Source organism: Neorhodopirellula pilleata, assembly GCF_007859915.1.
GTDB lineage: Bacteria > Planctomycetota > Planctomycetia > Pirellulales > Pirellulaceae > Rhodopirellula > Rhodopirellula pilleata.
In genome coordinates, this window is the sequence record NZ_SJPM01000007.1 from 1 (window position 1) to 57,671 (window position 57,671).

The window sequence follows — 57,671 nt, forward strand, 5'->3', positions numbered from 1 at the left end:
GGAAGTGGGAACAACTCAAGCCAGGAGTTCACACCGCCAGAAAAGAAGATCTCGGTATTAGCTCCGAGGAACTAAACTTGCGCAATCGCATTGCCGCCGCAACCCCAAACTTTTAGCAGGCCAGCGTAGTCCCCTAGTCCACTCTTGCCACGCCACGCTTTGGTTGGCAGTATCGGCGTGTGCGGGGAACCGAATGGAACGTAAAGAAAAAACGGCTGCCCCGGTTCGTCGGGCTTTTGACGTGCCAACTTTGCACGTTCATCAATGAACTCGACCGCTTTGCGAGTTAAGCGCGGCAGCATGTTGATTTCTTCGTCGTGCAAAATGACTTCGTCGTTTTCGATCACTCCCTTCATGTCTCGTGCATGATGAAAACCGTGGAAATAGTCGAAGCCTCGGTGGATGGGTCCGTCCGGGATTCGACTGCCGACCGGAGCGATTCCTTTGGAATTGGGTTTTCCTTTGCCTTGAACGTCGGCCTTTGACAACAACTCTCCGGTAGCCGGATCTTGATATTGAAAATCGAGGTGCCATTTGCCGATGATCGCGGTGTAGTAGCCTTGCGACCGCAAGAAGCTCGCGATGGTAGGGCGGTCGGGGGCGATCAGGCAGGGTGCGAAGCCTTCGACGACGCCTCGCTGCAATCGAGTCCGCCAACTGTATCGGCCGGTCAGCAAACCATAACGCGTTGGAGTACAAACCGATGAACCGGAGTGGGCGTCGGTAAAGATCATTCCATCGCGAGCAAGCCGATCAATCGCCTCGGTTGCAATCTTTCCACGCTCGAGATTCAGACAAGAGACATCGCCGTAACCCAGATCATCACAAAGTACCACGACGATATTCGGTGTCGCCGCGTGAACTGGGGCGTGCGGGTTTGTCATAGCGCCCACCGCCACGACGAACAAACACGTTGGGATGAAGGGCGGAATGGACATCGGGGGAACCAACGATCGAGGTTAGCCTAGCGAGATTGATAAGTGGCCCATTCTACACGGGGCGGCAGCTTTCCGTCTCGCTTTTAAGACTTGGCAACTGAAAGTCGCCACCACTGGTTCTTCCCGCGATGCTACGCAGAACTAGTTACCAATCTGAATCGACGTATGAGCAGTACGTGGTGATTCAATCAGCGGCGCACGCGAATCGGTCGCCCGGGTCGAGGCGATGGCCACGGACGAACTCGGACGCGTCCATGTCTTTCTTACCGGCCGGTTGCAATCGCTCGATCACGACGCGGCCGCGACCGCAACCGACGGCGACTTCGTGTTTGGATTCGGTCGCGAGTAGTCGTCCGACTTGATCGGCGGGCACGTTCGCGGTTTCGTCCGGCTTGACCCGTTTGATCGCGACGCGGATGGGCGGTTTGGACGGTTGTACGCCGACCATCGTAAAGGCGACCGGCCACGGTTGCATCCCGCGCACGAGCCGATCGATTTCGCCCGCCGACTTCGACCAATCGATTTCCGCTTCGGCTTTGGACAATCGCGGTGCCTTGGAAACGAGAGCCGGATCCTGCGGCTGGCCGATCAACGGTATTGGCTCGCCCCAAGCGTGATCGGCCAGATTCGATCCGATCGTATCGATCGCTTGCAAAGTGGCGTCGACTCCGATCGCCGAAAGGCGCTCTTCCAATTCACCGGATGTTTCGGTCGGCGTGATGGTTGTCTGAGCCATGGCGACTATCGGCCCGCCGTCGAGCCGCGGGGTCATGTGGATGACGCTGACGCCGGTGACTTCGTCACCACTCAATAGTGCCCGTTGCACCGGTGCGGCACCACGATAGGCGGGCAGCAACGAACCATGCAAATTGATGCCGCCCCACCGAGTCGTGGCCAAGGCGGCCGGCCGGAGGATCTGTCCGTAGTCGCAAACGACCATCAAGTCCGCTTTCCATTGGGCGAGCTTTTCGATTGAATCGTCGTCGTTGATGCTCGGTGGTGACCACACGGGCAGGCCGTTGTCGGTTGCCCAATCCCGAACCGGAGCCGGTGGCGGACCGCCACGACTTTTTACCGGCGGCATCGGTCGGGTGATCACGACGAGGATCGAATGCCCGGCCGTGCGGATGGCTTCGAACGACGGGACCGCGAACGGGCCGGTGCCCATCAAGATGATATTCATGTGTAGATTCGTTCCCACTGGGCGATTTGTTTGGCGATCGTGTCATCGTTGGGGATATTGCCGGTTCGCCGCATCGAATCAAACGTTGTTTGAAACTCGTACAATTGATCTTCAAGGTCCCGCCTGGCTTCTTCACTCATTCGATCAAAGAACATCACGCCGTCGAGGTGATCGACTTCGTGCTGCATCACACGAGAGAGGAACCCGGACAACTCCATGTTGATTTCGTTGCCTTGCAGATCATAGCCTTGCAAACGAATCGTCTTGGGGCGTTTGACCTGAGCGTAAATGCCGGGGACGCTGAGGCAACCTTCCTGGGATGCTTCGCTTCCTTTCGGGCGATCGATGACCGGGTTGATGACGACCCATTCCTGGCCTTCGCCGCGTCGGCCGGTTTCATTGGCGACAAACATACGAATCGGCAAGTCGACTTGGTTGGCCGCCAGACCCACCCCCTCGTTTTCGTACATTAAGTCCAGCATTTCTTGAGCAAGGTCTTTGAGCCGCTGGTCCACCCGGACGATCGGCTTGCTGCGGTGGCGTAGCGTCGGGTGCGGGTAATGAATAATCGACAGGGCCATGGCGTCGGTCAGAATGAGGTGATCGGTCAAGAATTCGTCAATATGATGAATCCATCGCCCGATGACGACCGGGGGCCCGAGCGTAACCTGACTGGCCCGGATCAAGATTCGTATTGCGGTTTCACGTCGGAAGTCTTTATAGGAAAGTTTGCAGCCTCACGTTGGCTTGCATGCTTTTCACCCATTCGACGATTTACTCTTGCTCACGATCGATCCATGAGACGCCGACCGAACCACCGGGCCTTGACTGCGTTAGTGCTCGTCGCCGCCGTTTGGGCATCGAATAACCCCGCCTGGGGGCAGGGGATGGCTTTGCCGCCCAGTTCGGTGTCACGCCCAGCCGCACCGTCGACCGAACCTCAAAATCCTAGTCCGTCCTCTGGTTTTACGCCGCGGGCCGACACGCCTCCGAGCCTGCAAAATGCACCGCCTCCGCGAAGTCAACCGTCCGCCCCTGGCGCGGCGACCGGGGGCGCGACCGGGCGGGTCACCTCCGGCGGACAACTGCCTCGCGGTGCCGGGCAGGAACACCGTGTTTACGACTTGCGGCCCTACACCGGATACCTGACCAAGCACGATCGCCCCCACCAGGCGGTCGTCGACTGGATCGTGCGGGAGACCGGAACCGATGTTTGGCACACCGAACCGTTCGGATTCATGACAGCCGATCGCGATGAGTTGTCGGTCTATCACACCAACGAAATGCACCAAGTCATCGCGGGCATCGTCGATCGATTCGTCGCAGGCGACAAAGATCCCCAGGTAATGAACTTGAAGGTCATGACGGTCGGCAATCCGAACTGGCGGAGCCGTGCCCATCCGTTGATGCAACACGTCCATGTGCAAACCCCAGGCATCCAGGCGTGGTTGTTGACCAAAGAGAACGCGGCGTTGGTCATGAGCCTGTTGCGGGCTCGCACCGACGTTCGGCAAGTCCAGGCGGTGGATTTGATCATGCACAACGGACAAACGGAAAAACTCGCCAGTTTGCGGGGACGCAATTACGTTCTCAATGTCAAGCCTTCCCCGGCCGGTTGGCCTCCTTACGAACCGGAGACCGGCGAAATCCAAGAAGGTTACCAGTTGGAACTCAGTCCGCTGCTGAGCGTCGATGGTCGGACGCTGGACTGCGTGATCAATGCGAACATCGACCAAGTCGATAAGTTCGTCGACGTGGATTTGGAGCTGCCGCTTCCCAACCAGCAAATTCATCGGACGAAGGTCGAAGTCCCTCAACTGGTTAGCTGGCGGTTGCACGAACGTTTTCGCTGGCCGTCGGACATGGTGCTGTTGCTTTCGTGCGGCGTCGTGGCCAGTCCAGATCGATCGCAATCCGCGATGCCGCTGCTGAATTTTAGCGCGATCACGGGCACGACCGCCGGCCGCGCCGACGCATTGATGTTCGTCGAGTTCCGCGGCAAAGCGTCTCAAAACCTCACACAAGCTCCGCTCGTGCCCCAGGTCAGCAGCCGCGTCTCGGCACCCAATCGCGGGCGTTACTAGAGTTTTTTTCCAATTGGTTGTCACGCGATCGAGGCTGGGTTCGACTTATGTTCAGAACCCAGTTTTGTTTCCCTGACGAACCGATTGAATCATGTCAACGTTTTCGAGCAAGCCAACTTCCACGACGGTGCGATCGGCTCTTGACGGCGACGCGGCCGCGTTTGGCGAACTCGTCCAAACGTACTCGGGGATGGTCACGGGGGTCGCTTATAGCGTTCTAGGAGACTTTGCCCGTAGCGAGGACGCGGGCCAGGAAGCGTTCTTGGAGGCGTGGAGAAAACGCGAAACGCTGCAAGATCCCTCCAAGTTTGCGAGTTGGGTTTGCTCGATCGCACGGTATCGCGCCCTCGATCTTGCCCGGCGACTCGGCCGGGCCGCCGACCGGTCCACCGCGACTGAATTGGACGATGTCATGGCACACGCTCCGACGGTCGAGGAACAAATGGCGACCGCCGAAGAAAAATCACTGGTTTGGGATTCGCTCGAGAGGCTGCCGCCGAAGTATCGCGAAGTGATGGTGTTGTACTATCGCGGTGCGGAATCAGTCTCGCAGGTCGCCGAATCGATCGGCGAAAACGAAGCAACCGTGCGTCAACGGTTGGTTCGTGGTCGCGAGATGCTCCGCAACGAAGTCCAGCGGATGATCCAGCGAACCTTGCACGACACCGCACCCAAAGCCGTTTTCACGATGGCGGTTTTGGGGAGTCTGCCCGGCAACGCTAATGCCGCCATTGCGGCTTCGTCGGCCGCCATGACGGCATCGGGTTCGCAAGCGGTCGCATCGACTTCGATCGGCAAAGTGGTCGCGACCGGAGCAACCGCCGGACTTTCCGGTGCAATCATTGGCACATTAGGCGGGCTCGCGGGAGCCGGACTGGGCGTTTGGATGACTTACCGCGACGCACCTTACATGCGACAACGACGGGCGGTCATCCGTTTTGCGATCTTGACGCTGGTCTCGGTCGTTCTGTTCACCGCCCTGATCGAAGGCTTGGTGTGGAAACAGCAATCGTCATCGCCTTTGGAACCATCCACTTACGTGATCGTATTGCTGACTTCGATCTTTGGTTTTCAAGGGATTCTGGGGATCTCATCGTTTTGGTTCATTCGGCGGTATCGAACCTTGGCCGTCGAAGCGAAGGCGGAGAATGATTCGATCATCCCGGAGGTGGCTGCCCGTCAGGCCGCCGCCGCCGCCGAGCGATCCAATGCCATCAAGAACTGGACCAGCCCACGATCGCTGTGGGGGCTTCCCTTGATGGACGTGCAGCACGGCCGTCGGGATACCGACGGGACCATCGCCGAACCCTTGACCGCTCGTGGTTGGATCGCGATCGGAGATCGGGCACATGGTGGCTTTCTCGCGATCGGTTCGCGAGCTTACGGCTTCATCGCGATCGGCGGATTCAGTATCGGGGTACTGGCGCTTGGCGGCTTTTCGGTCGGCGTTTTCGCGATCAGTGGTGTGTCCGCCGGTTTGATCGCGATCGGAGGGCTTTCGGTCGGAGGCGTTGCGTTGGGCGGCGCAGCAATCGGTGGGAAGTGTCTCGGAGGTTTTGCGGTCGGATGGGATGCGATCGGAGGTGCAGCGTTCGGCATCGATCGCGCCGTCGGCGGATTGGCGTGGTCCCCCGGAACGGCGTCAGGCGGTTTCGTTTTGGGAAAGGGCGGCGATCCATACGCCGGCACGGAGCGGGGTTCCAATCTGCTGTTGGATCTATCACCATGGAGTTTGTCGGGATACTGGTTCGACGTGATCGCGATCGTCGCTGCGCTCGCGTTGATCGTGGTCGTTGTAGCGGCCGTCTTCGCTCAACGTGTTTCCGCGCCACCGCAAAGCAGCGATCCCGCTCAAGCTGCTGCCTTAGAACGAAACGATCTCGGTGCGATCCTGGGTTCGATGACGGGATGCACTATGTGGATGGCCTCGATCGGGTACCAGAATCAACGTAGTGATCTGTCGATCGTCACTGGATTCGGTTTTCTGATCGCGATCGTGGCAACCTACCTCGCCTATCGTCGATGGCGAAATCGCGATCGAACCCAAACGATCCTTTGGTTCGGAATCGGCAGTCTCTACGTTGCCGCGATGTTCAGCGTGATGATGGCTTGGCTCAACGGGATCACGCAATTGGATCGACTGAACATCGTCACGGTCGCCGTCTTGCTGCAGATGTTTCTTGCCGGGCATTTGACCTTGGCAAGAATCCTTTGCGTTAGAACGGACGAATCAGCGGCCCGGTGACAATTCGATCCGGTTTTGAACTTCGGAGACGCCGGGTTCCAATCGCATCATCAAATGACTCATCCGGCGATCCGCTTCGGTGCGAACCTGACCAGTTAAGACCGCCGTTCGACCTTGCATCTGGATGGCCACACCGTTGTAACGTCCGCCGCTCACGCCACCATACACGCCCCCCGGTTGGAGCGTCGAGGATTGTCGCAGGCGACTCGTCGCCGTGACTCCGGAGATCGTTGGGTTGGTTCCGATCGATGGGGATAAATCCACCGCGGCGCGAAGGCGAGTCCGAATCGGAGGGGTGGAGTTGTTGCTCGATTGTGAGTTCGAATTGCCGAATAGGTTTCCAAAAGCGGCCCCGAGACCGCCACCACCACCCCCAAATCCCCCCAAGCCGCCACTGCGACCTGCGGTGGTGCCGCCTGTGGATTGAGCCGCAGCGGATGCGGCATTGGCTCCCACGGGTGTGGAAGTGGATTCGCCGACCGTTCCGGTCCGTTCGACCTGAAAGCCTTCGCTAATGCTTAGGTTTCCCATGCCGGTTCCAGTTCCGCCGGTCGCCGTGGAATCCGTTTGACGCGTATTGCCCGATTGGTTGTTGGCTTCGGCCGATCCTGCCAAAAGTGCGGCGGCAACGAAAACACTCAAGAATGGATACCAAGATCGTGAGAGTCGAAACGAATCAATCCGGTGCATCGGTCGGCCTATTGTGTCAGAATGCGAATGAGACGAAACACTTCGTCGATCTTCTTTCAACCAGCTTATCTTAATCAAACCCCATGATGATTGCTTCTCGCCGGTCCTGGTATTATTCGCTCCCATTGCTCGCATGGGTCACTGTTTTTCCGTTTTGCGCGAATGCGCGGGCAGACGAGGCGACGCAGACCGAATCGAAAACGCCGCCCGCGTCGCGTTTATTGCCCGCCGAAACGTTGGCTTATCTACGCATCCGAGATGTCGAGGACCTGCGTTATGGATTCGCCAACTCGACTCTCGGCAAGATGCTCGACGATCCGGCGATGCAGCCGTTCGTTTCGGACACTTACCAAACCATCAGCCAATGGTTCGATCAAGCCGCAAGCGAATTTGGCCTGCCGTTGGATCAACTCCTCGACATCCCGCAAGGGCAATTCGCGGCCGCTCTCGTTCAAGCCGTTCCGGTGGAAGAAGATTCGTCGGAGAGTTCATCCGAAGGTGACGCGGAGATGACCGACGAAGAAATCAAGCAGCGAATGCAGCGTCGCCAACGTCAGCAGAACGGTTTCGCGGGTGTGTTCATGATCGAAACAGGCGAAGACAACGAGTCCATGCGGACGATGCGGGAACTCCTCAAACAGGTCTCCGCGTTGGCTGAAAAGAACAAGTCGGTCAAGACAACTGAGACCATTGGTGACCACGAGTTAACGCGATGGGTGCGTTCGCGTGGTCAAAGTCCGGTGGTGGAATGGTTCGACCGCGATGGCATGTTCGTCGTCGGAATTGGCAATCAAACCGCCGCCGAAGTCCTGCGTCGTTGGAACGCGTTGGATGCGCCGAAAAATCGTAAGGCGGCCCAGGAACGAGCGAGCGGTGTTACCGAATCCACCGATTCCACCATCACGGTGGGTAACCTATCGGGCAATGCCGATTTCGCCGCGGTGATGACGCGAAGTATCGGTGCGGAGGCGGAGACACCACAAATCACATTCTTCGTCAACCCTTACGCGATCGCCCAGCGAATCATCCGGCGGAGTAGTTCGTCGTTCTTCATCTTGCCGGTCGTCGAAGATTTAGGATTGGCCAAATTGCGTGGCATCGGAGGCAGCATCTTTCGCGGCGGTGACATTGTCGAAAACGTGATTCATATCCACGTCGTCATCGATCCACCGCGAGACGGATTCTTGGGCGTGATTCGGCCTGAACCCGTCGCTCCGCAACCGCCCCAATGGGTTCCCGCCGACGTGGCTTCGTACCTGACATCGAATTGGGATGTTTCCACCGCGTTCGACAATCTGTCCAAAATCGTCGATCGGTTCGCCGGCGAAGGATCGTTCAATCGGTTCACCGAGGACCGGATTGAGGAGCGAGTCAGCGTGAGCGTTCGCGATGATTTGATCGCCAATCTGACCGGCCGCTATGTCGGGATTCAACGCTATCAACCGCCCGCCAATTGGAACTCCAACGCGCGTGCGGATGCACTGGAGGTGATCGATGTTGCCAAGGCCAAAGAGATGCTCGCGACCGTTCGCAGTAAACTTCCGCCCGGTGACTTGAACGCGGAAACGATCTCGGGGGTCGAGGTCCTATTCATTCGCGGACGCAATCGTGAAGATCGGCCGATGCCGCAAATGATTCGCGTGCCACAGCGAAGCGTGATGTTGCTGGACAACTACCTCGTCATTTCCGATAGCCGAGAAATTGTCGAGACGATCCTGAAAGCTCACAACGGATCGATCGATCGATTGTCCGACGATAGCGATTACGCGTTAATGGCATCGGAGATCGGCGTCAAACTCGGAAACGAGGACGCGTTCTTCCTTTCATTCAATCGAGATGCCGAAAGCTATCGCGTAATCTATGAGATGGCCGCTTCGCCAGATTCCCGCAACGCACTCCAGCGTGCCGGCGAAAACAACCCGACCGTCAAACAGTTCGGAGACCTGCTCGAGCGGCAACAGCTTCCAGCGTTTGACGAGCTGAGAAAATACTTCAACGTCAGCGGCGGGTTCGGTTATGACGAACCCGGCGGGCTGCACTTCGGGATCATCAATCTTCGACCGCTCGAATGATTTGTTGTCGTTTATCAGCCGTCGACGTTGGCCGAACCGGTGACTTTGTCGCTGTACATGGCGAGTTTGCCGAGGACTTGATCGATCGCGTGAGGCGTCACTTGGTGCGCTTCGAGGGCATCGGTCAAGTGCGAGACGAACTGGGTGAAGTGTTGGCGTGTGATCCCGCGACCGGCGTGGACTTTGGTTAGGTCCGCGCCGGTGTACGCGATATCGCCCGAGGTGATCGAGGCGATGAATTCCGTTTGCATACGGACCAATTTGTCCATCTCGACGCCCTCGAAGAAGGGCGCCAGTTCGTTGTCGGCGAGTACGCGGACGTACATTTCGTCGACGATTCTTCGCAGGCCATCGGTACCGCCGACTTGGTCGAGCAAATCGGGTTCGGCGTTGTCGGCATTCATGGTCGGTCGACCTACATCATCGGGGTGGGTTCGTACGGAATGTCTTCGATCAGGTCGGCTGGCAGAGGAGCTACGATCAGGCCGGCATCTTTGCAAATCCCGTCGATCGCTTCTTGAGCCTTTTGGACCAAGTACTCGCGAGTTTCGCCTTTGTACTGCATCGTCGATGCGGTGGGGCTGATCGGGCCGGAGAAGCTGGTCGAGTCAAGGTGCTTGACGACTTTGACGTGATTGAGCAAGCCGGTTTTAGTGGGAAGCACTCGATCGTGTGTTTTGGCCATGCTGGGATCGACACCCTCAGGTAGCGAACCAAGGCGTACGGCAACGATTTGGTCACCGGGGATTTCGCTGAGTTGGTCCATCGCGCCGTCACCGACGACCCAATCCCAGGTATCGATCATGTAGCCGACACTCGGCACGGCGTCGACGAGAGCGCGGAAGGTTTCGACGGTCGAGACGAACGGGAACTGTTTGCCTTCGGTGTGTTCTTTGCCGGCACGGAATCCGACGCCCAGTTTAATGTCCTTTTGGCCGAGTACCTCGGCGATTTGGGAAAGGCGGGTACGTTGAACGTCAAAGAATTCGTTGAAGGGCAAACGATTGGTGGCACCAGGAAGACGGATCAAGGCGCGGTCGACTTCCAACTGGCCGGCGATATCGCTGAGCGGATGCAGGGTCGCGACGGCCGCGGTGAAGGCATCGTCGTCGGCGTCCAGGTCGATCGAAAGTGTGAACGAACCGATGCGGATATCCGACGCTTTGAGATACTTCGATGCGTCTTCAAACGAGGAACGTTGCGATCGACGCAGCATGTCGTGCATGTCGATGTCCATTCCGCGAAACGCGTAGGTCAATGCGAGTTCGATCAGCTCACTTTGGCGACCATTGATACCGAGAGCTTGGGGGCAAAAATTCTTGAACACTGAGTGGGTTTCCTTCCGGATGGTAGTGGGTTGTTTGAGTTATTCGATTATCGACGACGTCCGCGTGAACCGTTGCCGGAGCCACCTTTGGCTCCGCCTCTTCCGCCGCCCTGTCCGCCGCCTTGACCGCCGCCTTGTGAACCGCCGTTACGAGGAGCACCGCCCCCGCCGCTACGACGATTGTTCAGGTTGTTGTCGACCATGATGTTGACGATCTCGTGCCAAGTCGGGAAATCCTGCTCGGCACGATCGCGGTTACGACCGTCCGAGTTTCCACGACCGCTACGGCGTGGGGCGTCCCGACCCGCATCGCCACGGTTTGAATCGTTCCGGACCGGTTCGTTCCGTTCGATTTCTTTTCGGGGTCGTTCGTCGCGTTCGTCATCGCGTGAACGGCCACGGCGTGGGACACGTGCTTCTTCGTCGGTGTCGTCGACTTCGTCTTCGAACGGATCGCCAAACGCCGAGCGGGGCAGATCGTCCGATTCGTCGCGTTTGGTTTCGATCTCCGTGCTTGGCGATCGTCGACCACGACCACGACCACGTCGACGTGAGCGACGTCCGGCACGCGGCCCGTCTTCTTCGTCAGCCGCGTCGCTCTTTGCCGAATCATTTTTCTTAGGCGAGCGGGACGGGGGAGCGATTTGTGCGGCAAGTTCGCCACCGAAAGTGTCGTCTTCGTCATGGACATCGTCGTCGAACAAATCGGCGGCGAATCCGACATCATCGTCATCGTCGTCGAATTCGTTTTCATCGCGACGGCCGTGGCTCGGGCCGGCCTTGGCGGATGCACGAACGTCGTCGCGTGCCGACCGGCGACTGACGTCGCGATCACCCGAGTCGGACCGACCAGCCGAGTCGGAGCGTCCACCGCGACGGCGACGCGAACGACCCGACGAGGAATCCGAGTCGTCCTTGGCAATGACTTTCGGTTCGTCAACGGTTTCGGTTTCGATTTCAGAACGGTCGCGTCCGGATGATCGTCGCGATCGGCGGCTCGACTCTCGGCTCGACTCGCGGTTGCGTGGCACGACCGGTTCGTCGTTTTCGACATCGTCATCGTCCGCATCCGAAACTCGGTCGTCGTTTCGCGAGACGACTTTTTCGACTTCGGATTCACTGATTCGTTGACGCTGGCCCCGACGTCCCCGTCGGCGTGGCGGGGCAGCATCGGTGTCGGCGGTGCGGGAGGTGACGCTGGACGTGACTTCGTCGTCTGACTCGTCGTCATCGACGAGTTCAGAATCCAACGACACGTCGGATGAGGTTTTTTCGGCGAATGCCGAACCTCCTCGGCGGGTTCGACCACCCCGTTCGTCTCGCCGACCACGGCCGGAGCTCAATTGAGATTCACGTTGGTTGATTTCAGTTTCGACCGAACCAAATCCGCTCTTGGCCGAACCAAAAGCGGGAGCAGGAGTTTCCGGTTCATCAAGAATTCCGAAACCGGGCAACTTGGGCGGGGGGGTCGCAGCGGTGAGTGCTTTGAGGACGTCGTCGTCGGAATCGTCACCGTGATCATCGAGCAAGTCGATCTCGTCGACCGGCTCGTCGTCTTCAACCGGGCTTCCTTTCGGAGCGGCGTCGGCGACCGGGGCTGGCTCGGGCTTAGGCTCCGGAGCGGCTTTTTCGACCGGTTCAGGCGGACGCGGCGTGCCTAAAAGGCTTGCCAGGATGTTCCAATTGTCGGGCATGAGGGTGGGAAATCCAAAAGGGATCGAGCCGTCAGCGACGCGATCTGGATGAAAGGGGACTGTTCTAGGCTAGGTATAACCTTTCCGCAGACATCTCCCAAGGGTGAATGAAGCCGAGAGGCCCAGAATCTGTCGTGATTCTGTCGTGACATTGTCCAGTCGCCCCCCGCCCGCCGTCGTGATTTTTTCTTCGAGGGATAGTGGCGGAGATTTCCGCATTGGAGACGTCGGCTCCCGCAAAACATCCGCAAATGAATTCATCCGCGTTTTCCGCAATCCCGGTTGCTAGCAAAATCGCCCCAAGGAAGCGATTGACAACGGCCCGCTCTGTGCCCACTCTGTTCCCGATCGAAATGAATCGAATGGTCGCCGTGTGGTGGCCGAAACGGTTCTCTCACCGCCGCCTCTTGAGTCGGCTGGGTCGGTCCAATCCGTCGGCAAACGTCGGATCGCCGGTACCGAGGTGATTTGTTTACTCGAGTGATAGGGAATGTATGAACCGAGCCGTGCTCGATTCGATTCGCAACGCCGCGCCTGGGATTTTGCCCAGCCTGTTGCAATGCGACTTTGGAAATCTTCAAACGGAAGTGGAGCGATTGGTCGCCGCCGGCACCGAGGTGCTGCACCTGGACGTGATGGATGGTCATTTCGTGCCCAACCTGACCTATGGGATGCCGATCGTGGAAGGTTTGCGACGTCATACGGACTTGCCGTTGGACGTGCATTTGATGATCAGCGATCCGCTCGCCTACGCCCAACCGATGGTCGATGCCGGTGCGGATTTATTGACGTTTCATATCGAAGCGGTCGACAGCGCCGAACATGCCGCCCGAGTCGCCCATTCGATCCGCGAAATGGGCGTGGGCGCTGGCGTTGCCATCAATCCAGAGACTTCCATGGACACCCTCGGCGATTGTTTGGACGAGGTGGATATGGTGTTGGTGATGTCGGTCCAAGCAGGTTTTGGTGGGCAATCGTTCAACCCCATCGCACTGGATCGGATCAGACAATTGCGTCAGCGATACCCAGAATTGTTGATCGAGATCGACGGCGGCATCAATCTTGAAACGATCGGCCGGGCGCGTCAGGCCGGTTGCGACCTTTTCGTGGTCGGTTCGGCCATTTTCGGACAAGACGACTACTCGGCGGCGATCGCGTCGCTCGGACGAGCGATGGTCGATGAGATGATTTCCGACTCCGTAGCGACGGATGAGTCAGGAGATTCGAGATGATTTTATTCAAAACGGCGGCCCGATCCACGGTCGTCTTGGTTCGTCCCGGCGCGACGGAGTTTGACCTGCAGGGTCGGATGAAGGGTTCCCTTGATATGCCATTGTGTGAGCAGGGGCGTCAGCAGGCTGAGAATCTATCGGAGGAACTCGCCGGTATACGGCTCGACGCGGTCTATCACGCACCCTGCGAATCGGCCGAACAAACGGCGGCCTGCCTAGTCGAGGGACGTTCGATTCGTCCTCGCATCGTCGAAGATTTCCGAAATATCGACCATGGTTTGTGGCACGGAAAATTAATCGAAGAGATCCGTCGCAACCAACCGAAACTTTACCGCAATGGATGCGATCGTCCTGAGACGGTCTGTCCGCCGGGCGGAGAGTCCGTTCATGCCGCTGCGGGTCGAGTGATGAAAGCGATTCACCGCGTGCTTAAGAAGAGTCGTCATCAAGTGATCGCGTTGGTGATCCCTGATCCACTGGCCAGCCTTGTTGCAGCTCAACTCAACGACGAAGCCATGCCGGACTTTTGGAAAGTGGAAACCGATGCCGGTAGTTGGCAATTGATCGAAGCGAGTTCATGAACATGCTTAGCGCCTATCCGAAAAGGGGTCTGACCCTCTCCGGCGATACCAAAGAGACAACGAAAATTGACGTGCCTCCAAAGGGTCAGACCCCTTTTCGGATAGGTTCGTAGAAAGGTCTGTTAATGGATTGGTTATTTGAACCTGCGAGAATGCAGTTTTGTGAAGCCACGTTGGACGGGCCGATCGCCCATCCGGCGGATACATGGACGAACATCGGGCCGATCATCGCTGGGTTGGTGATCCTGTTTTACGCCCGTGGCCCGTTGTCTCGGTTGCTCGGATCTGCATCGTTGTGGACGGGTTTGGCGTCGGGATATTTCCACGCGTCCAATACAATTCTCGGTGAGACCTTGGACCTCAGCGGGATGTTTTTGTTCATCCTCGCGATCGCGGCGATGCAGCAGCAACGTGCGCGGCCGAATTATCCGGGTAGCACCGTCTTGATCTGGATCGTGCTCGCGGTGTCGGTCGCCCTGACGGTTCTTTCGTCGATCTCGACTGCGTTCGCCAGTCCCTTGTTTGCGGCCATCGTCGTCGTCGTCGTGATCCGTGGGATCTACGATCAAAAGCTGACCAAGTGGGCCTACGCGATGGTGATTTCCTTTTTGGTCGCTTGGGGATTTTGGTGGCTGGATTTCCTGTTGATTGTGTGCAATCCCGACAACCATATTTTGACGTTGCACGGTTTGTGGCATTTGCTCAACGGGCTTGTGTTTTGGTTCGCGTTCAAGCATTACGACTTGACGATGCGCGGCCCCGTCGAGGACCCGGTGACTGCTTCACCGGCCCGCTGACACGACTTTCGTTAGCATCGCGGGATCAATCAGAGACGCATTGAGCAAGTGGCGGCGACTTTTCGTCGCCGTTTCAGGGCTTGGCGACTGAAAGTCGCCACCACTTATTGTTCACCAGACGCTTAGACGGCCGATTGCCCGATTGCCGATTGCAGGGTTGAGAACTTTCACCCTGTCGGCCGACCGGCGGATTTTGCTAACGTTCCGGGGCTTTAGCCTGTCCCACTCATTCCCATCACGGATCGATGGTCATGAACGCGTCGCCGCCACGAATTTTGCAAATACAGTCCGATTTGCGTTTAGAATCAAACGATCGATCTCCATTGGTCGGACTGGATGCCTTGCGGGCGTGGTCGGCGGTGGCCGTGGTTGTTTTGCATGCCAGTGTTCCCTACGCGCGTCCCGCGATGCCGGGTCTGGACTGGAGCGTCACGGACACGCCCAGTGACACGATCTCGATTTTGTTCTGGGCGATCGAAGTCGTCATCATGCCGATCTTCTTAGTCATCGCCGGCTTCCTCGCCGCCCGCAGCATGGCCCGCTCGGGAGCGATGGCAACGATGAAAAGCCGACTGCGGCGGTGGGGCATCCCATTGCTGTTGGCCACGGTCGTGTTGATTCCAGCCGAGCTTTACATTTGGTTGCTCGGATGGCTCGCCGAAGGGCACATCACCCCGAGGAAAATGCAGAGTCTTAAATTCGACGAACAACAAAGTGCGAACTTATGGGGCCTCAGTCATCTGTGGTTTTTGCAGTACATCATGACCTACGTCGTGTTGTTGTCGCTGGTATGGAACCGTTTAGCATCAATCTCGGTCGCTCGTTTGCAGTTCCGTGTGCTTCCGTTGGCGGTCGTCGCCGGGGTGGCGATGTTGACGGTTCACCCCGAAGTCGTCTGGGGATTCCAGCATTCGTTCTTGCCGGTGTTTTCGAAGTGGTTTTACAGCGCGCTCTTCTTTTTTGGCGGTGCGATTTGGTGGCGGTGTGATCCCCGGCTTGAGGCGTTGGCTCGTCAAGGAGATCGGATGCTTGCCGTCAGCGGTTTATTTTGGGTCGCCTCGGTCGGGTTCGGAATCTGGTTTCTTAGTCAACCATCGACCGACCTGATTGTGCGAGCATCGTTGGCGTTGGTCACGGTTGCTGCCGCGAGCGGGCTGACTTACGCCTTAATCGGAACAAGCTTGCACCACGTCGTCCGTCTCAGCCCGATCACGCAACGCCTCGCCTCGGCATCGCTGATGATTTACCTCGTCCACCACCCTGTGGTGGGCCTCGCACACATCACGGCCAAGTACGCCGCCGCCGATGTCCCCGTGTGGCTCAAAGTGGGCGTCGTTTCGGTGCTCGGCGTTGGGGTGGGCGTGGGCGTCGATCACTTAATCGTTAGCCATCGCGAGCGGCGTCGGGTCAAGAGCCAAACGGATGATCGCTCGGTGCTTCCCATCGGGCTGCCGACCCCTGTGCCCGCCGACACCCGGGGCATACGCGCCGCCTAGGCGCTGCGGTGGTTGTGACTCGCTAGAGTTCAACAATATTCCCTCAACGCAAGATTGTGCGGGCGTTTTCGTTTAACGGCAAGCCGCAGGCGACAGAGTTTGAAAACGCAGGCGCCTGCGGCTTGCCGTTAAACGAAAACGCCCAAACGTGCACTCAATCAACCCGCAATTACGCATCGGCTTTCGATGAGAACTAAATCAACAGCCCGCTAACCGCGGGCGACATGGTCAGGTATTGATCCACAATTTGCCGCCCGTTGCGAATACGATTGTCGGGCGAGTATCCTGGTAGGCATGTTAGGACCTGTCTTTAATCGCGAAGCGTCGGTCGTCCCCAAGCGGGCGGCGACTTATCTGACCCGTGGCATCTATTTGATGACCCTGTTTTTGCTGCTTTGTACTGGGTATCTGGTGCTCGACGGCTCTCGGTCGCTTGTCGCGAACTCGGATACGGCGAAATTCGGCGGTTGGATGTTTCGGTTGCTCGCACCGCTGCAACTGGTGATTTTGTCGGCGCTGGCGGCGGTGGGTTCGGCCAGCAACGTGGCCCAAGAAAAGGATCGTCGGACGCTGTTGCTTATGCTGATGACGCGGCTCTCCGGATTTGAGATTGTCGCGGGAAAGGCGACCGCGACGTTGTTATCGCCATTGACTTTGCTGGTCATTTCGCTGCCATTGTTCCTGACGCTGCCGTTGATGGGCGGCGTTTCACCGAATCAGGTTTTTGCTGTTTATTTGGTGACTTTGGTCAGCGTTCTGGTTTCCGCTGCGATGGGAACCGTTGTCGCGTTGTGGCGAGAAAAGACGTTTCAGTCGATCGCGTTGACTGTGTTGGCGTTGTTGCTGTTGGTCGCCGGAGGTGAGATCGTCGCCGCAATGGGCTCGCCTTACAGCCGATGGGCCACCGCGATTAGCGCACCGCGAGCCATGGTGGCGGCGACCAACTCGCACGCCGGCATCGCTTCGCTCATGCAAACCGGAGCGGGTTGGTTCGTGATCTTCGGCAGCGGCTTGGCGGCGACCGTGATTGCAATCGGCGTCAAGCAGGTTCGCGTCTGGAATCCGTCTCGTGAAGTGCGACTGAAAGCCCCCGAACCGGAGACGAGCGAAGAGTTTCAGCGTGACGCGGCAGTTGAGGCAGCCGTCCGCGTGGGCGAGAACAAACCGTTCGAAGGCCCGGCATCTTGGAAAGTTCGTCAGCCACGACACGTATGGGACAATCCGATCTTGTGGCGGGAAGTTCGCACGTGGGCATACGGACGGAAGATCCTATTGATCCGAGCAGTCTTTGTTTTGATCTTCGCGTTGATCGCATCGGCGGTGTGGTATCAGGTGCAAAGCGGCGTGGCGATGGAACCGTCCGGACGGATCGGACGAGCGTTTCCGGCGGTGACGATTCCGGTGGCGGCACTCGGCGTGATCAGTTTGGTGTTGGTCAACGCGCTCGCCGTGACGTCGATCACGGGCGAACGTGATGGATTGGCATTGGACTTACTGCTTGTGACTGATTTGCGTCCTCGCGAGTTTATCTTTGGGAAACTATTGGGTGTGATGTATGCCGCCAAAGAATTGATTTTGTTGCCGCTTGCGTTAATCGTTTATCTCGGTTTCGCCGGCGTGATGACCATGGAAAACATGCGTTACGCGATCTTGGCCGGAGTCGGGCTTTACGTTTTCGTCACCATGCTCGGCGTGCATTCGGGACTGAATTACGTGTCGGGTCGGACGGCGACGTTGGCAAGCTTGGGAACGGTATTCTTCCTGTGCGTCGGGATCGCCATCTGCATGACGATCATGGTCAGCTTTCGAGGCGCTTTCCAATTGCAGTTGGCTCCTTTCCTAGTCATGATCCTGGGTGGCGGAGCGGCTTTGTTCGCGGCCTTGGGTTGGCGAAACCCGTCGTCGGCGATCTTCACCGCGTCGTTCGCGTTACCGTTGATTACGTTTTACGCGATCACTCAGTTCCTGTTACAGACCGATCACCTGTATGTCGCGGCGGCTTTGTTGGTCGGTTATGGATTCACGACGGCGGCGATGATGATCCCGGCTCTGAGTGAGTTTGACGTGTCGTTGGAATCGGATCGAGGCGACGGGGTCAGTGGCGCGACCAAAGGCGGCCCGGCCGTGGTCGGTGCTGCCACGCCGGAGCCGACCGTTTGAGCGTCGTGGTGGTTTTCGGCGAAGTGACTCTGAGCGTTTCGGACGAGCTGACGCCGAGCTTCGCGAGCGGCTTGACGCAGCAATGGCCTTTCCTGCTGGCGATGTTTTTTCTGATCCTTGTCAGTGCATTGTTTAGCGGAAGCGAAGCGGCATTATTCTCGATGCGCGACCGCGACCGGAAACAGCTCAAGCGTTCCGGAGCAGCCGGCCGAATCATCATTCGCTTGCTCGGCCAACCCGATCGCCTCCTGGCTGCGATACTTTTTTGGAACTTGCTAATCAACATGACCTACTTCGCGATCGTTGCGATCGTCGCGAAACAGGTGTCTCAACCGGGAATCTTCACGTTCGCTTCGTTGGTTACGATTATCTTCTTCAGCGAGATGTTGCCCAAGAGCGTCGCGGTGATGACCCCCTTGAAAACCGGGCTGGCCGTTGGCGTTCCGATCTCGATCGCGTTGGCCATCGTTAGCCCGGTATTGCCGATCGTTCGTTGGGCCAACGAAGCGGCCGCCCGTCTGCTTTGGCCTTCGTTCGAGCCCGAACCGGAAATCAATTTGGCGGACATCGAACGGGCCATCGACCTCGGCACCGACGATGCGATGTTAATTCGCCGCGAGCGTGCGGCTCTGCAAGCGTTGGTCGCGATGGCCGAGACGCGTGCCGACGAGATGATGCGTCCACGGAGTCGTTTGTCCGTCGTCACGCCACCGCTCAGCGCCGCTTCGTTGACCTCCGGCTCACCACCGGGAGGTTATCTCTTGGTAGCCGACGGGAATGACGAAACCGGCGAGACACTCGTCGCATCGATCGCCGTGCGTTTGTTGCGTCCCCAGCAATTCGACGACCTCACCTCGGCGATGGAACCGGTGTTATACGTCCCCTGGTCAGCACGGGTCTCGAAAATTTACGACGATCTTGATCGCCAAGACCTGAACGTTGCCGTTGTCGTCAACGAGTTCGGTGAAGTCGTTGGTGCGCTCTCGATTGATGAAATTTTGCGAGGAGTGTTGGCTAACAAAGGACACCGCGATACGGCTGAAGAACAGATCAAACAGGTGGGCAGGGATCACTACCGGATGCCCGGCATGACGAGTCTGCGATCGCTCGCCAAGATGCTTACCATCGAATTGCCCGAAGAACGCGCCGCGACCGTGGCGGGATATTTGCAGCGACACAATGAACGTGTCCCGCGTGTTGGTGATGTCGCCCCGTTGGCGCCTTACGAATTGGTGGTTACGGACGAGAACGACGACGACATTTGGATCGAAGCGTGGCTCGGACCGGATTCGACGGGAGAGGCGTCATGATTTTTGCGATCGTGTTATTCTCGATCGGATTGACGCTCAGTGCTTTCTTCAGCGGCAGCGAAACCGGTTTGTACCGGGTTTCCCGTACGCGGTTGGTGCTCGACGGATTGAGCGGATCGCTCGCCGGTCGTGGGTTGGTGTGGTTGCTCAACCATCCTGCTATCTTCGTCGCGACAACTTTGGTGGGCAACAACTTAGCGAATTACCTGATCAGTTTCGCGACCGTAATGTTTGTCGTGAATGCTTTCGGCGGGGGCCCGAGTCTCGAGTTGGGTTTGACCGTGATGATGACACCGGTCGTGTTCGTGTTTGGAGAATTGCTACCCAAACATCTGTTTTACCAAGCGCCCTATCGACTGCTCCGAGCGACACGTTGGTTGCTACTCGCCGCGACGGCGCTGTTTTCGCCTGTGTCGAGTCTATTGGCGTTGCTCGGCAATGCACTTCAAGCACTCACCGGGGAGACGCCGTTCAGGTTGCGGTTGACGATGGCCCGAGGGGATTTGGATCAAGTCTTGCGTGAAGGACACGCGGCGGGGATCCTTGCCGCCGGACAGCGCCGCTTGGCGCAAAATATCTTTGAGATCGGCAACCAGCCGGCCGTCCAATTCGGTGTTCGCCCGGACCGTTTGGCGGTGGTCAATTCGCCGGTCGATTTGGCGACGGCAAGGTACCAAGCCCGACGCTGTAATCATCCGATCATCTTGGTGCGACGTCGCGGCCGGATCGTCGGCTTTTACCGGTTTGCGGATTTGATCGGCAAAGAAAAAGTTCCTGAACCCTTGCCGGTCGTTCGCGGGACATTGCAAGATCGGCATCTCGGCGTGCTCTTGCGACTCTACGACGCCAACAGTGACGTGGCGGTGTTGTACGACACGACGGGAAACCTCGTCAGCGTTGTGACACGGCGGCAGTTGTTACAACCGTTGATGTAGTTCCCGAGATCGAACCGAATCAAGCCTAACCTTCTGCCGACAAGGCGATACACGGCGGATTGATCGACGTCGCAGTCCCTGCGGATTTTCGTATCCGGATTTGTTCTGTCGGCACGCAGGCGGTATAACCTCCACATGCTACCCCCCGAACTCTCTTCCGTTGATTCTATTGTCTTGCCCGGGACGCCGATTCTTTCGGTCGGTAGCCAATGGGTGATCGACGCGGGCGGTTGCGATCCAGAACGCTTGCGATCGATCTCGCGAATTAAATCGATTTGTGACGACGTGATTGAAAGCTTGGGTTTGCAAGTCATCGGGCAACCCGCCACGCATCAATTTGATGCGCCCTATGGCGTCACCGTGCTGTACCTACTCAGCGAATCCCATTTGGCTTGTCACACTTATCCTGAGCATTCGCTGGCGACGTTCAATTTCGTGTGTTGTCGCGACGAGGCGGATTGGCCTTGGCGCGAACAGCTTTCGCAACGACTCGGCGCGACATTCGTTTCGATTCGTGTCTTGCGTCGTGGCGTTTGGACCGACGCGGCCACAGGAGGTGCTTTGTGAAAGGGGCTCGCTCGCTGAAAAAGCACGGCGGCCCGTGTCCCAATTGTGCTGCGCCGGTGGAGTTTCGTTTCGGCGGAACGTTGGTGACCATTTGTGAGTTTTGCAACTCGGCCGTCGCCCGCGACGACCAAGACCTCAAGCTGATCGGCAAGGTCGCTCAACTGGTTCAAACGCAATCCCTCGTTCAAATCGGTTCGACGGGATCGTTCCGTGGCAAGCCGTTCGAGGTGATCGGCCGCGTTCAATATCAACACGCCGCCGGTGGCGTTTGGGACGAATGGTACTTGCGTTTTCCCGGCGACAAGATGGCTTGGTTGGCCGAGGCCCAAGGTCAGATCCACTTGACCTTCCCACGGCAGATTCGCAAACGCACGCCCGTTCCAGATTTCGAAGATCTGAGCGTCGGCCAACGGATTCAATACGGCGAGAACGACTTAACGGTCGTGGAAAAAGGCGTTGCCAAGGCGGGGTCGGCCCAAGGCGAGATTCCATGGGCGTTCCAACCCAACGCCGATCACATTTACGCCGACCTGATCGGTCATGGCGGATGGTTCGCCACGTTCGAGTACGAGCCCTCAGGCAATGAGATCGTCGCTCATCAGGCGTCGGTGGGTCGGATCGTCCAACCGGATGAACTGGGCATTGAATCGACCGGATGGGCCACGGCAGAACAATCCGATGTGGTGCAAGTTGCGATCTTGGCGTTGAATTGTCCCCACTGCGGCGGGCCGATCGACTTGCGTTTGCCCGACGAATCGCAGCGTGTCGGATGTCCGAACTGCGGCTCGTTGCTCGACGTCAACGACGGCAAGCTCAAAGTTCTGCTATCGAACGATCAACGTGACGTTCATCCGGTCATTCCGTTGGGTGCGGTCGGCAAACTGCGAGGCAAGGACTTCACCGTCATCGGATTCATGGAACGATACGCCCTCTACCAACGTGACGTTTTTCCGTGGACGGAATATCTGCTTTACAACCCGGACGACGGGTTCCGGTGGTTGGTTTGCAACGACAAGCATTGGTCGTTCGTGGAAAAGATTTCGCCACACGGATTGGAACCGAGCCTCGACCAAATCCGCTATGACGGAAAATCATTTCGCGTCTATGACCGCGGAACCGCTTACGTTCGATCAGTCCGCGGTGAGTTCTATTGGAAAGTCGTTCAGGGCGAGAAGGCCACGACGGCGGATTTCATTTGTCCGCCGCAGATGATCTCGTTCGAACGCAGCGGCGTGGGAAAGACGAGTGAGATCAACGTGTCGTTGGGTACGTACATGACGGTCGACGAGATTGAAAAGGCGTTCAATTTGTCCGATCTTCGTCGTCCGTGGGGCGTTGGCGTGATTCAACCGGCCATGAAGTTTCCCGTCGGCATCTTCTTGACTTGGGTTGTTTTCTTTGTGTTCATCGTATTCGTTCATGGCGTTGCCGGTTCGATGGTGGGGCCCGGGAAATGGCTGACCAAGGCTCCCGACGAAGGCATCTTGGTGTTGGCGGTTATCGGCATTTCGGTGGTGCCCGCATTGATGTTGCTATTGAAATACAACCACGAAGTCACTCGTTGGAAAGACAGTGACTACAGCCCGTACGCATCGGAGAGTTAACGATGGCGTTGAAGTTTCATTTGATCGTTTGTGTGTTCGTTTGCGTGCTGTTTTTAATCGCCACCGCCGCCGGCTGGCATCTGCCTGAAAGCAGCGGTGGCGGTTACGGTGGCGGCATCGGCCGGGGCTATGGCGGTTCGTGGGGTGGCGGCAAGTGAGAAGGTCTTGTCGCGGATAAAACTATTTTCCAATTTCAATCAAAAAGGATCGGCATGAAACTGCTGTCACAAATCCAAGATGCTGCGACCGAGACGGCGCAGCATGTCCTCGTGTCACCGGCTCGGGGCACGACGATCGATGTCTTGATCGAGCATTTGATCGCGGCGACGGTGTTTTCGGTCGTTGGAATCATCGTGTTCGTTTTCTGTCTGATCTTGGCCGAAAAGCTCACGCCGTTTTCGATCATTCATGAGATCGGCGAAGAACACAACATGGCCGTCTCGATCGTCGTCGCGGCGATCGTGCTGGGTGTGTCGATCATCATCGCCGCTGCGATCTTGGGTTAACCACGTTGATGAACCGAGCACCGTTGTGGTTGCTGTACCTGAACGTCCTCGTCATCGCGACGTGCGGCTTGGTCTACGAATTGGTCGCGGGTACCTTGGCGAGCTATCTGCTCGGCGACAGCGTCACGCAATTCTCACTCGTGATCGGAGTGTATCTATCGGCACTCGGTGCCGGAGCTTGGATCTCGCAGTACGTTCACACGCAATTGGCGAGGGTGTTCATCGAAGTCGAATTGGCATTGGCGTTGATCGGCGGGTTCTCGACGCCGCTGTTGTTCCTTGCCTTTCCGATGTTGGATTGGTTTCACGTGCTGCTCTTTGGCAGTGTGATCTTGATCGGCATCCTGGTCGGCTTGGAGCTTCCGTTGTTGATGCGGATCTTGAGGGAACATCTTGAATTTAGCGAATTGATTTCGCGGGTCTTGGCGTTCGACTATTTAGGCGCGTTGTTCGCCTCATTGTTATTCCCGATTTTACTCGTGCCCCGTCTTGGTTTGACACGCACCGCCTTATTGTTCGGACTACTCAATGCGGGGGTTGGTCTATGGGGGACGTATCTGTTGCGACCGTTGTTGTCGTCCAAGGGCATCGACGGACTTCGGGGGCGGGCGTTTTTGGTGATCGGGATGTTGGTCATCGGAATGATCAAGGCCGATGCATTGACGACGCTTTCGGAAGAAAACACGCTCGGCGGTGAGATTGTTTACGCGGACAGTTCGCCTTACCAGCGGATCGTGGTGACGCAAAGCGATCGTGGCTTTCAGCTATACCTCAACGGCCATTTGCAATTCAACAGCGTCGATGAATACCGTTATCACGAAGCGCTCGTTCATCCGTTGATGAGTGTTTGCCAAAACGCGAGTCGAGTCTTGGTGCTCGGCGGCGGTGACGGATTGGCAGTGCGAGAGATCTTGCGATACCCGAGCGTCGAATCGATCACGTTAGTGGACCTGGATCCCGCCATGACTCGCTTGGCCACACGGTTCGAACCGTTGGCACGGTTAAACCAAAACGCGTTGTCGAGCGCGAAGGTGGAAGTTGTCAACCAAGACGCGTTCGTATGGGTCAATGAAGCCGATGAACGACCGGCATACGACGCCGTCGTGATTGACTTTCCGGATCCGGGAAACTACTCCGTCGGCAAACTCTACACGACCTACTTTTACCAGCGATTAAGAAAACGTCTGACACCCGAAGCGGGGGTGGCGGTTCAGTGCACGTCGCCTTTGGTCGCGCCTCAATCCTATTGGTGCATCTTGCATACGTTGCGAGCGTCCGGTTATCAAGTCACCCCTTATCACGCGGCGGTGCCTACGTTTGGCGTATGGGGTTTTGCGTTGGCAAGGATCATTGATGAGGAAAGGATCGTCGATGAAACGCATTCGTCATCGGAGCGATGGAGTTTACCGCCGACGCTATCGGCCGACGTGGAAGGATTACGATTCTTAAACGAATCGACGATGCCGAGTTTGTTTGACCTACCGGCCGACCAACAACCGTTGGATGTGCCGCCCAACCGTTTGAATGACCAGAACCTGATTCGGCTTTACGATACCGAATGGGGCGGGCGGACTACTTAACCGGCAAGGTTTATCATGGGTCAAAAACGATTCGACAATTCTGAGGCAGTTCGATTCTCTGAGATGGTTCGGTTATGCCGACCAATAGCGAATAGCCGGCGCGGTCAACCGAGTGGAGGACCCGACGCCATGGCCGAAGAGGTCGAATCGTTGAATGCCGTGGTGTGGGATTGCGGCAATATTCATCGAAACGAAAGCTTCTCGCAGTTGATAGAAAAACGGCGGGGCGACGTTTGGGCACGTCGTACCCGCCGTTTTTTTTGGCATGCGAAATTTGCACGATGGATGAGGGTTGGAACCGTGTTGCTCGCCATCGTTTTCGGTTCGGACGTTTGGGCGGACAGTCCCGCGACGGTGGCTGCATCTAAAACCTTATCGCTGGCGGATTTGCCACCGATCCCGGACGATTTGAGCGACCTCATCGATCCGGATCGCTTCGAGTTTCTCATCGGTGGAACTCGTCCCTCCTTGAGCCATCCTGGCCGATCGACAGGCACGCCGGGACGACGATATGACGGTGAAACTCAATTTCGGTTGAACTACACGTTCAACAGCCGCTGCCAATGGAGCCTTGTTCGTGAGCCGGACAAGCCCGATACCGTTCAACGATTGGCGATCGAGGTGCGTTTTCACCAGATTCGACTCACGGTCCGTCACCAGATTTGGTTGCGAGAGGCTCCCGAACGATCGACGTTCTGGAACAACCCACTGGTCCGCCATGAATTCGATCATGTGCGAATTTCCAGCGATCCTCGAATCGCGACGTCATTCAACGAAGCGGTTCGTCGGCAGGAACGGATCGAACTGAACCAACGTGATAGCGAACCATTCATCGCGGTCGGATACCGAAAATTCAATGCGAATTTGCGTCGGGGAACCCTGCTTACGTATCTCTCGAGCGAGGACGCCAAACCATTCGTCAAGAACGCCGTGCAATCCGAATTCGACCGAATCGTCCAAATGCTTGAAATTCGCTATGCGGAATTGGACCGGCTTACCGACCACGGGCGGTTGCCGGTCCCCGAAACCGGCCCGGTCGTCGATTGGCTCACGCGTCCCTGAATGGATCAGCCTCAGTTGCATCCGATCGAAGCCTTGGGAACCAAGGCATCTCGTGGTAAGTTGTCCCCTGAACGATTCAATTTCTTCTTCAAAGTGACTCCATGTCGATCGATACCTACGCGATTTGCCCTTGCGGTAGCGGAAAGAAAATCAAGTTTTGCAAGTGCAAGGATTCCGTCCACGAACTCGATCGAGTGCTGAAGATGGTCGAAGGCGGCCAACTCGTGCCGGCACTGGACCGATTGTCAACGATTCTCAAAGATCATCCCGATGCGGCGTGGGCGTTGGCGATCCGCGGTCGTCTGCTCATGGATTTGCGTGAGTACCAATCGCTAACCGAGAACGCCGAACGTTTCACGCGTTTGCAGCCCTCCAACCCGTTGGCCCTGACGCAGAGTGCGGCGGCCGCGATGTTCAACCGGGATCTCGGGAAGGCGACTGAGTTGCTGCTCGAAGCATTGACCGAAAGCGGCCAAATGGTCGATTCGTTCGTGCTCGATGTCGCCTCAATGCTCTCGTATGGTTTGGCAGGCAATGGAATTCTGTTGACGGCGCGAATCTACGCCACACTAGCGTTTGTTTCCGACGGCTATGAAAACCAAAGCATGGCCGCGAATGTGTTGCAACAGATCAACCGTGATCCGAATGTCAACATGCTTGCCAAGATGATGCCGGACTTGATTCCACGGCCTGACGGCGTGGATTGGGCCGAACGTTACGACGAGGCGGCATTGCTGCTGGCGAATAACAAGATCGTCTTGGCGGAAAATAAGTTCGATTCTCTGCAACGATCCGCCCCGATGCAACCATCCGTGCTATCGGGCTTATTCACCTGTGCGATTTGGCGGGGCGATTTTGAACAACAGATTGAATTGCTCAAGAAGTTGTCGCAGTGCGAATCGCTTTCGCTGGACGATCGGGCTCGGTTCTTGGCGATGTCGTTTGTCGTCGGGCCCGAGTCAGGTCCCGTCGCGATCAAAAAGCTGTTGTTAACCGGCGAGATCGGATCGATCGACGAAACGATGATTTCGCTCTCGGCGAACTCGCGTTTCACGGATCTGCCGTCGGATGTTCTGCACCAACTCAAAGGGGACCAAGAGGTCGGACCGCGGGCGGCCTACCAAATGCTTGACCGCGATCCGCCCGAAAGCGAAGGCGTTCCGGCAAGTGACCTGATCCCCGAAACGATCGGCTTGGTGACCGTGTACGGTCGTGAAACGGATCGATCGGCGCGAGTGGAAGTTATCGGCGTCGATGCGTCGATGGAAACGAAGGTCCGGGAGCTACTTGCCGCCGCCGTACCGAACGTGGAATTCCAATCCGAAGTCGAGGGAACCGTGCCTCTGGCGACGATCGCCGCCCCACAGCCGGGTGGATTGAAGCTCAAGGACGCTCAGGAATTCGAAACCGTCCAAAAGTTGTTGTTCGACGATCGAGCGGTCGATAATCTCGCCAACGCCACCGTCGAGTTGCTCGACGGTGGTTCGCTCGCGAGCACCTCGGGTGATGAAACCAAGCAATTGCAACGCGCTGCGATCGTTCGATATCTCGAAGGCGAGGACAATCTAATCGCACGCGATGAATCGATCATTCATCGACTCAGCGATATCGCCAACGTCCCCGCTCCTGAGGTCATCACACCGACGGGAGACGATGTCGAAGAAATTCCAGCCTACAACCTGAACCGGGTCGATGCCACCGCGTTGGACATTGACAATCTCGTTTACCTGATCCAACGGGCGCAACAAATCTCGGCGACCAAGGTCGGCCGCGCCGCCGCTCAACGATTGACATCCATGGATGTTTCATCGGACGGTGAAATGGCCGGCGTCAAGTTGCTCGGCTACACATTCATGATGCAACACGCCAGCAGCGTGGATGAAGTTCTTGAAAACCTTGATTCCGCCAAGGCGTACGCCGCCGCGAACAACATGTCGACGGCCTCGCTGTTGTTGACCGAATTGCCGCTGCGATTGCGTCTGGGTCAACCGGAGAAGTTCCAAGAGTGCGTGCAGTCGATCATGAGCCAATACGGCAATAATCCCGAGGTCATGGGGCAATTGCAACAAATCCTGGTTCGATTCGGTTTGATCCGCCCGGACGGTTCGCCCGTTCAACGGCCTCAAGCGGCCCCTGCGGCAGTGGGTTCTGACGCCGGCGGCGGACTATGGACGCCCGATGGTGGATCGAAACCGGCCGCTCAAGGAGCCGAAGGCGGTAGTAAACTCTGGGTTCCAGGAATGGACTGAGGTCCCATGAGGCGAGCGGCAGATGAGAATCTGGTGTTTTGTTCCACCGTTTAGGTTGGCATATCGTGGCACGGCGGTCCCCGCCGTGTATCACGGTGGGGACCACCGTGCCACGATGATAGGCACCCGAAAATCTTGTTGGAACAAAGCACTAGCTTTTGCGATTTGCCCGCTTGAAGCTTTACGGGGATGTAACGAACTCTTTGGGGAGTTCGTACTTGCCTTTGGACGCTTCCCGGGTCGTGACCAAAATCTTCGTTTCGTCGCCTTGACCAACGACCACCCATACAAGCGCCTGTTTAGGATCGGCCGGGCCGGTGGCGGTTTTGTCTGGGTTCGCGCCGAGCACCAAGTCGGTCAAAACCGTTCGCAGCGGAACGTCGGTTTTGGAGAAGTTACGGACCTGCTGGTTTTGAGTGATTCCCATCAGTTGCAGATCGCCACCGATGATCTCCACCGGTGGCATCTTATTACCCTCGGGTAGTTCTTGGGAAAACTCGCTGATGATGGTATCGACCGCGAATTGCAACGACTCTTGGCCGAACGAAATCGACATCGGACGGTTGAGCATCTGTTCGATCGTCAACTTTTCGGTCGGTGCCGGCCCCGTTGCTGCTGCGCTCGTTGCAGTCGTGTTGGACGCGAGCAGCGTGGCCAAAGTGATCTGTGGCAATGCCATCGGCGGCAAATAAGTATTGAAAATCACGTCGCGTTCAAAGATCATCGAACGCGTTTGATCATCAGCGAACGCCCACATCGTCGGCAAGCGAGAGGCGAGCAAACGCCAAGACGGATCGATCTCGCGCGTTACCAAGAAATCGTCGGCGGACGTCGGCGCCCCATCGAGTCGTTCGGCGATCTTGGTCCGCAGAGCGACCGGATTGAGGCCCGGCGCGGTACTCAATCTCGCTTCCACATACGTGGCTTGGTCCTTCGAAAGGGCGACCCGCAATAAAATGCCGCCGCATTCGGGGATCAACGCACCGCGAATCCAGTCTAATAGCGGCGGGGCTAATCCCGACACCCAACCACGCGCGTCGGCAACTAAGAAGTTAGGTTGGGTCATCAACGCGATCGCGTCGCTCGGTTCGGCATGGTTCCACAATTCCTCCAGTTGACGAGGTAGTAGCACCCGAGAACCTTCGACTTCGGCGACTTCCGTGATTTGGTCGATCGTTCCGACCGCGAACGCCGTGACTTGACGTTCGCCACCGGCCTCCTCATCGACGGCGTTGGGGTAGTAGGCGAATCCATCGGGTTCTTCGCTGGCAAACAAGGTTACGCCGTCTTTGCCGCGAGCTTGGGATACTTTCCAGGCCTCGGTCAGTTCCTCGAGCGGTCGAGGTTCCTTCAAATGCACCGCCAACGCCACCTCCGGAATGCCATCGGTTCCCGGAAACCAAGCCATCGCGATCAGCCGAACCGAATCCAACGGGACAACGATCCGCTTTTGAAGAGCGTCGAGCAAAGGGGCAATTTCCGGATCAAACGTGTCTCGCAATCCTGTTGCGACCAAATTGGGGTAATCGATCGTCACGATCGCCGCAGGACCGGGAGGCAACAAGATCGTCGGCGGCAGTCGATTCGGATCGGTTGTTGCCGCATCAGCGAGGGCCGACGGAGGAGCCCACAGCATCGAGTCGTCTTGAAACACTTCGATCGAATCGGAAGCGGCATCCGTTGTCGTCGCAGCCTTCGGAGGCGTCGGTGGTACGCTCGATCGTGGCGTGGCGGGTCTTGGCGTGGCGTGGCGGGGCGTCGGCGATCCGGTGACTGATGGAATGACGGCGGGGATCGGCGGCCGAATCCGTTTGGCGACCGGACGCGGTGCATTGGGATCGTGCAGCGCATTGGCCACGATCAATAAGAAGATCGGGATCCACAGGCTGTGCAAGACGTACCAGGTCGTGCGCCGTCGACCCGAGCGGCGGCGGGGTGCCGGCTCAATCCATGGCGATGACTCGGAGGGGGTCGCCGGTTCCGCAGTTTTCGCAGCGGTTTGATGGGAGGGTGTTGGTGCCGTAACGCGGTCGGTCGCCGGGGTCCCTTCGTCTGGAGGCATCGTCACGGCTACCGGCACCGGACTCGGTTTGGTGGCAACCGGAGCGGTTGGTTCGGACGGCGTGGCGGGGACCGGAACGGAGGCCGGAGCAGGTTTGGGAGCGGGCTTAGGTTTGGGCTCGGCCTTCGGTTTCAAATCCGCTTTTGGTTCCGGCTTGGGATTTGGTTCGGGGTTCCGAGCGGGTTCGGGTTTAAGTTTGGGTTTAAGTTCGGGTTTAAGTTTTTCGGGAGCCGGGGTTGAAACTGGAGCTGGGGGCGGGGCGGTAGCTGATAACGCTGCGATGAATTGGTCGATCGTGGCAAATCGTTGGGAGGGGTCCTTGGCCATCGTGTAGGCGAGCACGCGGAACATGGGATCGCCGGCGGCGCCTTGAGCGACCGCGCTGGCCAACTCGGGTGGATCAAAATGGAGTTGGCGGGAGCGGATTTGATCCTCCTTGGCGGCCGCAAAGGCGTGCGAGCCGGTCCGCAATCGGTACGCGAGGCAACCCAGCGAGTACAGGACGCTGCGTTGATCGACGTCACCTGCTACGTCATCGGCGAGTCGTTCCGGAGGCGTGTATAGGAACCGCGACTCGGTCACGCGAATCGAATGGGGGAAATCAAAAACGCCTTGCGAGAGCAGGTCCACCGGGTCGATCCAAACCAACGGTTGATCCGGATTACCGATCCAAATTCGGTCTGCCGATGCGACCGGAAACACGCGGCCGGGTTGTTTGGCGAATTCCCAAGCGACGGGAGCGAGGCGACGAATCAACTCCACGATCCGCTCGATCGGCCACTTCGACGTTTTCTTCAGAGAATCAGCCAAGACCGGACCGCGAGGCAGGGGCGCAAACAGACCGATCGTATCGACAGATTCGCCGATCGGAATCGAAACCTTGCGGTGCCCCAAGGGTCCACCGGCCAGCCCCATCATTTCAAACGCGGGAAGCCCGGGGACCGACTGGGCCGCGAGACTCCTCAATCGATCGCCGTCTTGGGCGTTAAGTCGAGAAGGCACGATTTGCAAAACCAAACCGGGGATGGGTTCGGATGATGGGCCGGTTGCCCCTGGTTGACCGGCGTCACGGGTGACGGCCAACCAATGCGGAAACGGCTCGGGCGGCGTTTCGCCGGACTGAGTAAGCGGTGCGATCCGCATTTTCGGAAACCGAACCGAATTTTTTGGGTCGTCCGAGCCGACGATGTCCGGCGATCCATGGATCAGGCTGGATGCTTGAAAGGGTAGCAATCGTTTGGTTGCGATGCACCATTTTGCGAGCTTCAACGGATCCGACGGGGGCGTTCCCTGATGATCTTGGGCATATTGGGCCGCCCAAAGGCGCGGCGTAGCCGGATCGGCCAGTCCGCTGGTGATCAATCGTTTCCAGAAATCGACGAGGCTGACGGGCATGAAAAGCCAATTGAAACGAATACAAGGACCACAAAGGAACATCGGCGGCAAAATTCACGACCCAGTCTATTTCGTCGTGGCCGAATATCCCAACCTATCTTCTCTTAATCTATTGTGTGCTACGAGATGAAGGGACGCCCCTAAAATCATTTCATGAAACACACATTGCCTCGCGTTCCGAACCACACCTTGACTCGAACCGCAATCAGCTGAGTGAACCCTTGAATATCGTTTATCTGACTACCGAAGCGGTACCGTTTGCCAAGACGGGGGGGTTGGCCGATGTGTGCGGTACTCTGCCCAGTGTCGTGGCTGCCGCAGGGCACCGATGCGCGATCATCATGCCGGCGTTTGATTCGATCTATCGAACCGAAATTCCGATCGAGCCGACCGACGTGAGTTTCGCGATTCAAATGAGCAAGGACAAACTCGTCGGCGGCCGGTTGCTGCGCAGTCGTCTGCCGTGCGGGACCGTGCCAGTGTTCTTCGTCGACCAACCGCAGTATTTCGGTCGGCCAAACTTGTACGGCGACGCCTCGGGTGACTATCCCGATAATGCCGAACGATTCATTTTCTTTTGCCGGGCGGCGATCGAAATCATGAAACGCTTCAACGCTCCGATCGATTTGATTCAATGCAACGATTGGCAGACCGCGATCGTGCCGGCGCTGCTGCACGCGGGCAGCGACGAGGACGGAGTGATCCCACATCAAGCCGACGACCCACAATTCAAATTGATCGACTTCGCTCCCGAAGCGGCGAGCTTCACGTCGTCGGTGAAATCGTCCAATGATGCCCCCGGCCGCGCCAACCAAGGCCGCGCACCTCGCCTTTCGGGCGACACCCCGACGATCCTTTCGATTCATAATTTGGCCTACCAGGGCGGTTTCCCGGCGGACCAGTTTCCCTGGACCGGATTATCCTGGAGCCGCTTTCGCAGCGAATCGTTTGAGTTTTATGGCAGCCTCAACTTTCTCAAGACCGGCGTCGTGACGGCTGATCAAGTCTGCACGGTCAGCCCCACCTATGCAAAAGAAATCAAAACACCGTTACACGGTTGCGGGTTGGACCCGATCTTGAGAAGTCTTGGTGATCGCGTCAGTGGTATCATCAACGGGATCGATACGGTGGTGTGGAACCCCGAAACGGATCGGCATTTGGTCCGCAATTACAACGTCGAGACATGGGGCAACAGTAAGGTCGAAAACAAGCTCGCCTTGCAAGCCGAAGTCGGTCTCCCGCAAGATCCGGACATTCCTCTGATCGGTTTGGTGGGACGTTTGGCCGATCAAAAAGGTTGGGATTTGATTTTGCCGGTCTTACGGCAACACCTCGTTCAACACCGACCGACCCAGTGGGCGGTCTTGGGAAGCGGAAATCCCTCGATTGAGAATGAGTTGCGTTGGTTGGCCGATCAATATGATCACCAGCTCGCAGCGTACATCGGCTTCAGCGATGCGCTCGCCCACCGCATTGAGGCCGCCTCGGACCTGTTCTTGATGCCCAGTCGCTACGAACCGTGCGGATTGAATCAGCTGTACAGTTTGCGTTACGGTACCGTCTGCGTCGTGACCGCAACGGGAGGATTGGTCGACACGATCGTCGACACAAATCCCGACACGATTGCCGACGGAACCGCGACCGGATTCAAGATGAAATCGTACGATGCGTCGAGTTTGGACCGTTCGATCGGGGAAGCCCTCCGAATTCGATACCACGAACCGGAAATTTGGAAAAAAATTGTGACGACCGGGATGAAGTCCGACTGGTCCTGGCGGAAGAGTGCGAGCCAATACGTTGATCTCTACGCTCGAACGATTTCCCTTAAACGGCGCCACTAGACCAGCGGTTTGGAACACGATTCGTTTCGCTAGCAATTGCCCCTGTTCATTTCCCAAATTGCCGTATATTGGGGATTGCAGCTCACCGATCGGGGGTTGCGGAAACTCAACGCCATCACGTACATCGTCGGGAACGAATCATGGCAATCTCTCGCGTCGAACTTCGAGCAGACCGCTTAAGCCGACGTCGAGATAGTCGTTCGCTGCGTGTCAGTCGTCAAACGATCGAACCGGTGGACAACCCCGCCGATACCATCGCGGGGATCGTGATCGATACCGAACCCGCCCCTCCCCATGCCCCGTCCGCCGATCGTGGTGCCACTGCGGCGACCGCTTCAGGAACCAAGGGGTATCCGAAATACCAAACGTCCGATGCGAGTGGCGCGATGGATGAACGTTTACGTCGCGAAATGAATCTGACCCGCTCACTCAACGAAGAGAAAGATCGGGAACGGCATCAAGATCACCTGGCATCACCGCATACCAAAAAAACGATCGTCTCCTCGCCTGAAGCGACCCCGACACGACCGACTACGTCGGATAATGAGTTAGAACAACCCGTGGCGGTTGACCCGCTCATCGCGACTTCGGGTGTGTCTTTGAACGCGGAAGTTCTTTCCAGCCACGGTCCGATCGCGACGGACTCGATTCAAGCCGAAAAACGATCCGAATCATCGGTCCCCACGGCCGGACAATCGCGGATGGACTTGATCACCGGAGAATGGACGCTCTACGCGACAACCCGTTCGCAGCGTCCGGACCAATTCGCCAACATCGTAGTTAAACCACCGCTGGCAACCGATTGCCCATTTTGTTGTGGGCAAGAACATCGCACTCCCAATCCGGTCTGGTCGGCAAAGCTGGATGATGATGACGAAGAGTCGGGTGATTGGTCGGTCCGAGTGGTTCCCAACCTGTACCCCGCCGTCACGCACGACCAGGCGTCGGTCGAAAATGCCCGCGACCGCAACAAGACCGGCGATGAAGAATTGCCCAGTTCGGCACGTCGTCGTCGAACGATGGAAGCTGGGCGTCTTGATTCGGTGAGTTTTGGTGCTCACGCCGATGCGATCTTCAAGACATCGGTCGCCCCCCAAAGCCCTCTGCGAAAAACGGAATTGTTTCCGTGCGAACCGGCAACGGGCGGCCATGAGGTGATCATCGAATCGCCTCGACATACCGAATCCTTTAGCGAACTGAACACGGCCGAGATGGCCCTCGTCTTCGCCGCCTACGCCGAACGAATTCGACATTGGCAAACCGTCGCGGGCATCCATCACGTTAGCATCTTTAAGAATGTCGGTCGTGATGCGGGAGCGTCGTTGCAACACAGCCACAGTCAATTGATCGCGACGAGTCGTATCCCAACCGTCGTGCAGCAGGTAACCCGCCGCCTGCAGGCTCACTACGCCCGGACCGGATCGTGCCTGCAATGCGACCTTGTACGCGGCGAGATCCAAGACAAAACTCGCCTGGTCAGCCAGACCGATTCGTTCGTCGCTTATTGCCCTTACGCGAGTCGATTCCCCTTACAGGTTCGGCTGACGTCCAAGGAACATTTGGCGTGTTTCAGCGAACTGCGTCCGAATCAATTGTCGGAGGTTTCGCGGCTCGTTTTGCGAGTGGTGCGTTGGCTCGAAGCATTGCGTCCGGGAACGGCTTACAACGTGTTGTTGCACACCTGCCCGGTGAAATTCGACGGTGACCGCCAATCCCAACACTGGGCATTGGATATCTTCCCCCGACTCTCTCGCCTCGCCGGATTCGAACTCGCCACCGGAGCGATGATCAATCCGATGTATCCCGAAACCGCCGCCAAAGCGTTCCGCGAACAAGCGCGCCTGAGCGATCCACGCTACGTCTTGCGTTGAGTATACTGGGTCGCCTGTAGGCTGGGTCGCAGCGATAGCGAAGACCCGGCAAGATCAAAGCTACCCGCTCAACTTCTTAAGCTTAAACTTAAACGTAAACTTAAACTTAAACGTAAACGTAAACTTAAACCCTCTGCACTGCCGCCACTAATAGCGCGGCTCGAATGATCGTCGGCGTTTAGGTTTAAGTTTAAGTTTAAGTTTAAGTTTAAGTTTAAGTTCAAGCGACTCTGCCGGGTGTTCGTCGCAAAGCCTCCTCCACCCAGCCTACTTGTTGTTACAAACTTCCCCACGATCTGCGAAAAAAACGATGCCACATTCTTTGTACCGCTCCGCGCGGTTGGGCCTGATTGTCTTGTTGCTCATTGGCGGTTTCGGTCTGCATTTGTCCGCTAATGATTTGTTGGTTTTCGAGCCCGCCGAAAACAATACCAACGGCAAGCACATTGTCTTGATCTCCGGCGACGAAGAATATCGCAGTGAAGAATCATGCCCGATGTTGGCCAAGATTCTTTCTCAACATCACGGCTACCGGTGCACCGTCTTGTTTGCGATCGACAAAGCCACCGGCTACATCAATCCTTACCAGATCGACAACATTCCCGGCACGTCATCGTTGGCCACCGCCGACCTGTGTATCTTGGCGACGCGGTGGCGCACGCTTCCCGACGACCAGATGCAGCCGATCTTTGAATATTTGCAGGCGGGCAAGCCGTTCATCTCGCTGCGTACCGCGACCCACGCGTTCAAGAGCGGGCAATATGGTGGCTACGATTGGAAGAACTTCGGGCTGAACGTGATCGGCGAAAATTGGCATTCCCATCATGGCCAACACAAAGTCGAAGGCGGCCGAGGTGTCATTGTGGAAAAGAACGCCGATCATCCGATCCTGAATGACGTCAGTGACATTTACACGCCGTCGGATATTTATGGAATCGCCAACCTCGATCAAGAAGCCGCCACCGTCTTGTTGCGTGGTCAGGTGCTCAAACATCTGGATCCTGCGGCACCGCCGACCGCCGAAAAGAACGATCCGATGATGCCGTTGGCTTGGCTGAAAGACTACACCGCGCCTTCGGGGACGAAAGGGCAAGTGTTCGTCACCACAGCCGGTGCGGCGGTGGATTTTCGCAGCGAAGATTTGCGTCGTTTGATCGTCAACGCCAGTCTGTTTCTCACGGGCGAGGACGTTCCGTTGAGCGCCGAGGTTTCCTTCGTCGATCCGTTTGAGCCGTCGTTTTTTGGGTTCGTCACCGGGGAAGCCTATCTCGAGCGGCAACTCCGACCGAGTGATTTCGGTTTGGGCAAGGCGACCAGTGTGTATCCCCCGCAATAAAACAATCGGCGTGAAACTGGGGATTCACTCAAAACTTTCAAAAAGACTCAAGTTTTGCCCCATCCACTGTTCATTGGGGTTGTGATCAGCGAGGAACATCGGCGAACATCTCCGGTGCGACGCGCAACGAATGCGGTAGCGAAGCCACTCGGGAAAGGATTTCCTGGCATTCGCCTTATCTGCGTCGCACGAACCCACTCGATTCGTCCAAGGAGGGACGTAGCGTGCTTTTGAATTCTTGTTGGCACAGCCTATTCTGCTGCGGTTTGCGAATCGCGTTGACATTTCGAATCGCGGTGACATTGTTCATCGGCTCGTTCGCGATGGCCCAATCTGGCCCCTTGATGGCCGATGCGATCCTGATGGAGTTCAGCTCAGAACATTGCCCGCCGTGTCGAGCGATGCAGCCCGTTGTTTCGGAACTCATCGCTCGCGGTGTTCCCGTTCGACAAGTCGACGTGGCCGCAGAACCGCAACTGACGCGACGTTTTCAAATTCGCAGCACGCCGACGTATGTTGTCGTAAGGGACGGTCAAGAGGTCACCCGGCTACTCGGAACGCAGTCGATCGAGCAATTGCGAGACGCCTTGCAACAAAGTTCGTCCGGTCCGATTGTTCCTACCCGCAGCGAGTTTGCACCACTGAACAACCGCCGACCGTCGGAGATGCCCGAGCCGCAAACTCGTCTGGCACCGCTGGCCGGCGGTGCGGCCGCGCTGACTAGCGCACCGACTCGCTCGGTCCGCCGTGAACTCGATCAAACTTTCGCTCAACCGGCCAGTTCTCAAGCGAATTCGCTACCGGCGATGTCGGGTGAACCGATGCCAAATGCCGGATTGGCTGGCGCAGTGGAACGCGCCCAAGCGGCAACGGTCCGTTTGCGTGTTTATGACGGACGAGGTTATGGTGCCGGTACTGGGACGATCATCGATGTGCATGGCGAAGAAGCCTTGGTGCTGACATGCGGTCACTTGTTCCGCGATGGAGAAGGAAGCGACAAGATCGAAGTTGACGTGTTCGTTGGTGGACAGCCCAAAACAGTTGCCGGCCACCTTGTTGATTTTGATGCCGGCGATCGCGACATCGGTTTGGTCGCCATTCGGCCTGGGATTTCGGTCCAAGCGGTCGAAGTCATTCGAAAGGACGACGTCATTCGCGTCGGGCAGACCGCGTTCAGTTTCGGATGCGATCGAGGTGATGACCCATCACGTCGAGATACCCGAATCACGGGCGTGGACAAATACAATCAAAACATCGGTGCATCGAATTTGGAAATCTCCGGTGCACCGATCGATGGTCGCAGCGGCGGTGGTCTATTCGATGAACGTGGACGGTTGATCGGGGTTTGCAACGCAGCCGACTACAAGTCCGACATCGGGATCTATACAGGTCCTCGTTCAATCCAGTGGCAGCTCGATCGCGTTCAACTCAGTCACCTGTACGCTCCCGGTGCTGAAGGTTCGGTCGCCTCAGTGGTGAACGAAGTGACAGAACCAACGAACGACTTCGGACGTTCGTCAGCGCGTGAGACCGACGATGTATCGCTAGCCGGTGCTTTTTCCGACGGCGGCACCATCCATGAACCGACGAACGATTCAGCGACGGAGATGATCGTGATCCTACGCGACCGAAATGGGAACACGCGAGAGCAAGTCCTAACGCTCGATCGCCCCGACGCGAATCTAGTCGAACAAATCCGCCAAGCAGCCATTCGCCGCTAGCGGGCTGTTGATTTAGTGCACGATTGGGCGTTTTCGTTTAACGGCAAGCCGCAGGCGTCTGCGTTCTCAAGCTCTGTCGCCTGCGGCTTGCCGTTAAACGATTAAACCGACAGCCCGCTAGCGGCGTGTTGATTTAATCGTAACCCGAAGCGTTAGCGAGGGATTCATCGCTATTAAGTTCTTTGTATGTATCCCTCGCTCACGCTTCGGGTTTCGATGAGGACTAAATCAACAGCCCGCTAGCGGGCTGTTGACCAAACCCTCGTTCGAAAATGATCCATCGAATCAGCCGCAACGCGATAGCGTGCGGTTTTCGGAATAACCGAACGCTATCGAGAACGTCTCGCTTAACTCAGTTGTTTTTCCAAACACTGATCGTGAAATGTCACAGTTGGTTCCCAGGCTCGCGCCCTCTTGATACGCCACATCTTTTTTGACCCCCACGAGCTCGTCTCGTGGGTGAATAAGGTTTGCAAGCTAAACAACGAGGCCTCCCAACCTTCCGATTTTCACTTGTGCTCGCCGCTTCAAGCGGCGAGCACAAGTGAAAATCGGAAGGTTGGGCGAATTGCGGCTTGTGTCTAGCTTGCCAACCTCGGCTTCCTGCCAGACGAGCTGGCAGGGGAGCAATTCATGAGGACTTGTGGCCTATAAAAAGGGCTCACGCCTGGGAACGAGCCATCCTTGCCCGACCGCAAGGAATCCCTCGCTCACGCTTCGGGTTACGATGCAAACTAAATCAACAGCCCGCTAGCCCCGGTTGGCGGTCGGTTAACCGCCGCTGACGCGTTACGGCTAATTCAATCTACATGCCTTCACGCCATCGGATCACAAGACTTGCGTTCATCAGTATCGCCGAATGCCAGTTCGATGGCTCGATCGAATCGTGACCGCAACAACTCCATCTGATCCGCACTGAGGCTTTGTCCGGCGAGGCTTCCCAGGTGAAGGCCGATGATCGCAACGGTCCCGAGCGGGATGAGCAATAGCGCTGAAGGCGAATAACCGAGACTCCATTGCACGTAGCCGACGATCGCGGCGAGCGACATGAGAATCGCGACGACGAAGTAAAATGCGATGAACATCGTCCATATCTCCGGCCGCGGTGAAAATCTGGCGAACAATTGCGAGCCGTCGTCGGTTTCGCTGAACTGAGCCGACAAATGCGGCGACCAGAACCGGCGACTGGTTGATTCAATCTTGAAGTCGAATACCGTCCCGGCCGACTCGGCGAACCCACGCAACTCTTCGCTGGCGATCGCGTTTCGCAACCGGGAGATCGCCGTCTCTTTGTCGACTCGGACGTCGACCGTGAATGCCGGCTGCAGGACAAACAGCTTCATGTTGGGGACTCGGGTGATGGACGTTCGGCGATTGGTAGTCTCGGCCGAAACTCTTGGCGAGTTTCGCTACCCTCAAGCCGGTTTAGGATCGCCATTCATGATAGCATGGTGTGACTCGTCTGGAGATGGATTTGTTCGGTTTGCTTTTCATGATCGTGGTTGTCGCGTTGGCCGCCGCCTATCCGGCGATTGCGGGGATCGCGGCGATTTGGTTCGCACTGGCCACCTCGAGTTGGCTGCATCGTTTGGCAATGCTTTATGCGACCTGTTTAATCTTAGGATTAGGGATGGCCGTTGTCGGCCAAGCCGACGAACGCACCACAGCGTTTGTCTTCGGATGTCTGTTGTTGATCGCGGGATGGTCGCGCGACCCCGGAACTTGGCAAACGACGTTCATGTCCATCGGCGTCTTTCTGATGCTTGTCGCCACGTGGTTCGTTTTGGGACGAGAAGCCGATATGGGTTGGATCATTCGCGGCACTTGGATCGTTGGTTTGATTAGCACGGTCGCACTGGGATTTCGAATCCTCGGTTACCGCTTGCTGCCGTTGTCGCCACTTGATGCCGAATCCACGATGCTAGTGGGGACGGACAAGACTTGGAACGAGATTGTCGTGGAGCTTGATCGCACGATCGGACCGTCCGACACGCCCGAGCAAGTACATGAGGCGGTGACGAAACTGGGACTGGGTGGTTGGACGTCACAGATCGAAGGGGAGTACCTCCGGCTGAGCGGTCGGATCCCGATCGGCCGCACCTTTGATGGCCGCCCCGAACGGGTTGCCCGGCTGATGTTTCAAGAAAGGGACGGCGGTTGGAAGGCTCGGCCGGCGAGGATCGATGAAATCATCGCCGATGCCTGGGTGGGAAGCCGATTCTCGATTTCGCAGATGATGGTATGGTCGGCCGCCATCGCATCGTTCATGGCGTTTTCAAAATGGTTCCAAGCCGACTTTCCCTCTCCCGTCGACTGGAACTACGGGCCAGGAGTGGCGGTGACGCTGTGCTTAACCAGCCTGACAACGGCGTTAGGTGTCCTTTGCCTGCCTCCACGTCGAGCCGTGATCCTTCGTTGCGTGATCGTTGGGCTCGCGGCGATTATCGCGGCACCGTTTCTCTTGCAACTGCAAGGTTACCGATTCATGTTTCTGCAGGTGGTTACGTTCTACGGCGCGATCGTGGCGCTGTGGCAGTGTTTCGGATTCTCACTCATCGGCGAACGCGGCTATCGAATCGTGAGAATCCGCACCTAAAAAAGGCCGCCGAGTTGGTCGTCCATTCGCTCGTCGTCATCGGACGAATCCAGATCGCGAGTGCTCGGTTCACCGGCGGCGCTTGTGGATGCGTTGATTTGATTGATTACGACCAACGCATCGAGCGCCGTGATCGCGCCATCGTTGTTGGTATCCAACGTCATGACCGATGGCATGGCGGCTAAGTCGAGATCGTCGCGAGACATCGGGCCGTTGTTATTGAGAAAATTGATCACCATCAATGCATCAACGGCCGTCACGTCACCACTGCCGTTGGCGTCAAGTCGCCGGATGCGTTCACTAGGTTCATCGGGACGTTCGGTCGGCTGGATCAACAATCGGGTGCCTTCAAAGATCACCTGAGTGCCCATCAATTCTGAGTTCATGCCGAAAAGCGTGTAATCCAACTCGGTCCGTTCGACCTGATTGGGTTCCAGTTCGATTCGGCCGACTCGCAATGCCTCGACTTCAAACTTCGCCAACGTTTGTCGGACGCCGGGCACAGTACCGCCGTCAACCGGATCGCTGCCAGCTGAGAAAAGACTCATGACGGCGTATTCGTCGATCACGTAATCGGTGATTTCGGCTTCGCCGAGTTCGCTGAAGTCGTCGCCAACGGTTCGCTGACCGGTCAGACGGAGTTGGCCCTCGGGTAACGATAAATCGAAAGCTGCCGAAAAGATACCCGAGGCGGATCGCTCGCGAAGATCGGTGCCGATCACCTCCAAGAAGAACTTTTGTCCCGGTTGGGCACGCTCGATCGGCTGTCCGTCTTGATCGACAGCCCGAACGGTGATCTTCATCTTCGGTTCGCGATCGATGGGGGTTTCGTCACGAAGAATGCGATACCAAACGACGTCGCCATCCAAATTGGTCGCGTACTGCGCCGTTCCCACCGGCGAACGAAGCAAAAAGACGAGTTCTGCATCCGCACGAGTGAGTTCGCCGGTTACCGGCTCATTCGGCAATGGGTTCGGGATCGGATTCGGCAAACGTTGGGTGCGTTCGAAACGACGCTCCACGTTCACAATGACGACATTTTGAACGTTCGTTTCGAGCTCCGCAGCGGCCGCCGATCGAACCGATTCGCCGATTGCGTCGATTGTTTCTTCGTCAACTTGCCGAACGTGAATATGTACCGTTCCGATTGAAGGTGAATCTTCACTTCCGGTGACGTACCGAAGAGTCAACGTTTCATTGGATTCCACAATGGCCGCCGGAATTCGAATACGTCGATCGCCGACGATCTCAACGCCTTCGGGAGCGTCAAGCAATTCATCAATGGTCAGGCCATTGAAATGGGTGACCCACGGATAGACCATCGTATCGTTGGCAAGGACATCAAGAATGTGGTCGCGTCCGTCGTCGATGACTTGATAATAATCATCGACAGCGATGACTTGTTCGGTGACTTCGTACAGCGGCAGCGAAACGGGATCGTTCGGCGAGTCCCAATCGTAGCGGTAGACTCGGTTCGACGAGGTTACCAACAGATGCTCCGGAGTGAACAGCGAACTCCCCGAGGGAAGCTCGTCAATGAATCCGTCTCGAACAAACGTACCGCTATCGTCCAGCTTTCCGAACAAGAAACCCGATTCGGCGAACTCCGGCCAATACGGCATACCGATGGTTAGATCTGCGGTCAGCACTCCATCAAGTTCGATGGGTCGGACGGCGACGGGAGAATGACGCCAAGATCGAATTCCCAAAGCTCGCGTGTCGGCATCGATCAAGACTAGCTCGCCAAAGCTCGTTGAGTTTTCTTCGGTATCCAATACGTTTTCTGAAATCACTTCGGCCCGAGAGAGGGATATCGTTAAGAGGACCGTTTCCCAAGCGGTCACGACATTCTGAATGCGCCCTTCGGGGCGTTCGGTTTCGAGCACCTCAGTTTCGAGCACCTCGGTTTCGATCGTTCGAGACGCGCGGAACACCATGAGGTCACCGCCAACGTTCACCCCGGAGCCGATCTGCACGTTCTCGGGTAGTTCGACGCGGCGAACCCGATTTTGAGGAAGCACATTGACGAAACGCCCGGTATCCACAATCACCAATGAAAAGGATCCCGTGTTCGATTCTGTATTGAATTCATGATGCCCGAACACCGCGTATTGGGAGGTTAGCTCGATCAGATAGCTCGCGTTCTCATCGACATCGATGGAGCTAAAGAGCGATGGTGATTCGCCGGACAAGTCAAAAACATGAATGCGTGCGATGGTAAAATCATTCGCATCACGCTCGATCGCGATGGCGGATTGACCGTCATCGGCAAAGTGTACGAACGACTCGCCGGAATATCTCACCGCGTCGGATTTCACCATGACACCGTCGACGAGCGATACCCCAAACAACTGCGCTCCCGCATTCGTCGTCGTCGACACGAATGTTTTACCGTCAACGAAAGTGACTTCGGATCGACGCGGCAGCGTTTGAGAAGCGATTCGGTCGAACTCACCGGCGCTGACATCTACGAGCGTCAACAAAGGCTGCAGATCGGTGTTTTCGTGTGGTCGTTGAAGGTTGACTCGTTGCGCATCATCAATGAGTTCGTACGGGATTGGATCGACTGGCAAAACCGGATCGACCCACCATTGGTAATGTTCAGCGAGCGCCAGAGAAAGCTGTCCGTCAGTCAGATCCCACTGCGCGATCGCGCGGTCGAGCGTTTTGGTTGCGAGCGAATGCGTAATCGTTCCGTCGTCTCCTTCTTGAATCTGAATGAGTGCCAAGTCACTCGATGTCATCGGCGAAGGCAACCGATACCAGCCGTAATTGTCTTGATGGCTGCGGGCAACGATCGTATTGCCGTCCACCAAGAGGCTAGCCACTTGGAAATCGAGGTCGATCTCCAAGATCTCGGTCAATCCGTCCGTCTCGCCGTCTTGATCAACTGTTTTTTCGAACACAAACAAGCGGGACACCGGCAGCAACTCCGAGGGTCGACTCTCGGACGCCAACTGGGGATAGAACATCGGCGTGTTGCTCGCCACGATGACACGGTTGCCATGTTCGGCAATCACGTGATTCTCGGGAGGCACGAAATAATCAGCAATCAATAAGCCCGGCGGAACGACGTTCGGGGCCATTGGGCGATTAAGTCGATCCAACGCGTCCGTGTTCGTCGCGTCGCCGTCACTTGGAATCGACACGACCGCAGAAGGCCTTTCCACGTTCATCAGATGATTCGGTGTCCGCTCGGACAGCACTTCGGCTGCCAAAAGCTCCCGTTTTTCCAACGATTCTAAACGAATCGGACGTCGTTGACTCATCTTTCCGCCACTGAGATTCAAGGATCGAATTCAGGGGGAGCTCGTCCCCCTGAATGAGGATTCTATCTCAGATGCGTCCGGCGGTTGGGAAGTTCCGAAGATTTATTTCAGATACTCGATCGCTTTTTGCAGCACGGCGTCGTCGAGTTCGGTGGCCAATCGCCCGTTCTCATCCGGGCGAGCGGCGATGTAGGTCGGTGGTACGACGACATTCGGTTCGACACCGTTGAGGCTGATCGCTCGGCCGCTCGGTGAGTAGAACTTTGCCGTCGTCAAACACAATCCGAAGGTAGCCGATTGCATGCGAAAGATGCCTTGTACGCTGCCTTTGCCGTAGCTCGTCTCGCCGATCACGGCACCGCGTTGGCTGTCCCGGATCGCACCCGAGAAAATCTCGCTGGCACTCGCGCTGTTTCGGTCGATCAGGACGACCATGGGCACATCCCAGGTGTTGGAACGGTGAGCGGTGTAGTCGAAGTTCTCGCGAGCGTTACGACCACGCGTCGTGACGATGCGGCCGTCGGGGATGAACCGGTCGGCCACTTCGACGGCCGCGGATAACAATCCGCCGGGGTTGTCACGAAGGTCCATGATCAACGATCGCATGCCTTCGCGGTGCAGTTTCCACAACGCTTGCTCGACTTCGCGGGGCGTCGTCTTTTGAAAGTTGGTGAGACGAAAATAGCCGACCCCGTTGGAACTATCGATGATGTGGACGTTCTCGACACAGGGGACATCGACGCGTCGACGTACCACCGACAATTCACGAGACCGACCGTCGGCCGAAGCGACCGTCAAGTTGGTCGCGGTGCCTTCGGGGCCACGCAACAAATCTGCGATATAGTCCGGATCATGCTGGTCGGCTCGTTGGGCACCGACCGCCAAGATACGATCGCCTGCGACGATGCCAGCTTCGGCCGCTGGTCCACCTGGGATTACCGAAAGGATCAACAAGCTGTCTTCGCCCGCTTTCAACTCAACGCCCATGCCGACGAAGTTGCCTTCGATGGTCGAGAACATCTCGTCGAGTTGTCCCGGCGAAAGCAGACGGGTGTAGGGATCGAGTGTCGAGACCGCACCGCTGATGTATTCCAGTACCGTGGCGGTGCCAGCGATTCCGAGTTCCTCGTGGGCCAAAGTCGCGACCACGTTCACAGTCGACCGTAGGTCAAAACGACTCTGTGTCGATCGGTCGGCGATGCGATGATGGATCGCTTGGCGAAACGCTTCGATGCGGTCGGCTTCGTTACGGGTGACGACACGGTCGACAAATGTTTTTTCCGTCAAGGCAACTTCCAGAGCCGCGGTTCCGTGCAACAGCACTCGCGACCATTCGATCGTATCGACATAATGAGTTTGCAAGTTAGCAAGGATCTCGCTGTACAAATCGAGTGCTTGCGACGTCGATAGTTCGCGGATCGATTGCAGGTAGGTCTTGTCGTCGTAGCGCCGCTTGACATCGAAGTGCAATCGGCTGATCAGCAACCGCTGGTACAAGACACGATCATCGGGATACGCACGCGTCGCCGATTCGTAATGATCGATCGCGTCGCCCCACTGTTCGGCGCGTTCCAAGGCGAGGCCGTCGGCGAGCGATTGATCACGTGCGGATTGCGACGTCGTAGTCGACGCGATTCCGGAAGGGCTTGTCGCCGCGTCGGGCGTCTGGGCACGTGCGTCTTGTGAAACAACGTTCCAAGCGATTGCCGTCAAGACGGCCAACGAGAAACGCAGGATTCTGCGATGGCGACGGGCGGGACGAACGTGGGGCAACAATTCCATGCGACGATTCCATAGGGAGTGTCACTTGCGGGGCGGCGTGGGGAGAGTGGTCGGGCGAATCGGACGAACGCAATCATGGATGCTTTCGTTGGACTCGCCGAGACAACTTGCCGTGCGGCCACGTCGTCGACACTCCGGAAGACGCGGCTGACAAAACTTAGGTCACGATTGGTGCCCGGTCAAAAAACCGCTTCAGAAAAATTCCGGACTAATCATCCCATCCCGAATCATTCCACTTGGTAAGGTGCGATTGATCCGGTCGGTCCGATCAGACGGAGGCGATGTCGTTCACAAAGTCGGAACGATCCGCCCGCGAGGGAACTTGGCGCGCGTCCGATGCGCAGAAAAACCGGACGAGTCGGTTTCACGATGTTCTCGTGAAACACAAGGTTTCGATAACCTTCAGACGGCCCGATTGGCGTCACTTCATTGATAGACACTGTCCATCCCGAAGGCAAGGATCGCGTCTTTCTTCCTGCCAAAACTGCGGATGAGCATAACTTTATCAGAACAGTGTTCCCCGCCTCGGAAACGGCAGCCAAACACAGCGTCTCGGCAACTTAAACTCCACCCCGGCGCGAGCCTCCCAAACATCAAAGCAGTTGCCGGGCAACCTCCTCATCAACCATCCCGAAGGGATCCAAGCCATTAGCCACAGGTCGCGTAGCGCACCTGTGGAAAACCCCGTTCTGCCACGAAGTACTCCATCGTGCTCGTGCTCAGTGAAACGGTGCTCGTGCTCGTAATCGAAAAGCAGCTTTGATGAACAATCCAATCTTCGACCACGATCGACTTGGTGTTTACCGTCTCTCGATCGACTACGTTGCTGCTGCGTTTGAGATCTCCGCGTTACTCAACGGTTTACGCGACCAATGGGTTCGAGCGGCTCAATCGATTCCGTTGAACATCGCCGAGGGCAACGGCAAGCGAAGCTTAAACGAGTCGTTGCAATGTTGACGCGGATGGCGATCAAGTTTGACGGCGTCGGGGAGTCATCGGTAGACTACGCGGAGTTGATCGATTACGAGCACGAGCACCGCGATGCTGAGCACGAGCACGAACGAAAGCCAGAACCAGGGCGTGCACCTATGCACACCTGAACAATTGAGGCTGACCGAAGATGATTCCTGACCCCACCGACGAAATACGAGAAATTAAACACCGTCTCGGCGCAGAGATGGGCTTTGATGTCCACCGTATCGCGGACGATGTCCGTCGTCGCCAGCGTGAATCTGGCCGCAAATACGTTTCTCTGCCCCCACGCCGTCCTGCATCGATGACGGAGGATAGCCATCCGTTGCACCGGAGCCCTCGGTGGTCGATTCGATGCGAACGCCGCACGGTCATCGACGAATGTACCTTCGCCGCCGCGCCCGCGAATTGATGACGGCATAACCGCCGTTTTTCGATTCCTCTACCTGCGGTCGTTCTTCCGGCTTCGTTAATTACTCGGAACTTGGCGGTTCCAGCTTATCGACCCGCGCTGATCAATCCGATCAGATCCCCGACTGGCGGTTGTTCTGGCCGATATTCGCTGACTGAGCGAAGGCAACCGGCACACAAAAACTACAATAGTACCATCGGCTGGCTGTTCACATTCTGCAAAAGTAGTATGTGCCTCTGCCACAACGGACCAGCCAAGAAAAAGATTCGAACTAAAACCACGCCTCGCCGCGAAGTCAAATCCTTATTGGTTCGCCGCGATCTCTAACGGTAACCGAATCGTTTCAACGTAACGTCGAACCCCATCAGGCAATGAAGTCAACCGACGTCGATCTGTAGAATACTGGATGAACCACCATCCGTCATCTTGTTTCGCGTAGAGCAAGTACTCGGACACGTATGGGTCACCGATCTTTGTGTTCACGAAAGTACGCTCGAACGCCGATAGACCATCAAATTCCCGATGCGTGAAGTCCGCGTTGATTACATGAAATGGCTCTTTGAGAAATCGAACGTCGATCGCAGAGTTTGGTCGTCGACCCGGTGTAGTCCGAGGAATTGCCGAAAACCAAATGTGGTTGCCATCAGGATGCTGGCGATGCCTTTCCGACATCACCTTGTTTTCGACCCAGTTGGGCGGAAGCACCATTGAAACGCCAGTAAAGTTTGTATGCCGCCGAGACTCGTCGGGGGGGTCGGTGGGAAAGGCCCTACCAAGTGGGCCGTCCGGATGCCGAGTTGCCTGCGCTGCCGGGTATAGCAATGCCACCAATCCGCCGATGATTACGGCGACAACAGTCAATTCGGTTTTTGTCGGAAGATGTTTCAACAAAACGTTGTACTGACGATTTGATAAGTCACCAATGTCGGGCAACGAAATGCGTAACTGGGCTCGCGAGAAAGAGCCTCAACTTCAAAAACGGCGACTCGCGTGCTCGGGCTCACGCGATTGTTCGCCGCATTCTTCGAAGCGGCAACGTGTCCACCATTACGATCGACGCCAACGACATCTTATCAAACGCCTTAAGTGCGAGCAAATCGCGAATGACGAGCATCTAGCATGTTCGATGTCGGCGCTCACGTACCAGTAGAGCAATACCGACAACACAGGCAATTGCAGCAGGTATCTGTGTCATAAACTCCGATCCGGGAACGACGATCCCGCCTGCGACCATACCAACCGTGAAAAGGAGGATGCCAGGGATGTATGACCCATCGTGGGTTGCCGAGGATTTTTCGGCGTTGGTCTGGGCCGACTCTGTCGTAGGTCGATACGGATTGCCGGTTGTCATTCAATGCCTATTGGGAACCAATGCGATTAGGCGCTTTCTCCTCAGTGGTGGGCGTCAGTGTTGCAACCGAGTGGTGTGGTTTTCTTTCGGCGAACGACCCGCATCACGGGGCGGCGGGAGTTGGCGTTGATTGTAAAATTCGCTTGCCACCGCCGCTGCCGTGCATGCAATGGTTCGCCTCCTGGTGTTATTTATAGTTAAGTCGATTAGTCATATGAGAAGTTCGACTTGAACTTCCATGAGTCACCATCTTGATCGTACCAAAGCTCCGCCTTAGTCCAGCGGTCACCGTTTGACGCCATCAACGAATATAGTTTTTCAGCCAGTTGTGCGAGTAAAGGCGTAATCGTGGCAGTACCTTGCTCTTCGCGATGATTCTTAAGTGAGTAATCAATTTTTCGTCCGTCACAGGTAATGGTAAAGACGGCGTTCGTCCAATGTTCCGGGCAACATCCGAGCGATTCAGTTCCGATTTCGTCAAACACCGGTGCGAGTTGCTTGAAAGCATCGGGAACGTGTTCGGGATCAGAAACAGCGTCTGACTTGCGACCAAAGAGTTTCTCGAAGATGCTCACGGGTTTTCCTTTTGGCGAACACCACCGATCACGGAGCGGCCGGTGAAAAGTTGGAAGCTGTAAAAAGTCGTCTTGGCCGCTGCCGTGGATCGGATTGTTCGTCGTGTCCGATGGGATCACGCAATGCGGTTGACATTGCCGCAATCGTACCGATTCGCTCCGCCAACCTCAAGCAAATTTCAGGAAGTGCAATTCCGGACGCCGGAAATCACGAACGTTGAATTAGTGTGTGATTAGTGCAGATTAGCGTTCAGCGCAGCCTGTTTTTCGGGAACACTAATCCGCGCTAATCGAACACTAATCCAGCCCCCACGTCGCAACGGAGTCGTCGACACGACGGCGTCGGTCCTCATGGTCTCCAGCACCGACGAACGGCTAAAATCACGCGGTTGCGGCCAAGTGACTTTGCTATCAGGAAACACGCGATCCGCAACTCGCGTGCATTTTTTTGTTATGCAGATTCTATTGTTAATCTTAGGTGCTCGGGCAGTTGAAGCAATTGCCATTCCCGTTCAACGTCGAGAAACTTTTCGTGTCTGCGCGCTGAGCACTGCTTCGCAATGGCCTTGATGGCATAGGCCGCAGCATGTGGAGAATGTTTTGCAACGTGAGCAGTGGCTGCGGCATGTCCTGCGGCACGAGCTGCAAGGCATGCGGATTCATTATTTGTTTCTCTTGCGGCGGCATGAGACGCGAAAGCAATTGTGCGGGCATCGGTCATTTTGAGGTCACCGCGTGTCCATGCCCGTGCCGCTTCAATTGCCTTTCTTGGCCGTTCGTCGCCTGGAACAGCAGCTTCAAACAGAGGTAGAAGCCGCTCAGCGCAGGCAGCCGACCACAACGCAAGCAATTGATGATCGTTGAGTTCCATCATATTCATGCTCAGTTGCTGTCCTTCTGCATAACGCCACCGATCACGGAGCGGCCTAGTAAAAGTTTGAAGTTTCAAAATAGCGTCTTGGCCGCTGCCGTGGATCGGGATAGTTCGTCGTGTCCCAACGGCGACAGTTCGAACGAGTTTGGCCGCATGTCAGTGTATCGAACGTGGACGAACCAGTGTTCAACGAGCGTTGATTCAGTCCTGGATTCGGGTCGGGGGCGGGCGTTGCAGCACCGACGAACGATGGCCATCACCCGGCACGCGCGAGAAAGGCTTCCATTTCAAAACGGCCGATCGCGTGCTCGGCGTGCAGTACGCCCAACATGGGCGTGATCTTGTGGGGTGCAAGTCCCCTGTACTTAGTTCCGGTTTCTTTCACGACGAGGCAGTATACCAAATGTAACTCTTACGAAAGACAGTACGAGGCGAAGGCAACTGCGGAAGGGTGACCAACCGTGGGGAGGAAGCCTGCGAATGTGCTCGTGAAGCTGGAAAACGCCGAGAACAGTTCTGGTTCAACAATGACCGAATCAGGCGAGGTTTAACGCAAACCGTCCCAGCCACATTCACGCCAAGACCCGCCAGGTGACGAACAGAAACCCGATACGAGGCCGACGACTCGAGGTGAGTGGGCTGCTGACCACGAAACCAAACCGGAAGAACGGGCGCAGGTAGATCGGGCACTTGGGCGGGGACAGATCACGTGTCTCGGTGCGATCGCATCAATCCGCGACGTCCCTTATTTGGGGAGATCTCGATGCGTACCCGTGAGTAGGGCTTGCCCGAAAGGCGGGACGAGTGCGGCAACGCACCTCGTGCAAAGAGAAGTCAGCAGAGGGCATAGTATTCGACCCACGCGGTCGTCGAAGGCCCGAAGGGAACGAGCAAGTACGTGTCCGTTGTCATTCGCGAAAGAATCATCGCCGTACGGCGTTTTCTAAGCGGCATGACAACGGTCCCAATGGCTTGGGTCGTCATGGCAACATGGCGATTTAAAACTCGTGCTCAACCGCCGTATGCGGACCCGCATGTACGGTGGTGTGGGAGGGGTCCCGGGCAACCGGGCCCCTATCCCGATCGCAATTGTTCGGTATCGGCGGCCCCTGAAAACGCTCACCTCCGCCGTCGATGTTCAATCAATACTCCGCTTCCCATAAAGACAATCGTGAATGTAGAGAATGCAGCAAACGAGGCCCAGCGGAACTCCCGTTCCAGAAATGCCTCGTGCGGATTGTCTGGGTTGACGTAACAGGTGACCGTCTTTCCTTGCCGTCGGGCCGTTCCAAGTGCCGAAGTCAGCTTTCGCTTGTGTGTCTTGAAGATCTCGATGTTATTGAAAGGAGACACAGAAGTACATTTTACTTTCGTTCCCTCCCACTCGTATTCGTACTCTGCAAACAGCTTGGTCGACGAGGACGATCTGCCGCGAGGTCCAGTGCTCGATTGGGATCTGAGTTCAACGGAAACGACCGTGGCGTCAGTCGCATTCCATGAACGGGCGCGGAACCAGTTCCATACTGACCACGCATTCAGTCCTGCAGGAATGAGTCCCGCAACAATAAATGCGAAACCAATCCACGTGTTCTTGCGATTGAGTGCCATGAAGGTGAATAAGTCGAGGGTTTACCGTTGACCGAACGCCACCGATGACCGAGCGGTGGCAAGTAAAGTTCCCATCAGGAAGCGGCCGATCCACCGCTTCGGTCCATCGGATTGTTCGCGCATTCTCTACGGTGACCGTCGCGAAAGCCATGCCAACGCAGGAATCTTAGAATCGGAGTCGTCACTATTTCGTGGCAAGAGTATTTCCCGCAATACAGCACGGAGCCATGCCATCCGATCCGATTGCAACAAGGATCCAAACTTGACGCTTCTGTTTGCGGTTATCTCGATGTGTTTATTCGCTCCACCCTCGGATTGCCATGGTGTCGTACCAAACTCAACTGTCTTTACTGCTCTTGCATCGAATCGTTTCTTCCATCGAATGATCCCTATTCCCGTTGCAACATAGGAGTCGAACTCGTCGATGGCTACTTCGACTTTTCCGATAAGGTTCATGATGGCCGCACCGGCCATTCCAACTCCAATCGTTACGAATGGAATGAGGAATACACAGAGAAAAAGCGTCATTCCGAGATCCATTGGTCCGCCATTCATTTCAGGCTTTCCTTCTTTCAGTCCCGGGGCGGGAAACCAATTCGGGAGAGGGCCAACTAGATTAGAGTATAGTCCCGCAATGGCAACCAACACGAAAACCGAGACGATGCTGTTCCAAAAGAGGGCGAATCCAGCTGGAAACAAAAACCCGGCAAGCGATCGTAATGAGGCTGTAGCAAGTACTCGTTCACCGTCCGTAATGACGGAACATCCCGCAGGGGGATGAGCAAGAATCTCGGCAACAGAATCACCAGACACATTTAATTCGGACAGCCTCGATAGCTTGCCGCATTGAGGGCAAAGTGCGACGCCCTCTTTTATGTTGATAGCCTCGAACGAGATCAACTCATCGCAGTCGGGGCACCGTTGCGAACCGAATCCAATCGGTAGCAAGCGTTTCAAGATTCCCGGCATTTATCACCTGCATGCACGAACGCCACCGATCACGGAGCGGCCTAGTAAAAGTTTGAAGTTTCAAAACGGCGTCTTGGCCGCTGCCGTGGATCGGATTGTTCGTCGTGTCCGATGGGATCACGCTACGCGGTTGACATTGCCGCAATCGTACCGATTCGCTCCGCCAACCTCAAGCAAATTTCAGGCAGTGCGCTACCGGATGCCGGAAATCACGAACGTTGAATTAGTGTGTGATTAGTGCAGATTAGCGTTCAGCGCAGCCTGTTTATCCGGAACACTAATCCGCGCTAATCGAACACTAATCCAGCCACCACGTCGCAACGGAGTCGTCGACACGACGGCGTCGGTCTTCGCGGTCTCCAGCATCGACAAACGCCACCGATCACGGAGCGGCCGGTGCAAAGTTGGAAGTCGTAAAAAAGGCGTCTTGGCCGCTGCCGTGGATCGGATAGTTCGTCGTGTCCCAACGGCGACAGTTCGAACGAGTTTGGCCGCATGCCAGTGTATCGAACGTTGACGAACCATTGTTCAATGAGCGTCGATTCAGTCCTGGATTCGGCTCGGGGACGGGCGTTGCAGCACCGACGAACGGTACCGATCACCGGGCGGCGGCGAACGACTCTCCATTGCGAAAAACCCAACCACCGCCGCTCCGGTGCAGTACGCCCAACATGGGCGTGATCTTGTGGGGTGCAAGTCCCCTGTACGTAAGCGTTCTATCTCCCCATGTTGACAGGCGGTTTAGCGTGACAGGTTTGTTTCCACCTCCAGGAGAAAACCATGAACGCGTTTCCCAATCCCGAGCTCGCCAGGCAGTGGCGTGAGCGAATCGAGAGGTTACGTTGTACTTCACCCATCGCGTGATCCTGCTTTGCGTTTGAGTTGGTTGTAGTGAACCGATAAACGTAGCGTTTCACGCGATGGTTTCTACCCTAAAGGCGCGCTTGGTGAATAAGGCGGGCTTAAACGCGCACGTTCGACGGGCGTAGTCGATGATGGTCAGTGACGCTTTGAAAAGCGCCACCAGCGAATAACAACCGAGACTCCTCCATCACCGGTCCTTGCAACTGGATCCCGACCGGCAACCCTTGATCATCCAAACCGCCAGGCAGCGAGATCGCCGGAACGCCTGCCAAGTTGGCTCCGACGGTGAACAAGTCGCACAGATACATCGCGATCGGGTCGTCGACATTTTCACCCAACCGAAATGCGGGAGAGGGCGTGACCGGTCCGAGCAACAAGTCAGCTTGATCGAACGCCGCGTCGTAATCGCCGCGAATCAAACGACGTACTTTCAAGGCTTGGTTATAGTACGCGTCGTAATATCCGGCACTGAGCGCGTACGTTCCGACGATAATGCGTCGCTTCACTTCACTGCCGAAGCCGGCCGCGCGGCTGGTCCGATACATCGTTTCGAGCGGCCCCATCACGCCTTCGCCTTCGTCGACCGCATCGGCGGCTCGCATCGCACGATGTCCGTAGTGAGCCCCGTCGAACCGCGACAGGTTACTGCTCGCTTCGCATGGCGCGATCACATAGTACGTCGGTACCCAATAAGGGCTGTGCTGGAGTGATATTTCGACGATCTCCGCCCCGAGCTCTTGGAACACTCGTTCGGCGTCTTCGACGGATCGCCGGACCGCATCGCTGACCCCGTCTTGATTGATCGAATCCCGCAACACACCAATCTTCAGCCCTCTCAAGTCGGTCGATTGCAACACCGCTCGGTAATCGGGAACGGGATGATCGACCGAAGTGCTGTCGGCGGGATCGTAGCCGGCCATCGCTTGCAAGCCGATCGCCACGTCGTCGACCGACCAACCCATCGGACCGGCCTGATCCAAACTGCTCGCGAACGCCACCAATCCGTATCGGCTGCATCGGCCGTAGGTCGGCTTTAATCCGGTGATTCCGCAAAACGCGGCTGGTTGTCGGATCGAACCGCCGGTATCGGTGCCGATCGACAGGCTGACCGCTCCGCAAGCCACCGCGGCGGCGGCGCCACCGCTGGACCCGCCCGGAGTTCGGGCTTCGTCCCACGGATTTCGCGTCACTCCCATCGCGCTGGTCTCCGTACTCGCCCCCATGGCGAATTCGTCCATGTTCGTTTTGCCGATCACGATCGCGCCGGCGGCGGTCAACTTGGACACCACCGTCGCGTTGTAGGGTGGAACGAAACCTCGGAGCATCTCGGACGAACAGGTCGTCGGCATGTCCGACGTACACAAAACGTCCTTAATCGCGACCGGCAATCCCGCCAAGGGCCCGAGCGTTCTGCCGGCCTTTCGATCCGCATCAACCCGCTCCGCCGCCGCCATCGCCGAATCGCCCGCGACGTGGGTGAACGCATTAATGGTCGGCTGCGAGGCCTCGATTGCGGCGATCGTTTGCTGGACCAAATCCTGAGCGGTCACGTCGCCCGATTGCAGAGCGTTGAGAAGAGAAACGGTCGAATCCAACATGGGGAAAGCTTCTAGGCGGGCGCGAGTGAAGTGTCCGTCCAAGTATCATGGAAATGCCGAAATCGAACAATCCGGCAAATGCTTCGTCCAAATCTAATTTTTGGGATTAGCCGTTTTGACGCTGGCGGGCTGTTGATTTAGTCCTCATCGAAACCCGAAGCGTGAGCGAGGGATACATACAAAGGACTTATTGGCGTTTAATCCCTCGCTCATGCTTCGGGTTACGATTAAATCAACACGCCCGCTAGCGCCGAATGGCTAATGTTGCCAACCCTAACGTTGAATCTAGACAAAGCACTAGCTACGAAACGGTCCGCAGCCACCCATCCGTCAGATGCGTCGACGTTGTCCCTGTGCGGGACGCCGAACAGAAAAATGCCATGTTTTTCGTATCGCAGCGCAAACCGACGATCAGCTGCGGCCGCCTTGGATACCGCCACGGCAAACTGATCAAGCCATGTCGCTGCCATCTGAATTGGATCTGAGGGTAGATCGTCGTTGGTGGCAATGATCGTCACGGGATAATTGAACGATAGCTCTTTGATGCCGTCAAACTTGATCGCCATTCGGGTCAACATCGACACAATTCGTTTGAGCTTGAATTTCAAGTCGCGACTCGTTGAGTCGTTCATACCACCGGTCACGAGCATGGCGATGAAAACCGTTGACTGACTCGGAAACCTCAAACGTAGCGGCAACGTATTCGATCGAGAGACGGTAAACATCCAGACGATCGTGTTCGAAGATTGGATCGTTCATTAAAGCTGCTTTTCGATTACGAGCACGAGCACCGTTTCACTGAGCACGAGCACGATGGAGCACCTCGTGGCCAGAACGTTGGCGATCACGTCGCCGCGACGAGAGATCTTCCATTTCAAAACGCCCCATTTCGCGGCTGAGGTGCATCGCTTGGTTCGGTGCGATTCCATCTCCGTCATCTAATTACCAAGACGGTCTCGTGTTCTCCGACCATGATATAGAATCAGTGCAGTCTGCGATGGTGTGAATCCAAGATCTCGAAGTCCTCCGCTCCCAAACTCTTCTGCGGCGCTCGTCATGATGTTTGTAGAAGTCCGTACCGTTGCAAATGGGACACCAACGTGACCGAGCCCAAAGGCATGCCCCATCTCATGCGCTTCCGCGTTTTGAACATTATTGTTTAGCCGCTGCCAATCGAGCAAGACAAAAGGACGATTTGAGTTTCTTTTCCCATGCGACGTCATATCGGCAAAGCCTTCTTTTGGCGAGTAGCTGTCAACAACGTAAACATTAATGGCACCCCTGTCACGAACAGTTACATGGTTGGAGCGATTAAACGCTTCTGCAACAGTATCCGTATCGTAGGCCTCTTGTCGATCTCCAAATGCTAGAAGGTCGCTTTGCGTTTCTTTTGCCGCGTGATAGTCCGTGAAACCGGAAAACTTAAATACGGCTAATTGCATCCCCTCGGTGCTGCGGAAGGTCGAATTCAGTATCTCAACTTCACGTTCGCACTGTTGTTTCGTAGCAACGACATGGGATTCAGGATTTGCACTCAAAATACAAAAGTGCACTTTAAACTCACCTCGTTGGAAATCGATCTCTTCCTTTATCAAACCCTTTGACGTTGCGCGAGAAGCCCATTCATGCCAAGCCATCGCTTCATGGCTGTCGGGATACGCCTTTCGATAATCTTCTGCGGCACTGAGTGCGGCCTCAAACTGCATTGAATCAATCAGCATTTGGGCTCTCGCCGCGAGAAGATTTTCATCGCGAAGTCCTTGGGCGACAGCACTGTCAAAGAGTTTTAACCATCCGCTTGCAGAGAAAGGAAAGCGACCTTTGCTATAATTTGGAGACAAAAGGCGAGCATGAAGTGCAAAACGAGGAACGATCGCAAGACGCTGCCCTACCGCCAACTGACGGTTGGTGAGAACCGATTCATATGCTCGAATGCGATTAGTTCGCGGAAGTGACTCGATCTGGTCAATCGTGCCTTGTGCGTTCGCGAAACTGGCGAACATCATCAGCCCGATCGTTAGGAGGTAGTTGTGCATGTTTCTACTCTGGTTACCGAACGCCACCGATAGCCCAGCGGCGGCCAAAAAAGGTGATTTCAGGAAACGCCCGATCCGCCGCTGGGGTTCATCGGATTGTTCGTCGCCGGTGTGTGGAGCGATCGAGATCGACGGACCAAGTCGACGTATTCCCGTCGCTGCCTAAGTTCAGAGTCGTCATCGATCTTGTTCAACAGCATTCTGGCAAACTCAAATCTTTTTGATGT

At 56.6% G+C, this 57,671-nt stretch carries 43 protein-coding genes (1 of these 43 running past the window's edge); 23 read left to right on the top strand and 20 right to left on the bottom strand.

The window, feature by feature from the left end; genetic code table 11:
* Nucleotides 1-71: 71 nt before the first annotated feature.
* The 3 genes from Pla100_RS16685 to def all read right to left on the bottom strand — a co-directional run bounded on the left by Pla100_RS16685 (nt 72) and on the right by def (nt 2,702).
* Entirely contained in the window at nt 72-938 is an 867-nt protein-coding gene (locus tag Pla100_RS16685; RefSeq protein ID WP_231603144.1) for a sulfatase-like hydrolase/transferase, read from the bottom strand.
* A gap of 184 nt (nt 939-1,122) precedes the next feature.
* Nucleotides 1,123-2,121 carry a methionyl-tRNA formyltransferase gene (gene fmt, locus Pla100_RS16690; RefSeq protein WP_146578853.1) on the bottom strand — a complete coding sequence of 333 codons (999 nt, stop codon included), beginning with the start codon at nt 2,119-2,121 and terminating at the stop codon, nt 1,123-1,125.
* A complete protein-coding gene (def, locus tag Pla100_RS16695) occupies nt 2,118-2,702 on the bottom strand; it encodes a peptide deformylase (protein ID WP_146579080.1) in 585 nt (194 codons plus the stop codon). The genes fmt and def overlap by 4 nt, the downstream gene beginning before the upstream one ends.
* Before the next feature lie 306 nt (nt 2,703-3,008).
* On the opposite strand from def, the gene Pla100_RS16700 reads away from it, so the two are divergent.
* Together Pla100_RS16700 and Pla100_RS16705 are read left to right on the top strand one after the other, a co-directional pair.
* Nucleotides 3,009-4,205, top strand: a complete 1,197-nt coding sequence (locus Pla100_RS16700) for a hypothetical protein (RefSeq protein WP_390620619.1) — start codon at nt 3,009-3,011, stop codon at nt 4,203-4,205.
* Between the two features lie 91 nt (nt 4,206-4,296).
* Complete coding sequence (locus tag Pla100_RS16705) at nt 4,297-6,450, top strand: sigma-70 family RNA polymerase sigma factor (RefSeq protein WP_146578854.1); 2,154 nt, start codon at nt 4,297-4,299, stop codon at nt 6,448-6,450.
* Here Pla100_RS16705 and Pla100_RS16710 read toward each other — a convergent pair.
* Nucleotides 6,436-7,092 carry a BON domain-containing protein gene (locus Pla100_RS16710; protein WP_146578855.1) on the bottom strand — a complete coding sequence of 219 codons (657 nt, stop codon included), beginning with the start codon at nt 7,090-7,092 and terminating at the stop codon, nt 6,436-6,438. The two genes, Pla100_RS16705 and Pla100_RS16710, sit on opposite strands and share 15 nt — an antisense overlap.
* 131 nt (nt 7,093-7,223) lie before the next feature.
* Between Pla100_RS16710 and Pla100_RS16715 the strand changes: the two genes are divergently transcribed.
* Nucleotides 7,224-9,212, top strand: a complete 1,989-nt coding sequence (locus Pla100_RS16715; protein WP_231603146.1) for a DUF3352 domain-containing protein — start codon at nt 7,224-7,226, stop codon at nt 9,210-9,212.
* A 14-nt stretch (nt 9,213-9,226) separates the two neighbouring features.
* Here Pla100_RS16715 and Pla100_RS16720 read toward each other — a convergent pair whose 3' ends face one another.
* From Pla100_RS16720 to Pla100_RS16730, 3 genes are read right to left on the bottom strand one after another with little or no spacing between them, the layout of a single operon-like run.
* The gene (locus Pla100_RS16720; RefSeq protein WP_146578856.1) at nt 9,227-9,616 is read right to left on the bottom strand and encodes a group I truncated hemoglobin; all 390 of its coding nucleotides are present in this window, start codon (nt 9,614-9,616) and stop codon (nt 9,227-9,229) included.
* A gap of 11 nt (nt 9,617-9,627) precedes the next feature.
* On the bottom strand, nt 9,628-10,539 hold the full coding sequence (locus tag Pla100_RS16725) for a TIM barrel protein (protein WP_146578857.1): 912 nt from the start codon (nt 10,537-10,539) through the stop codon (nt 9,628-9,630).
* A 47-nt stretch (nt 10,540-10,586) separates the two neighbouring features.
* Nucleotides 10,587-12,233: a hypothetical protein gene (locus Pla100_RS16730; RefSeq protein ID WP_146578858.1), complete on the bottom strand. Its 1,647-nt coding sequence runs from the start codon at nt 12,231-12,233 to the stop codon at nt 10,587-10,589.
* A gap of 494 nt (nt 12,234-12,727) precedes the next feature.
* Between Pla100_RS16730 and rpe the strand changes: the two genes are divergently transcribed.
* The 14 genes from rpe (at nt 12,728) to Pla100_RS16795 (ending at nt 28,312) form a co-directional block, all read left to right on the top strand.
* Complete coding sequence (gene rpe / locus Pla100_RS16735) at nt 12,728-13,465, top strand: ribulose-phosphate 3-epimerase (RefSeq protein WP_146578859.1); 738 nt, start codon at nt 12,728-12,730, stop codon at nt 13,463-13,465.
* The gene (locus Pla100_RS16740; protein ID WP_146578860.1) at nt 13,462-14,046 is read left to right on the top strand and encodes a histidine phosphatase family protein; all 585 of its coding nucleotides are present in this window, start codon (nt 13,462-13,464) and stop codon (nt 14,044-14,046) included. Before rpe ends, Pla100_RS16740 begins: the two co-directional genes overlap by 4 nt.
* A gap of 152 nt (nt 14,047-14,198) precedes the next feature.
* The gene (locus tag Pla100_RS16745) at nt 14,199-14,843 is read left to right on the top strand and encodes a ceramidase domain-containing protein (RefSeq protein ID WP_231603147.1); all 645 of its coding nucleotides are present in this window, start codon (nt 14,199-14,201) and stop codon (nt 14,841-14,843) included.
* A 251-nt stretch (nt 14,844-15,094) separates the two neighbouring features.
* Nucleotides 15,095-16,339: an acyltransferase family protein gene (locus Pla100_RS16750; protein ID WP_197168005.1), complete on the top strand. Its 1,245-nt coding sequence runs from the start codon at nt 15,095-15,097 to the stop codon at nt 16,337-16,339.
* Nucleotides 16,340-16,633: 294 nt separating this feature from the next.
* Entirely contained in the window at nt 16,634-18,499 is a 1,866-nt protein-coding gene (locus Pla100_RS16755) for an ABC transporter permease (protein ID WP_231603148.1), read from the top strand.
* A 101-nt stretch (nt 18,500-18,600) separates the two neighbouring features.
* Entirely contained in the window at nt 18,601-19,809 is a 1,209-nt protein-coding gene (locus tag Pla100_RS16760) for a CNNM domain-containing protein (protein ID WP_146579082.1), read from the top strand.
* Nucleotides 19,806-20,744, top strand: coding sequence for a CNNM domain-containing protein (locus Pla100_RS16765; protein ID WP_146578863.1), 939 nt, complete (start codon nt 19,806-19,808; stop codon nt 20,742-20,744). The genes Pla100_RS16760 and Pla100_RS16765 overlap by 4 nt, the downstream gene beginning before the upstream one ends.
* A 135-nt stretch (nt 20,745-20,879) precedes the next feature.
* Entirely contained in the window at nt 20,880-21,311 is a 432-nt protein-coding gene (locus Pla100_RS16770; RefSeq protein WP_146578864.1) for an S-adenosylmethionine decarboxylase family protein, read from the top strand.
* Between the two features lie 56 nt (nt 21,312-21,367).
* The gene (locus tag Pla100_RS16775; RefSeq protein WP_231603149.1) at nt 21,368-22,915 is read left to right on the top strand and encodes a DUF4178 domain-containing protein; all 1,548 of its coding nucleotides are present in this window, start codon (nt 21,368-21,370) and stop codon (nt 22,913-22,915) included.
* Nucleotides 22,916-22,917: 2 nt separating this feature from the next.
* Nucleotides 22,918-23,073, top strand: a complete 156-nt coding sequence (locus tag Pla100_RS30865) for a hypothetical protein (RefSeq protein WP_197168006.1) — start codon at nt 22,918-22,920, stop codon at nt 23,071-23,073.
* Between the two features lie 54 nt (nt 23,074-23,127).
* Entirely contained in the window at nt 23,128-23,421 is a 294-nt protein-coding gene (locus Pla100_RS16780; RefSeq protein ID WP_146578865.1) for a DUF350 domain-containing protein, read from the top strand.
* 5 nt (nt 23,422-23,426) lie between these two features.
* Nucleotides 23,427-25,001, top strand: coding sequence for a polyamine aminopropyltransferase (locus Pla100_RS16785; protein WP_146578866.1), 1,575 nt, complete (start codon nt 23,427-23,429; stop codon nt 24,999-25,001).
* Nucleotides 25,002-25,130: 129 nt separating this feature from the next.
* Nucleotides 25,131-26,063, top strand: a complete 933-nt coding sequence (locus Pla100_RS16790; protein WP_231603151.1) for a hypothetical protein — start codon at nt 25,131-25,133, stop codon at nt 26,061-26,063.
* 101 nt (nt 26,064-26,164) lie between these two features.
* Complete coding sequence (locus tag Pla100_RS16795; RefSeq protein WP_146578867.1) at nt 26,165-28,312, top strand: tetratricopeptide repeat protein; 2,148 nt, start codon at nt 26,165-26,167, stop codon at nt 28,310-28,312.
* Between the two features lie 181 nt (nt 28,313-28,493).
* Here the strand turns inward: Pla100_RS16795 and Pla100_RS30870 are convergent, their stop codons facing one another.
* Entirely contained in the window at nt 28,494-31,769 is a 3,276-nt protein-coding gene (locus Pla100_RS30870) for a serine/threonine-protein kinase (RefSeq protein WP_197168007.1), read from the bottom strand.
* A gap of 221 nt (nt 31,770-31,990) precedes the next feature.
* On the opposite strand from Pla100_RS30870, the gene Pla100_RS16805 reads away from it, so the two are divergent.
* From Pla100_RS16805 to Pla100_RS16820, 4 genes are all read left to right on the top strand, one after another.
* The gene (locus Pla100_RS16805) at nt 31,991-33,610 is read left to right on the top strand and encodes a glycogen synthase (protein WP_231603152.1); all 1,620 of its coding nucleotides are present in this window, start codon (nt 31,991-31,993) and stop codon (nt 33,608-33,610) included.
* A 140-nt stretch (nt 33,611-33,750) separates the two neighbouring features.
* Nucleotides 33,751-35,481 carry a galactose-1-phosphate uridylyltransferase gene (locus Pla100_RS16810; protein ID WP_146578869.1) on the top strand — a complete coding sequence of 577 codons (1,731 nt, stop codon included), beginning with the start codon at nt 33,751-33,753 and terminating at the stop codon, nt 35,479-35,481.
* Between the two features lie 310 nt (nt 35,482-35,791).
* Nucleotides 35,792-36,817 (top strand): ThuA domain-containing protein, encoded by a 1,026-nt coding sequence (locus tag Pla100_RS16815; protein WP_146578870.1) that lies wholly within the window; start codon nt 35,792-35,794, stop codon nt 36,815-36,817.
* 323 nt (nt 36,818-37,140) lie between these two features.
* Nucleotides 37,141-38,538, top strand: coding sequence for a trypsin-like peptidase domain-containing protein (locus tag Pla100_RS16820; RefSeq protein WP_146579086.1), 1,398 nt, complete (start codon nt 37,141-37,143; stop codon nt 38,536-38,538).
* 815 nt (nt 38,539-39,353) lie between these two features.
* Here the strand turns inward: Pla100_RS16820 and Pla100_RS16825 are convergent.
* A complete protein-coding gene (locus Pla100_RS16825) occupies nt 39,354-39,881 on the bottom strand; it encodes a single stranded DNA-binding domain-containing protein (protein WP_146578871.1) in 528 nt (175 codons plus the stop codon).
* A gap of 110 nt (nt 39,882-39,991) precedes the next feature.
* Here Pla100_RS16825 and Pla100_RS16830 point away from each other — a divergent pair, with 110 nt between their 5' ends.
* The gene (locus tag Pla100_RS16830) at nt 39,992-41,134 is read left to right on the top strand and encodes a hypothetical protein (RefSeq protein WP_146578872.1); all 1,143 of its coding nucleotides are present in this window, start codon (nt 39,992-39,994) and stop codon (nt 41,132-41,134) included.
* On the opposite strand, the gene Pla100_RS16835 is transcribed toward Pla100_RS16830, so the two are convergent.
* Together Pla100_RS16835 and Pla100_RS16840 are read right to left on the bottom strand one after the other, a co-directional pair.
* Nucleotides 41,131-44,403 (bottom strand): dockerin type I domain-containing protein, encoded by a 3,273-nt coding sequence (locus Pla100_RS16835; RefSeq protein ID WP_146578873.1) that lies wholly within the window; start codon nt 44,401-44,403, stop codon nt 41,131-41,133. The two genes, Pla100_RS16830 and Pla100_RS16835, sit on opposite strands and share 4 nt — an antisense overlap.
* 102 nt (nt 44,404-44,505) lie before the next feature.
* Nucleotides 44,506-46,185 carry a S41 family peptidase gene (locus tag Pla100_RS16840; protein ID WP_146578874.1) on the bottom strand — a complete coding sequence of 560 codons (1,680 nt, stop codon included), beginning with the start codon at nt 46,183-46,185 and terminating at the stop codon, nt 44,506-44,508.
* A gap of 762 nt (nt 46,186-46,947) precedes the next feature.
* On the opposite strand from Pla100_RS16840, the gene Pla100_RS31655 reads away from it, so the two are divergent.
* Nucleotides 46,948-47,142, top strand: coding sequence for a four helix bundle protein (locus Pla100_RS31655; RefSeq protein ID WP_231603154.1), 195 nt, complete (start codon nt 46,948-46,950; stop codon nt 47,140-47,142).
* A gap of 730 nt (nt 47,143-47,872) precedes the next feature.
* On the opposite strand, the gene Pla100_RS16850 is transcribed toward Pla100_RS31655, so the two are convergent.
* From Pla100_RS16850 to Pla100_RS16895, 9 genes are all read right to left on the bottom strand, one after another.
* A complete protein-coding gene (locus tag Pla100_RS16850) occupies nt 47,873-48,052 on the bottom strand; it encodes a hypothetical protein (protein WP_146578875.1) in 180 nt (59 codons plus the stop codon).
* Nucleotides 48,053-49,126: 1,074 nt separating this feature from the next.
* Nucleotides 49,127-49,495, bottom strand: a complete 369-nt coding sequence (locus tag Pla100_RS16855) for a hypothetical protein (protein WP_146578876.1) — start codon at nt 49,493-49,495, stop codon at nt 49,127-49,129.
* A gap of 451 nt (nt 49,496-49,946) precedes the next feature.
* On the bottom strand, nt 49,947-50,375 hold the full coding sequence (locus Pla100_RS16860) for a putative immunity protein (protein ID WP_197168009.1): 429 nt from the start codon (nt 50,373-50,375) through the stop codon (nt 49,947-49,949).
* 1,113 nt (nt 50,376-51,488) lie between these two features.
* A complete protein-coding gene (locus Pla100_RS32445; RefSeq protein WP_146578877.1) occupies nt 51,489-51,977 on the bottom strand; it encodes a DUF3592 domain-containing protein in 489 nt (162 codons plus the stop codon).
* A gap of 126 nt (nt 51,978-52,103) precedes the next feature.
* A complete protein-coding gene (locus tag Pla100_RS16870; RefSeq protein WP_146578878.1) occupies nt 52,104-52,934 on the bottom strand; it encodes a hypothetical protein in 831 nt (276 codons plus the stop codon).
* A 974-nt stretch (nt 52,935-53,908) separates the two neighbouring features.
* The gene (gene gatA / locus Pla100_RS16875) at nt 53,909-55,408 is read right to left on the bottom strand and encodes an Asp-tRNA(Asn)/Glu-tRNA(Gln) amidotransferase subunit GatA (protein ID WP_146578879.1); all 1,500 of its coding nucleotides are present in this window, start codon (nt 55,406-55,408) and stop codon (nt 53,909-53,911) included.
* A 227-nt stretch (nt 55,409-55,635) separates the two neighbouring features.
* A complete protein-coding gene (locus Pla100_RS16880; RefSeq protein WP_197168010.1) occupies nt 55,636-56,133 on the bottom strand; it encodes a hypothetical protein in 498 nt (165 codons plus the stop codon).
* Between the two features lie 213 nt (nt 56,134-56,346).
* Nucleotides 56,347-57,414, bottom strand: coding sequence for a hypothetical protein (locus Pla100_RS16890; protein WP_146578881.1), 1,068 nt, complete (start codon nt 57,412-57,414; stop codon nt 56,347-56,349).
* 89 nt (nt 57,415-57,503) lie between these two features.
* A protein-coding gene (locus Pla100_RS16895; protein ID WP_146578882.1) for a zinc-ribbon domain-containing protein crosses the window boundary here: on the bottom strand, nt 57,504-57,671 show its 3' portion. Its footprint extends 549 nt past the window's final position; 168 of the gene's 717 nt are visible here — the last part of the coding sequence; its start codon lies off the right edge, out of view — the gene reads right to left on this strand; the stop codon is at nt 57,504-57,506.

Excerpts from the sequence above, each read along its gene's own strand:
- Pla100_RS16730 (WP_146578858.1), bottom strand. The coding sequence starts at position 12,233 with ATGCCCGACAATTGGAACATCCTGGCAAGCCTTTTAGGCACGCCGCGT.
- Pla100_RS16825 (WP_146578871.1), bottom strand. The coding sequence starts at position 39,881 with ATGAAGCTGTTTGTCCTGCAGCCGGCATTCACGGTCGACGTCCGAGTC.
- Pla100_RS16750 (WP_197168005.1), top strand. The coding sequence starts at position 15,095 with ATGAACGCGTCGCCGCCACGAATTTTGCAAATACAGTCCGATTTGCGT.
- Pla100_RS16760 (WP_146579082.1), top strand. The coding sequence starts at position 18,601 with ATGTTTTTTCTGATCCTTGTCAGTGCATTGTTTAGCGGAAGCGAAGCG.
- Pla100_RS16765 (WP_146578863.1), top strand. The coding sequence starts at position 19,806 with ATGATTTTTGCGATCGTGTTATTCTCGATCGGATTGACGCTCAGTGCT.
- fmt (WP_146578853.1), bottom strand. The coding sequence starts at position 2,121 with ATGAATATCATCTTGATGGGCACCGGCCCGTTCGCGGTCCCGTCGTTC.
- Pla100_RS16880 (WP_197168010.1), bottom strand. The coding sequence starts at position 56,133 with ATGTTTACCGTCTCTCGATCGAATACGTTGCCGCTACGTTTGAGGTTT.
- Pla100_RS30865 (WP_197168006.1), top strand. The coding sequence starts at position 22,918 with ATGGCGTTGAAGTTTCATTTGATCGTTTGTGTGTTCGTTTGCGTGCTG.
- Pla100_RS16715 (WP_231603146.1), top strand. The coding sequence starts at position 7,224 with ATGATGATTGCTTCTCGCCGGTCCTGGTATTATTCGCTCCCATTGCTC.
- Pla100_RS32445 (WP_146578877.1), bottom strand. The coding sequence starts at position 51,977 with ATGGCACTCAATCGCAAGAACACGTGGATTGGTTTCGCATTTATTGTT.
- Pla100_RS16815 (WP_146578870.1), top strand. The coding sequence starts at position 35,792 with ATGCCACATTCTTTGTACCGCTCCGCGCGGTTGGGCCTGATTGTCTTG.
- rpe (WP_146578859.1), top strand. The coding sequence starts at position 12,728 with ATGAACCGAGCCGTGCTCGATTCGATTCGCAACGCCGCGCCTGGGATT.
- gatA (WP_146578879.1), bottom strand. The coding sequence starts at position 55,408 with ATGTTGGATTCGACCGTTTCTCTTCTCAACGCTCTGCAATCGGGCGAC.
- Pla100_RS16770 (WP_146578864.1), top strand. The coding sequence starts at position 20,880 with ATGCTACCCCCCGAACTCTCTTCCGTTGATTCTATTGTCTTGCCCGGG.
- Pla100_RS16860 (WP_197168009.1), bottom strand. The coding sequence starts at position 50,375 with ATGAATATGATGGAACTCAACGATCATCAATTGCTTGCGTTGTGGTCG.
- Pla100_RS30870 (WP_197168007.1), bottom strand. The coding sequence starts at position 31,769 with ATGCCCGTCAGCCTCGTCGATTTCTGGAAACGATTGATCACCAGCGGA.
- Pla100_RS16755 (WP_231603148.1), top strand. The coding sequence starts at position 16,634 with ATGTTAGGACCTGTCTTTAATCGCGAAGCGTCGGTCGTCCCCAAGCGG.
- def (WP_146579080.1), bottom strand. The coding sequence starts at position 2,702 with ATGGCCCTGTCGATTATTCATTACCCGCACCCGACGCTACGCCACCGC.
- Pla100_RS16795 (WP_146578867.1), top strand. The coding sequence starts at position 26,165 with ATGTCGATCGATACCTACGCGATTTGCCCTTGCGGTAGCGGAAAGAAA.
- Pla100_RS16810 (WP_146578869.1), top strand. The coding sequence starts at position 33,751 with ATGGCAATCTCTCGCGTCGAACTTCGAGCAGACCGCTTAAGCCGACGT.
- Pla100_RS16745 (WP_231603147.1), top strand. The coding sequence starts at position 14,199 with ATGCAGTTTTGTGAAGCCACGTTGGACGGGCCGATCGCCCATCCGGCG.
- Pla100_RS16835 (WP_146578873.1), bottom strand. The coding sequence starts at position 44,403 with ATGAGTCAACGACGTCCGATTCGTTTAGAATCGTTGGAAAAACGGGAG.
- Pla100_RS16685 (WP_231603144.1), bottom strand. The coding sequence starts at position 938 with ATGTCCATTCCGCCCTTCATCCCAACGTGTTTGTTCGTCGTGGCGGTG.
- Pla100_RS16820 (WP_146579086.1), top strand. The coding sequence starts at position 37,141 with ATGGCCCAATCTGGCCCCTTGATGGCCGATGCGATCCTGATGGAGTTC.
- Pla100_RS16740 (WP_146578860.1), top strand. The coding sequence starts at position 13,462 with ATGATTTTATTCAAAACGGCGGCCCGATCCACGGTCGTCTTGGTTCGT.
- Pla100_RS16780 (WP_146578865.1), top strand. The coding sequence starts at position 23,128 with ATGAAACTGCTGTCACAAATCCAAGATGCTGCGACCGAGACGGCGCAG.
- Pla100_RS16840 (WP_146578874.1), bottom strand. The coding sequence starts at position 46,185 with ATGGAATTGTTGCCCCACGTTCGTCCCGCCCGTCGCCATCGCAGAATC.
- Pla100_RS16890 (WP_146578881.1), bottom strand. The coding sequence starts at position 57,414 with ATGATGTTCGCCAGTTTCGCGAACGCACAAGGCACGATTGACCAGATC.
- Pla100_RS16700 (WP_390620619.1), top strand. The coding sequence starts at position 3,009 with ATGGCTTTGCCGCCCAGTTCGGTGTCACGCCCAGCCGCACCGTCGACC.
- Pla100_RS16705 (WP_146578854.1), top strand. The coding sequence starts at position 4,297 with ATGTCAACGTTTTCGAGCAAGCCAACTTCCACGACGGTGCGATCGGCT.
- Pla100_RS16790 (WP_231603151.1), top strand. The coding sequence starts at position 25,131 with ATGGCCGAAGAGGTCGAATCGTTGAATGCCGTGGTGTGGGATTGCGGC.
- Pla100_RS16720 (WP_146578856.1), bottom strand. The coding sequence starts at position 9,616 with ATGAATGCCGACAACGCCGAACCCGATTTGCTCGACCAAGTCGGCGGT.
- Pla100_RS31655 (WP_231603154.1), top strand. The coding sequence starts at position 46,948 with ATGAACAATCCAATCTTCGACCACGATCGACTTGGTGTTTACCGTCTC.